Genomic DNA, 57,671 nt, shown 5'->3' on the forward strand with positions numbered 1-57,671 from the left:
GCCTGGTAGGCGCCGCAGGTCACGGGCACGGTGTCGATGAAGAATCCCTGAACGACGCGCTGGTGCGCGGGCCGTTCATTGTCCAGCGCCCACGGCTCGGTCGATGTACCCATCGTGAACGGGCCGCCCGGAACGAGGACTTCGGCGGGCAGGCCCTGCGCGCTGCCGGCCGGCGGCTCGGGCGCGGTGAGGGCCGCGGGCCCCTTGCGCAGCTGATGCGTGATCAGCATCGTCTCGTCGTGCTGCTGCTCGTGCTGGGCGATCATCCCGAAGGCGAAGGCGGCGTCGATAAGCGGCCGGCCCTCCAGGGGGGTGCTCTCCAGGACGTCCAGGACCCTGCCGCGCACATCGGAGGCGTACGCGCGCGCCTCGGCCGGGGCGAGCAGCGGCAGCGTGGGCCGCAGGGCCCGCGGATGCTCGAAGGCGTCGTAGACCGAGTCGATCTCGGGGCGCAGCGCCTCACGTCCGGCGACGGTGCGCAGCAGCCACTGCTCCTCCTGGTTGCCGATATGGGCCAGGTCCCACACCAGCGGGGACATCAACGGCGAATGCTGGGCGGTCAGTTCATGGTCGTCGACGCACGAGGTGAGCGTGGCCGTACGGGCTCGGGCGGCGGTCAGCGCGTCCAGGGCGCGGAGCCGGAGGTCTTCGGTCATCTGATCGGTTCCTTCCCGAGGGAGGGGATGCGCAGCTCGTCGGCAGGACATCGACCCCGCAGGACGTAGTGCTCGTTGAATGCGGCGACGGCGTCCTGTACGGCGGGGGACGCGCCGATGCGGGGGAGCGCCTCCAGGGCGACGGCGAAGCAGGTTGTGGCGGCGGCGTGCAGTTCGGGGTCGGCCAGTCCGTGCCGTGCGGCGTTGGTCCACAGCGGATTGCGCGGCGCGGGCCGCGAACCTGCGTACTCCGCCAGTGGTTTCACGACGCGGTAGACCGTCTCGGCGGCCTCGGGGTCGTCGAACAGGGCCGTGGTGACCGCGAGCGGCACCATCCAGCCGTCGTCGCCCGGCTGCGCGTCGATCATGCGCAGTTCGAGATGCCCCCGTGGCCGCACGGGCGGGAAGAGGGTGGTCAGGTGGTAGTCGAGATCCTGCCGGGTCGGCGGGCGCACGACGCCGGAGCGTATCCACTGACGGAAGGTGAGCCCGTCGGGCAGCTCCCACGGGTCGCCGTCCCCCCGTATGCACATCACCGGTGCGTCCAGCGCGTGCGCGGTCCAGGCGGAGCGCGGTTCCACGCCGAGGGGCGGTGCGAGCGGCCGTACGGCATCCAGCGAGGACCATACGGCCTGCCGGGTCGAGCGCCAGCCGGTGTACCGCCCGCCCTGTACGGGCGAGTTGGCGAACGACGCCATCAACACCGCGCCGAGCAGGTGCGCGAGCTGCCAGCGACGACCGTGCCCGAGCGGGCCCGGCTCCTCGGCACCGGCGTCCAGGCACACCTGGACCGAGGCGGAACTGCACATCATGGCGCGGCCGGACGCACCTGTCCGGTCGAAGTACGCCTCCATGGCGTCATAGCGGGGTTCGTGGAGCAGCCTGCGCGGCGGATTGAGGGGATCGAGCCCGATTCCGCTGAGAGTGAGGCCTGCCGGGCGGAGCGCGGTGCGTACGGCGTCCAGATCGGCGGCGACAGAGTCGATGCACTCCATCAGGGAAGCGGCGGGGGGCGAGCTGAGCTCCAGCTGTCCGCCGGGCTCGAAGGTGAGGGCCGAATTCAGTTGTAGAGCACGTATCTGGTCGTGGGCCGCGACGAGACGGCCGGCGGGGACGGGGCGATCGGGCCGCTCCAGCTCATGGACGAGCCATTCGACCTCCACGCCCACGAAGCGGGGCGGGCCGTTCTTGAAGCAGATACATCGGAGCAGATCCTCTGCCTCTGCTTCCTCGATGGGGTGGCCGAAGCTTCTTGCATCGGGTGGGTGCATGTCCGGTTCCTCTTTCAAAGGCACTCTGCCAACCTAAAGCCAAGGCCGCCGGTTCGCACAAGAGTGCCCGTTGGATGTTCGTGGGACGTAAGAAATCCGATTGCCGCGCCCGCGGCAGAACGCCCACGATGTCGCCATGAGTGCACGACTGCGGGGGATCGCACGGCAGACCGAAGAGATCGTCGAGACCGGCCACTACCTGGCCTCCGACGGCCGGACGGTGGACATCGGTCGGGAGCTGGCCGCCGCACTGGCGGGGACCCGGATGTACGGACCCGAGGCCGTGGACGTCGTGCCGGACACCGACCGCACGACATCCTTCGAGGTCACGGGGGAGAGCAGCACCGAGGCGGCCCGGCGTCTCACCGCGACCGACAGCGGCCCCGTCGCCGTTCTGAACTTCGCCTCGGCGCGCAATCCCGGCGGCGGCTATCTGAACGGCGCGCAGGCCCAGGAAGAGGCGCTCTGCCGGGCCTCGGCGCTCTACGCCACGCTCCTGCGCGCCCCCGAGTTCTACGACCACCACCGCGCCGAGCGCAGCCCCTTCTACACCGACCGGGTCATCCACTCACCGGGCGTCCCGGTCTTCCGCGACGACCGCGGACGGCTCCTCGACGAGCCATGCACCGTGGGATTTCTGACCTCGCCCGCGCCGAACGCCGGGGTGATCACAAGCCGGACCCCCGACCAGGCGCACCGCATCCCGGCCGCGGTCGCCGCGCGCGCCGAGCGTGTGCTGGAAACAGCGGCCGGGGAGGGCTACCGGCGCCTGGTGCTGGGGGCCTGGGGCTGCGGGGTCTTCCGCAACGACCCCGCGGTGGTCGCGGCCGCGTTCCACGCCCTGCTCACTGAGGACGGCCGCTTCGCGGGCCATTTCGAGCAGATCGTCTTCGCCGTACTGGACCGTAGCTCCGCCGGGCCGACGCTCGGGGCCTTCCGCCGGGCCTTCGCCGGTCAGCTCCAGCCGTAGCGCTCCCGCAGCCGGTGCACGACCCGGTCGAAACGCGGCCGGTCCAGCGCGCACGCCTCACGGCGCATACCCCGCTCGTGCACCCGCAGCACCCGGTCCAGATCCACCCAGGACTCGCGTCCCGCACGGTCCCACGGACCGACGCCGATCGCCACCCACTCACGGTCCCGGTCGTGGCGCTTGCTGGACAGCTGCACGGCCAGCAGCGTTCCGGCCTCCTCACGGGCCACCACCAGGACCGGACGGTCCTTGCCGCGTCCGTCCATCTCCTCGAACGGCACCCAGGTCCAGACGATCTCGCCGGGGTCGGGATCGCCGTCGCGGTCGGGGGCGTACGAGGTGCGGACCGGGCCGACCTCGGCGGGATCGGCCTCGGTGGTGGCCGCGGGGCCGGACTGGCCGGGCAGGTCGGAAGGGCTGTCGGATGCGTCAGGGGAGATCGTCACCCGCCACACGGTAGGACCTGCCCGATCCTTCCCGCAGGGCGGGTGCCGCCCTCATTCCTTCGGCTCGTCCGTCACGGCCATCGGCATTCGCCCCCTTCGTCCGGTGCCGTCCGGCGCCGGCTGATCGGGAGTGTCCTCCTCATCGGGCCCGGCTCAACTGCCGTACACCGCCGAGACATAGACGGTGCGCGGCGGCACACGTTCCACCGTCGTCACCACCGTCCCCGTCTCGATCCGGTCCTTCGCGGACGCCGGATACGCGAGGAAATGCTCGGCCCCGCCGCGGATACGGACGATGCTGTGCGGCACTCGTTTCCGGCCATCTGCCAGACCCCGTGCGGAGCCGTTCTGGAAAGATGCCGAGAGCGATGAGCCAGTCACCCAAGCAGTCCGCAGAACGCCCCGTTCCGACCAGTGCCGACGTCGCCCGGCTGGCCGGTGTTTCCCGGGCCACCGTCTCCTACGTGCTCAACAACACCTCCGCCGTACGGATCAGCGAGCCCACCCGCCGCCGCGTCCGCGAAGCCGCCGAAGAGCTCGGCTATGTGCCCCACGCGGCCGCCCGCAGCCTGCGCGCCGGGCACACCCGGATGGTGCTCCTCCCCACCGCGCACTTCCCCGTGGGGCCGCTCTACAGCCGCTTCTTCAACGAGCTCCAGTGGGCGCTGCGCCGCCTCGACTACACCGTCGTGCAGTACGGCAGCCTCGGCCTCGCCGGCGACGAGGCGGCCAGGGCCTGGGCCGAACTGCGTCCCGTCGCGGTCGTCTCGCTCGGCGAGGTCGCGCTCACCCCGTACGGCGTCGACGTCCTCAAACGCTCCGGCGCGAAGGCCGTCATCACCCTCGGACCGCAGCGAGTCGAGGGGGCGCACTCCCTCGTCATGGACCAGAGCGAGATCGGCCACTGCGCCGTGGCCCATCTGGTCGGGCGCGGCCGGCGTGCCATCGGCGTCGTCATGCCGCAGGAGAGGGGCCTGGAGCTGTTCTCCGAGCCCCGCCTGGAAGGTGCCCGGCGGGCCGCGGCGGGTACGGGCGCCAGGATCGAGCCGCTGCCCCTGCCGTACGACGAGGAGTCGGCCGCCGGGCTCGCCGCCCGCTGGCGCGTTCTCGGTCTCGACGCCGTCTACGCGTACAACGACGAGTACGCCATGCTCCTGATGCGGGCCCTGCAGGATGCGGACATCGATGTCCCCGCAGGGACTGCCGTGATCGGTGCGGACGATCTGCTGCTCGGAAGGCTGCTGCGGCCGCGGCTGAGCACGGTGCAGATCGACATGGTGACCGGTCAGCGGCTCGCCGAACTCCTCGACCGTGTGGTGCGTGACCCCGGCGTCGAGCCGGAGCGGCACGATCTGATGGGGGCGCGGGCACTGCTCCGCGAGTCCAGCTGACCCGCGCGCCCCACGCGCCTCGGCACGACGACATGCGGGCCGCGCGGTGCGTGTCTAGCGTCGCTTGCATGAGCACAGATCCGCAGCGCTTCGAGATCCTGCTGGTGCCCGAGCATGTCGAGGGCAGCGATGCGGCCCATCTGGCCGCGAGCGCCATCCGCTCGGCCGTCGTGGTAGCCACCGGTCAGTACGGGTCATCCGGATATCCGCGCTTCTCGGGCGACGGCCTGGAGGCGGACATCGACCCGGTCACACGTACGGTCGAGGCACTGCTGGTCGACGGATCGGAACTGGACTACGGGCTTTCGGCGCGAGTCGTCGACCCGGCAGAACGCTGAAACCCCGCTATTGCCATCAAGTCCCCATGGTGTGAGCACTATTGGCCGATGGCACGCCTGGTCGTCCCGCACCGGGACGACCAGGCGGCCGCGGCGGCGGTCAGGCTTCCGAAGCGGTCTCCGCACCCGCGCTGCCGCTCTGGGCCTCGTCGATCGACTTGCGGACCTCGTCCATGTCGAGCGCGCGGGCCTGACCGATCACGTCCTCCAGCGCGGCCTCGGGCAGCGCGCCGGGCTGGGCGAAGACCGCGACGTTGTCACGGACGATCATCAGCGTCGGGATGGAGCGGATCTCGAACGCGGCCGCGAGCTCCTGCTGAGCCTCCGTGTCGACCTTCGCGAACACCAGGTCGGGGTGGCGCTCGGCGGCACCCTCGTAGACCGGGGCGAACTGACGGCAAGGACCGCACCAGGAAGCCCAGAAGTCGATCAGGATGAAGTCGTTGTCTGTTACAACCTGATCGAAGTTTTCCTTGGTGAGCTCAACAGTGCTCATGACGCGCTACCTCTTCCTGATGTCCGTGGACTCGCCCCCGACAACGGTGCCCGGGGCCGTGCTATTCCTGCCCCTGCCCATGTGGCCAGGACGCACACCCGGGACCAGACTGTCCCTATGACGGAAGCCGTGGAGTACGACGTTGTGGTGCTGGGCGCAGGACCTGTCGGGGAGAACGTGGTGGACCGCACCAGGGCGGCGGGCCTGAGCACCGCGGTCGTGGAGAGCGAGCTGATCGGGGGCGAGTGTTCGTACTGGGCGTGTATTCCGAGCAAGGCGCTGCTCCGCTCCGGGCTCGCCCGCGCCGACGCCCGCCGTGTTCCCGGCCTCCGCCATGCGGTGCAGGGACCGCTCGACGCCGAGGCCGTGCTGGCCCACCGTGACGAATACGTCTCCCACTGGAAGGACGACGGCCAGGTCCGCTGGCTGGACTCCATCGGCGCCCGCATCTATCGCGGTACGGGCAGACTGCACGGGCCCAAGAAGGTCCTGGTCGACGGTCCCGAGGGCGAGCACCATGTACTGACCGCCCGGCACGCCGTGGTCGTGTCCACCGGCAGCCGTGCCGTGCTGCCCGACATCCCGGGTCTGGTCGGCGCGAAGGCGTGGACGAGCCGTGAGGCCACCAGCGCCCACCGGGTGCCCGGGCGGCTCGCGGTCGTCGGCGGCGGCGTGGTCGGCGTGGAGATGGCCACCGCCTGGCAGGCGCTCGGCTCGCAGGTCACCCTGCTCGTACGGGGCGGGGGAGTGCTGCCCCGGATGGAACCCTTCGTCGGCGAGCATGTCATCGAGTCGTTGACCGAGGCCGGTGCCAAGGTCCGTACGCACACATCCGTCACCTCCGTGGAACGCATGGGCGGCACTGGTCCCGTCACGCTCGTCCTCGACGACGGCGGGCGGATCGAGGCCGACGAGGTCCTCTTCGCCACCGGCCGCTCCCCGCGCACCGACGGCATCGGCCTGGAGACAGTGGGCCTGGCGCCGGGCTCGTGGCTGCCCGTCGACGACAGCTGCCGGGTCGAGGGCAGCGACTGGCTGTACGCGGTGGGCGATGTGAACCATCGCGCGCTCCTCACCCACCAGGGCAAGTACCAGGCCCGGATCGCGGGCGCAGCCATCGCGGCCAGGGCACAGCATGTTCCGCTCCTGGAGACCGACCGCTGGGGCGCGCACTCCGCCACGGCCGACCACGCCGCCGTCCCGCAGGTCGTCTTCACCGACCCGGAGGCCACGGCCGTCGGCCTGTCGCTCGCCGAGGCCGAGGGGGCGGGACACCGCGTCCGGGCCGTCGACTACGACCTGGCGTCGGTCTCGGGCGCCGGCCTGTACGGCGACGGCTACCGCGGCCACGCCCGGATGGTCGTCGACCTGGACCGCGAGATTCTGCTGGGGGTCACCTTCGTGGGCCCGGGCGTGGGCGAGTTGCTGCATTCGGCGACGGTGGCGGTCGCGGGCGAGGTGCCGATCGAGCGGCTGTGGCATGCGGTGCCCGCGTTCCCGACGATCAGCGAGGTGTGGCTGCGCCTGCTGGAGACGTACCGCGGCTGAGTGCGGTGACTGAATGCCCCGATCGCCTAGGGCGTGTTTGAGAAGTAGCGCCGTCCGCCGAAGGGCGGGCCCCGCGGCGTCTGGTGCGTGCAATCGCAAGGCGGTGGGGGCACCCCCGGACGAAGTCTGGGGGAGATCGCCCTCGTACTGGACGTACTTGGGCGACTCCGACAACACCGCGAGTGCGCGTGCCAGGCGTCGCGGGGTGGGGGTACCTCCCAGGCGAAGCTCTGGGGGAGAGACTTCTCAAACACGCCCTAGCGGTAGTCGGGATTGGGGAAGTCGAAGCGGCAGCCCGCATCCCATTCCGAGCGCTGGTTTCCGTGGGCCGGGATGCCGCCTGCCCGCTTCAGCATCGAGCCGAGATGCATCAGGTTCCAGGTCATGAAGGCCGTGTTGCGGTTGGTGAAGTCGTTCTCGGGACCTCCCGAGCCCGGGTCCAGATACGAGGGCCCGGGTCCGGCCTCGCCGATCCAGCCCGCGTCGGCCTGCGGCGGGATCGTGTAGCCGAGGTGCTGGAGGCTGTAGAGGACGTTCATGGCGCAGTGCTTGACGCCGTCCTCGTTGCCGGTGATGAGGCAGCCGCCGGCACGGCCGTAATAGGCGTACTGGCCGCGGTCGTTGAGGATACTGGAGCAGGCGTAGAGGCGCTCGATGACCTGTTTCATCACGGAGCTGTTGTCGCCGAGCCAGATCGGCCCGCACAGGACGAGGATGTCGGCGGCCATGACCCTCTCGTGCAACTGCGGCCAGGCGTCCGTCTCCCAGCCGTGCTCGGTCATGTCCGGCCAGACGCCGGTCGCGATGTCGTGGTCGACCGCGCGGATCACCTCGGTCGTGACGCCGCTCGTCTGCATGACGGCGCGGCTCTTGTCGATCAGGCCCTCGGTGTTGCTGGTCTCCGGCGACCGCTTGAGCGTGCAGTTGATGAAGACCGCGCGCAGGTCGTCGTAGTGGTACGTCGTCGAGGTCATCGGCCGTCTCCTCGTGCGGGGCGGGAGCAGAGCGCGTGCTGAGCGGCAGTACGCCACCAGCCTGATCCCGCCCGGCGCCGCGGTCCACGTCGGTGGCCCGAACGGGCAGGGGCACACCGGGCGGGTCACCTGAACGCCGCGACAGTGCGCTGCGCCCACTGCGCGAAGGTGCGGGCGGGCCGAACGGAGCGAGCCGCGCGGCGCCGCCGATCGCCCCGACTGACAACTGCCTCCGGGACGAGGCGAGTTCACCGAGCTTTGTCGAGGTGCTTGACGCTCCCGCTGTGGGAGATGACTCTGAGAGCGCTCTCAGAATGACCCCCACAGCTCCACCCGACTGGGAGGATGAGCGTGCTCGCCAAACGAAACGTCCTGGCGTTACTGGTCACCGCGGTGCTGCTCGCCGCGGGAGTCACGGCGGCCGGACCCACACCCCCCGCACAGGCCGCGGTCCCCGCGACCATTCCCCTCACCTTCACCAACAACTCCGGGCGCGGCGACCAGATCTACATCTACAACCTGGGGACGCTGCTCACCACGGGCCAACAGGGCTGGGCCGACGCGAACGGCACCTTCCACGCCTGGCCCGCCGGCGGCAACCCGCCCACGCCCGCGCCCGACGCCTCCATCGCCGGACCGGCGGCCGGCCAGTCCAAGACGATCCGCATACCGAAGTTCTCCGGGAGGATCTACTTCTCCTACGGGCAGAAGCTCGTCTTCAAGCTCACCACCGGTGGCCTCGTGCAGCCCGCGGTGCAGAATCCGACCGACCCGAACCGGAACATCCTCTTCAACTGGTCCGAGTACACGCTCAACGACGCCGGACTGTGGATCAACAGCACCCAGGTCGACATGTTCTCGGCCCCGTACGCCGTCGGCGTCCGGCCGGCGAGCGGAGCCACCAAGAGCACCGGACATCTCAAGCCCGGCGGATACAACGGCTTCTACAACGCCCTCAGGGGACAGCCCGGCGGCTGGGGCAACCTGATCCAGAGGCGCTCCGACGGCAGCGTCCTGCGCGCCCTCGCACCCGGCCACGGCATCGAGACCGGCGCCCTGCCGGCGGGCGTCATGGACGACTACGTCAACCGGGTGTGGAGCAAGTACTCCGCCTCGACGCTGACCGTCACACCCTTCGCCAACCAGCCGGGCACGAAGTACTACGGCAGGGTCTCGGGCGGCGTCATGAACTTCACCAACGGTTCCGGCGCGGTCGTCACCTCGTTCCAGAAGCCCGACTCCGACAGCATCTTCGGCTGCTACAAGCGGCTGGACGCGCCGAACGACCTGGTACGCGGCCCGATCTCGCGCACGCTGTGCGCCGGATTCAACCGCTCCACCCTCCTCACCAACCCCAACCAGCCCGACACCGGTCCGGCGAACTTCTACCAGGACGTGGTGACCAATCACTACGCCCGGAAGATCCACGCGCAGATGGTGGACGGCAAGGCGTACGCCTTCGCCTTCGACGACGTCGGTGCCCATGAGTCGCTGGTCCACGACGGCAACCCGCAGCAGGCGTACATCACGCTGGACCCGTTCAGCTAGTACGCCCGAACGGACCGTTCGCGGGCCCTCCGTGCCGCCGGAGACGTACCGTGGACGGTCCGTTCGCGGAGAGGAAGCGCCGATGTCCGTACGCCGGGTCGTGCCCGACATCCGAACCAAGGCCATGGAGGAGAGCCGGGACTTCTACGGCCTCATCGGTCTCGAGGAGGTCATGAACCACGGCTGGGTCATGACGCTCGCGTCCCCGTCCAACCCCACCGCCCAGCTCACCCTCGCCACCCACGACGCGACCGCGCCGGTGCCGGCCGACCTGAGCATCGAGGTGGACGACGTGGACGCCGTGTACGCGGCGATGCTGGACCGGGGCGCGGAGATCGTGCACTCGCTGCGGGACGAGGAGTGGGGCGTACGCCGCTTCTTCGTACGCGATCCCAACGGACGGGTCGTCAACGTCGTCAGTCACCTGCACTGACGGTGTTGCCGGGTGCGTCGCCCCCGAACCGGCGCAGCCGCTCGGTGTCACAGGTCCGCGGGCAGGTGCCGCAGGCCTCGGCGGGGCGGATCGAGTAGTAGAGGCAGCAGCCCAGCCGGGTCCGCGTGAGATACGACTGCCCTGCCCGGCCCGTCAGCCGCCGGAAGTCGGCGCCGCCCGGGAAGGGCGGCACAGGCCCCGGAAGCAGTTCACCGGCCGCCCGCACGGCATGCTCCTCCAGGTCCAGCATGCGGCCGAGGTACCAGATGCCGGAGACGAGATCGTCGCCGACCATGCCCCACAGCGCCCGCGGCCCGCGCCGCATCTGCGGACCGACCGCGGCGAGCAGGGGCCGTACGTGGTCGGCGACCGCGGCCCGCAACTCGGCCCGCAGCGCTTCCTCGTGAGCCACTACGCGGGCGCCGGGAAGGCCGGCCGCCGGATCGTCGGGGAGACAGGCGAAACCGCCCGGGACGATCCCGAACGCTCCGGTGGTGAGGCTGATGCGGACGTCGCGCGGACGGATCAGCGGCACGCGCCGCTCCAGGTACCAGGGGCCGCTCATCAGCAGGCAGACGGACCAGAGGTAGCCGTGCAGCGCACGGGACGCGGCGACGTCCCGCCGGGCCGTGTGGGCGTGCTCTTCCTGGATGCGCCGGGCCTCGGCGTCGAGGAACGCTTCGAGGAATTCCGGACGCTCCGCCAGTTCGGCGCCGTCGGCCCACCCCTGGCCGGCCGGCGAGCCGGGAGCCATGACGTCCACGTCCAAGGACTCGCAGAGCCCGGCGAGCCCTTGGTACGTCGTGGCGAGCAGGGCGGAGCAGCTCACGGCGGGTCCGGCCGGGGCCAGCGCCGGGGCCAGGGTCACGGGTACTCCTCAATACCAAGAGCGAACACAGGGGAGGTCACACAAATGGCCTCACGAGCGGTAAGGCAAGGCTCACCTTAACCACATGGAGGCGCCATTCCGTGAACCGGGGCCGCGACGAATTGACAGTGTTAGGTATACCTAACTTAGGCTTTCCGCTCGTGTCCCAGAAGAATTTGGGTCGCCTCGGACGGTCCGACCTCGCGCGCGGAAGTGAACCCTTCATGCAGCTGTACCTGCTTGCCCTCAACCCGACCGACTCGGTCACCGAAGGGTTCCTCCCCGCAGCCCGCCGGCTCGGCCTCGACATCACCCTGCTCACCGACCAGCCCGAGGCACACCGCGCCGTCTGCCCGGACATCGAGATCCTCGCCTGCGACGTACGCGACTTCCGGGCGGTCATCACCCGCATCTCCACCCACTGCCCGCCGGACGCCGTCTTCACCAACAGCGACCATCTCCAGACCCAGACCGCCCTGGCCGCCGAGTACTTCGGCCTCCCCGCCAAGAGCTGGCAGACCGCGCTGCGCACCAAGGACAAGGCGCAGATGCGCCGCCACCTCTCCGCCACCGGCATGGACACGGTCCGCTCGGTGGAACTCGCCGCCGGACAGGACCCCGCATCCGCTCTCGCCGATCCCGGCATGCCGTATCCGTGCGTCGTCAAACCGCGCGAGGGAGTCGCCAGCGAGGACGTCGTCCTCGTCGAAGGGCCCGGGGACCTTGCTCTGCGCTGCAAGGAGATACGAGAGCGCCGGCCGGGAGCCGCCCTGGTCGTCGAGGAGTATCTGCCCGGCGAGCTGCACACCCTGGAGACGCTCGGTGACGGCCGGGTCCTTCATGTGCTCGGCGGTTTCCGCACCGAGCTGTCCTCGCCCCCGTACTTCGTCGAGGAGCGCCTGACCTACGTTCCGGCCCACCCGGAGCCCGTGGTCGAGCAGGTCCTGGCCCAGCTGGACGCCCTCGGTGTCGGATTCGGCGCCTGCCACACCGAGTTCGTCGTGCACGAAGGACGCGCGCGCATCATCGAGGTCAACTACCGCGCGATCGGGGACCAGTGCGATCTTCTCCTCGCCCGGCTGCTCGGCATCCCGCTCTTCGAGCACATCCTCCGTACGCATCTGGGCGAGCCCCTGCCGACGGACCTGAGGGCCCGGTCCGGCGGCGCGGCCCGGCTCGACTATCCGTGCGCCGAGCGTTCCGGAACTCTGACGTCCGCGCCCGAGGCGGCCGAACTGATCATCGACGACGTCGAGTTGACCTACCGGCCCCTGCGGCGGATCGGTGAGCGGCACGAGGTGTACCGCACCAACCGCGACCTCCTGGGCGTCGTCCGGGCCGTCGGCACCGACCAGGAGAGCGTGGACGGGGCCGTTGCCGACTTCCTCGCCGCCCAGCGCTGGGAGATCACTCCGTGACCGCCACGACCACAGCCGCCTGTCCGGCCGAGACGGACCTCGTCCTCCGCCTGCTCGGCGCGCTCCTGCGCGAGGACGTCGCCGGTCTGCGCACCCGCTCCACCGCGACGGAGCACCCGGACGGGACCTGGCTGCGTCTGGACGCCGCGGACGGGGACGCCCTCGAGCTGCCCGTACGCGAGGACGGGTTCCAGTACGAGAGAGGCGCCCGTCTGCCTCTGCTGCGCCGGGAGTCCGACCGCAGGGAACTGACAACCGCCGACGACATCCTGGCCGCGCTCGGCGCGCTCGCGGACCCGGAGGACTGCGGCGGCTTCGACGCCCTCGCCGAGGAATGCCGCCAGACGCTCGCCACTCTTCGGCTGCACGCCGCAACGCACGATGAGGTCGGCGCGATGCTCGCCGCCCGGTACGGCACCGATCCCGCGCAGTGGACCGGACTTGCGGGCGGGCTCGCGCACGACACGCTCGCCGCCCGCCTCGACCACCCCGTCTACCCCACAGCGCGCGGCCGCCTGGGACTCACCACGGACCAACTGCGTGCGTACGCACCGGAGTTCCATCCCCGGTTCCGGCTGCGCTGGCTCGCGCTGCCGAGGGACGCGGTCACGATGCGGGGCACTGCCGGTCCGTCGGACCCGGCCTGGCCCACTGTGTCGGCGCTCGGCCTGCCGGAGCTCGACGACAGCCACGTCGCCCTGCCCGTGCATCCGCTCACCGTGGGCGAACCGCTGCGCGACGCACTGCGCACGTCCGGGCTCGACAGCCGCGCGGTGCTGTCCGACCGTCCCCACCTGGAGGTCGTGCCGACGTTGTCGATGCGGACCGTGGCCCTCGCCGCGTATCCGCACGTCCATCTCAAACTGCCCCTGCCCACCGCCACCTTGGGCATGCGCAACCGGCGCACGATCAAGCCCGGCACACTCGCCGACGGCGCCGCGGTCCAGCGTCTGCTCGGGACCGTGATCGCCCGCGAGCCCCGCTTCCGGGACAGCGTCCTGCACACCGACGAGACGAGCTTCGCCCACGCCGGGCATGAACTTCTCGCCGTCCTGCTCCGCCGGTATCCGGCCGGTCTGGACGACGCCGTCGTCGTCCCGATGGCTGCCCTGCTGAGCGAAACCGGCGGGCGGCTGCTGATCGACCACCTCGCCGACCGCTTCCACGGCGGCGATCCCCTCGCCCTCCTCGACGCCGTACTCGCCCTGCTCTTCGACTGGCAGACGACGCTCTTCGGGTACGGGATCGCCCTGGAGTCCCATCAGCAGAACATCTCGCTGGTGCTGGACACGCACGCGAACCGCACCCGGATCAGACTGCTGCTCAAGGACAACGACGGACCGCGCATCAATGCTGTCCGGATGCGTTCGGCCCTCGGCGCGCAGGCGCCCGACGCCTGCGAGTTCGACGATGCCCGGATCCTCGGCGACACCGACGGTCCGGTCGTCGATCTGTTCACCACCATCACGGTCCACCTCTGCGCGGGTGCGTACGCCTTCGGTCTCGCCGGCCACGGCCGCGCTCCGCTCCACCGGCTGCTGAGTCTCGTACGGGACCGTCTCACCGAAGCCGTGGAGCGGCTCGGGACCGGTCCCGGGCAGCCTGGCGCCGTGCTGCGCGAACACGTCCTGGATGCCGCGCGCCTTCCCGTCAAGGCGATGGTGACCGCGGGCACCCTGCTCAGCAAGGAGCGCTCGGGCGCGTCCGACATCAACAAGCACTACACCACCGGTCCCAACTACCTGTCGCGGGAGGTGTGAGCGCCGGTGCCCGGCACACAACCCGCCTGCCACCCGCCGTATCCGCCGGAGCCCCTGGTGCCGGCCCCCGGCCGTTCCGCGGTCCCGGCCGGGCTTCCCACCGCGGACGAGGCAGTGACCCACACCCTCCTCAACTGTCTGCTCCGCGAGGTCTCCGGTCCCGAGCACGAGACCGCCGTCATCGACGGCCGTCTGCTGCTGCGTCTGCCACGGCTCGGGGTGCTGCTGAGGGTGGCCCTGCGCCGTTCGTCCCTCATCGGAGCGCACCGCTTCAGCGGCCCGGTCGCCGAACAGACCGGCAGCGGCTGGTTCGAGCTCGGCTGGCGCCGCCTCGCCGAGTACGCCCATGCCGAGCTCTCGCTGCGTACCGGCGCGCGCAACGACGAATTCCTGGCCCAGGTCGACGCGAGCCACCAGGGAGTCGGCGCCGCCCTGGCCGTACCGCGTCCGCGGCTGGACGGGAGCCCGCTGTCGGCCTATCTGGCATCCGAGCAGTCCCTCACCCTCGGCCACCGCTTCCACCCCACCCCCAAGGCCCGCAGCGGCGACCCCGCCCTCTGGTCCGCGTACGCCCCCGAGGCCGCGGCAGCCTTCCCGCTCCGGCTGCTCGCCGTGCGGGAGGAGCTGGTCGTCCAGGAGTGGGCCGAGCCCGGTGCGACCGACCCGCTGGACCGGCTGCACGCGGTCCCCGCGGGCTACCGGCTGCTGCCCGCGCACCCCTGGCAGTACGAACTGCTCCACGAACACCCGTCGTTGCGGGCGGCCCTGGCCCGGGGCGACGTACTCGACCTGGGCACCGGCCGGACCCTGTTCGCCGCGACCGCGTCCGTCCGCACGCTCTACGACGGCGACACCTTCCTGAAGTTCAGCCTCAATGTGCGCATCACCAACTGCGTGCGCAAGAACGCCAGTTACGAGCTGGCGGGCGCTGTCGCGCTCACCAGCCTGCTCGGACCGGTCCTCGCCGACCTGGCCGCCCGCTTCCCCGGCAGCGGCATCCTCCGCGAACCCGCCTATCGCAGCCTCGCGCTCCCCGGCCCGGACGGGCGGCCCGATCTCGCACTCCTCGAAGGCTTCGGCGTCATCGTCCGCGAGGGCCTCGCCGCCCATCTGCGGCCAGGCACCACCCCGCTCCTCGCCGCCGCCGTCGCCGACGAGTACCCCACGGGCCCCGCCCACATCTCCCGGCTGCTGGCCGGTTCGGACCCCGCAAGCGCCCTGAGCTGGTGGCGGACATACCTCGCGCTGCTCGTCCCGCCCGTCCTCGCCGCCTACTTCGACCACGGCCTGGTCCTCGAACCGCATCTCCAGAACGTCATCGTCTGCGTCGACGCCCACGGCAGACCTGCCCGCGTCCTGTTCCGGGACCTGGAAGGCACCAAGCTCATCGCCGGCCACCACGCCGAGGGCCTGGCCGGGCTGCCGCCGGAGGTCGCGGGTCCGCTGACGTACGACGCCGAACGCGGCTGGGACCGGGTCGTCTACTGCCTCGTCGTGAACCATGTGTCCGACATGCTCGCCGCGCTCGCCGATCTCCATCCGGAGACCGAGGCGGCGCTGTGGTCCCTGGTCCGGCGGGCGCTCGAGGAGTACGCGGACGAGCACGGCCGCCCGCCCCGGCTCGCCGCCCTGCTGGCCGGAGCGCCGCTGCCGGCCAAGGCCAACCTGCTCACCCGCTGGGAGCGCACGGCCGACCGTGACGCGGGCTATGTGCGCCTGCCCTCCCCCTTCAGCGACGACGCGCTTCCCCGGGACGTGTTCTCCGGGGCGACCCGCACCGATGATGTCTGGAGCGCCCGATGACCGTCCTCACACCGCCGGTGCGCGAGCGTGCCCTGTCGCTCCCGGCCCCGTCCCTGCCCGCCTATCTGTACGACCTCGGCGCGCTGCGCAGACACGCCGCGTCCGTCCGCTCGGTGCTGCCCGACCGCGTCGAGCTGTACTACGCCGCCAAGGCCAACCCGGAACCGGAGATCCTGGCCGCGCTCGCCCCGTACGTGGACGGCTACGAGGTCTCGTCGGGCGGCGAACTCGCCCACGTCGCAAAGATCGTCCCGGAGCGTCCGCTGGCCTTCGGCGGCCCCGGCAAGACGCCCGCCGAGATCACCGCGGCGCTGGACCTCGGCGTCGAGCGCTTCCACGTGGAGAGCCTCCACGAGCTCAGGATGCTGGCGGATCTGGCTCTGCTGCGGGCCTGCGCCGCGCCCGTCGGCGTACTGCTGCGCTTCAACCTTCCGCTGGCCGACGCATCACTTCAGGCCAGTGCCCTGTCCATGGGCGGCCGCCCGACGCCGTTCGGACTGGACCCCACCCAGGCGGACGCCGCCGTCCGTCTCCTGACCGACGGCACCTACCCGCACCTTCAACTCCTCGGCATCCACGCCCACCTGGCCAGCGGACTCGACGCCCCTCGGCAGCTCGCCGCCGCCGAGTCCATCGTGACCTGGGCGGCGAGCCTCGCCGCCCGTCACACCATCGAGCTGCCCGAGGTGAACGTCGGCGGCGGCATGACCGTCGACTACGCCGCCCCCGAAGCGCGCTTCGACTGGCCCGCCTTCGGCGCCGGCCTCGCCCGCATCACCGCCGCTCACCCCGGTCTGACACTGCGCATCGAGCCGGGCCGCTCGCTGACCGCCTACTGCGGCTGGTACGCCACCGAGGTCCTGGACGTGAAGCCCAGCCACGGCGAGGAGTTCGCCGTCGTACGCGGCGGCACGCACCATCTGCGCACCCCGGCGACCAAGGGCCACGACCAGCCTTGCGTGGTCCTTCCGGTCGACGACTGGCCGCACTCATGGCCGCGGCCCGTGGCCCGGCAGCAACTGGTCACCCTGGCAGGCCAGCTGTGCACACCCAAGGACGTCCTGGCCCGCCGGGTCCCGGCGGCGGGTCTACGGGCGGGGGACCGTGTGGTGTTCGCGCTGGCCGGGGCGTACGCGTGGAACATCTCCCACCACGACTTCCTGATGCACCCCCGGCCGGGATTCCATTTCCTGGGCGCCCGACGGTGAAAAGCAGGCCCCACTCCCGCTGCCTCGGAGCGCGTACTTAGCGCCCTCGGGGGCGGCCGGGGCGTGATGATCGCGGTCATGCATGCTGGCCGGGTGACCGTGCTCTCCGGCTTCCTGCCCATCTGGGCGATCACCGCCGTCGGTTGGGCGGCGGGCAGGTTCAATGTGCTCGGCACTCAGGCGCAGAGCGTGCTGGGGCGGTTCGCCTTCGCGTTCGCCATGCCCGCGCTGCTGTTCCTCACGTTGTCCAGGTCACGGGTGTCGAAGCTGGCCAGTCCCGGTGCGGCCGTGTTCGCGGCCAGCCTCGTCATCGTGTTCACGGTGGGACTGCTGCTGGGGCGGTGGGTCTTCCGCCGCCGTCAGGCCGACCGGGCGATAGGCGCCATGGCCGGGGCGTACGTCAACTCCGCCAATCTGGGTATCCCCATAGCCGTCCATGTCCTCGACGACGCCTCGTTCATGATCGCGGCCGCGCTGTTCCAGACGCTGTTCATCACGCCGCTGATCCTGGTTCTCATAGATCTGGACGTACGGCGCGGAGAGCGCGACCGCTGGGGGCGGATCCTGATGCTGCCGCTGCGCAACCCCATCATCGCGGCGTCCGCCGCCGGGGTGACGGTGGCGGCCGCGGGCTGGCGGCTGCCCGCCGAGCTGACCGCTCCGGTCCAGATCCTCGGCGGTGCGGCCGTTCCCGCGGCGCTCTTCGCCCTCGGTATGTCGCTGAACGCGCGGGCGGAGCGTCCCGACGCCGCGGGCCGCGCGGAGCGCCGGGTGCTGGTGGCCCTCAAGATCGCCGTCCAGCCGCTGCTCGCCTACGCGCTCGCACGCTGGGGGTTCGGTCTCGGCGGGCACGAACTGTTCGCCGTGGTGCTCTGCGCCGGCCTGCCGACGGCGCAGAACGCCTTCATCTTCGCCTCCGAATACCGGCTGAACACGGATCTGGCCAGGGACACCGTCCTGCTGTCCACGCTGCTGTCGATGGGCTCACTCTCGCTCATCACCTGGCTGCTGGCCTGACCCCTGCCGGTCAGACCGGCGAGGCTTCTCCGGACATCGCCGCGGCCATCCGCAGATGCGGCGCCGCGTCCTCGGGCCGCCCCTGGCGCTCCAGCGTGCGGCCGAGCATGAGGCGCGCGTAGTGCTCCACGGGGCTGAGCTCCAGGACGGCGCGCAGCTCGGCCTCGGCCAGGCGCAGCCGCGCCGAGTGGTAGTAGGCGCGGGCGAGCAGCAGCCGCGGCGCGATCTGCTCCGGCGCCTCCGTGACCAGCCCACCAAGAATGCGGGCGGCCGTGACGTACTCCTTGGCGTCGAAGAACAGCTGTGCCCGGTCCCACCGCTCGGCGGGGGTGCCGAACTCGTAGTACGTCTCGTTCACGTGCTCTCCTCCTCGGAGTCCCGGTCTGCTGCTTGTATGGAGCTCAACACCGACGGATGGTTGAACATTCCACTATCAGGTGGGCGTGGGGACTGACGGCTCGCGCCCCAACAGGAATAGGTTGAGCTCCATGAGCAATCTCGATCGTCAGGCCGCCCTCTCCGTCTGCGGCGGTCGTGGCTTTGTCGTCGCCGAGCCCGTCCGTGAACTCCTCAGCCCCCGCCGGGTCCAGCTCGGCGAGTCCACCGTGGTCCGCCGGCTCCTGCCCAACCTGGGCCGCCGGATGGTCGGCGCCTGGGCCTTCGTCGACCACTACGGACCCGACGACATCGCCGACGAGCCCGGCATGCAGGTCCCGCCCCACCCGCACATGGGCCTCCAGACCGTCAGCTGGCTCCACGACGGCGAGGTGCTGCACCGCGACAGCACCGGCAGCCTCGCCACCGTCCGGCCGCGCGAACTCGGCCTGATGACCTCGGGCCGCGCGATCAGCCACTCCGAGGAGAGCCCCAAGCCGCACGCCCGCTTCCTGCACGGAGCCCAGCTCTGGGTCGCGCTGCCCGACGAGCACCGGAACGTCGAGCCGCACTTCCAGCACCACACCGACCTGCCGACGGTCACCGCGCCCGGCCTGAGCGCCACGGTCATCCTCGGCGAACTGGCGGGCGCCGCCTCGCCCGGCACCACGTACACCCCGCTCGTCGGCGCCGACCTGGCGCTCGCGCGCGGCGCCGAACTGAACCTGCCGCTGGTTCCCGACTTCGAGTACGCGGTACTGGCCATGTCGGGCGAGGCCCATGTCGACGGCGTACCCGTACTGCCCGGCTCGATGCTCTACCTGGGCTGCGGCCGCACTGAACTCCCGCTGCGCGCCGAATCCGACGCCGGTCTGATGCTCCTCGGCGGCGAGCCGTTCGAGGAGGAGATCGTCATGTGGTGGAATTTCGTGGGCCGTTCGCACGAGGAGATCGAGCAGGCCCGCACGGACTGGATGACCGGCTCCCGCTTCGGCGAGGTGAAGGGCTACGGCGGCGGTCCGCTGGCCGCTCCCGAACTCCCGGCGGTGGCGCTGAAGCCGCGGGGACGGGTGCGCTGACCTCGTGCTATGGGCACGGGCCTCGTTCTCGAGAGGTACGGGTGTCGGGGCCCTTGGCCTGTCGTGCGGCAGGGGTGCCGGCGCCTCTGAGCGATCCACTCCGACGTGGGGAACGAGTTGCAGGTGTTGGCGTCTGTAACCAGGTCTGATCAGACTCTTGCTGACCCTTTGCACTCATCCACTTCCCACCTGACCGCACGGTACGGCCGCGACGGGGAGTTCTTCGGCGGGCCGGGCCCGACAGCCCGTCAGGGTAAACCCGGTCAGTCAGGCGGCGGGACGAGATCACCGCGCAGCCGCCGGGCGCGCAGCACCAGCTCCAGTTCGAAGCGGCGGTCCGGGTCGTCCAGGTCCTCGCCCCACAACTCACGGAGCTGTCTCAGTCGGTAGCGCACGGTCTGCGGGTGTACTCCGAGCTGGGCGGCCACCTCCGGCGCGCCACCCCGCGTTTCCAGCCAGGCCAGCAGAGTCTCGGCGAGACGGTGGGCGTGCGCCGGGCCGCCACTCTCGCCCAACTGGGCGAGCCGCCGCCGCGCCAGATCGTCGATCAACTCCCCTGCGGGCAGCAGCACCAGGGCTTCGACGTGCTCACCGCAGTGCAGGAGCCGCCCTTGCGGCAGCAGGCCCTGCTCGATCATCCCGACGGCGGCCTCCGCCCAGCGCAGCGACGTGGCAGCCTCCGCCAGGGGAACCGACGGGCCGATCGCGCCGGACCAATTGGCCAAGGCCCGGTGCAGCAACTCCGCGCGCCCGGGGGCGTCCGGGTCCGGCACCACCATGCGCGGCTGCTCGCCCTCCATGTCGAGCAGCACATCGTCGCCCACGGCGGGGGCGACAGCCTCCTGGGCGGGGCGGAGCAGCACGGCCACCGCCAGCTTTTCGGGCAGTTGCCAGCCGACGCCGGCCGCGCGGTCGGCGAGGAAGGCGGACGGATCCGTGCGGTGCTCGGCGAGCAGGAGTTCGACGAGTTGTCGTTGCAGGCGCAGCCGCTCCCCGGCCTGGCGGGCGACGGCCTCGGCGTAGCCGCGTACCGACTGGGCCACCATGACGTCGAGGTACTCGAACGCGGACTCGGCGAGTTCGTACATGGCTGCGGGCGGGATGTCGACCTGCTGGCCGATCTCTGCCATACGCCGCCAGGAAAGGCGTACGCCCAGCCGGTAGATCCCCTGCAAGGAGTCCAGGCTGCGCCCCTGCGTGACTTCGCCGCGCCCGAAGTCCTGGAACATCTCGGGGAGGGCGCGCGGCCGGTCCGACCCCGTGGTCATCTGCTCCACGAAGAGTTCCAGCGCGTGCCGGATCGCCACCAGGGCCTTCGGCTCTCCGGACTCGTCGGCGATGAACGCCAGACCCGGATATTCCCGTCGGATCTCGGTGAGGATGTCCTGTGCAAGCTCGGGGACCTGCTCCAGGGCTCGGTCGGCGAACCGCTGAATCCGTTCTCGTGGCACGTCGTGCCACGCTGACGATGCTGCCACAGCACCTTCTCCCGGACGTCCGGTCCGCATGCGCTCGATCAGCGGGCCTGGATCTTCACAACCTAACTCGCGCTGGGGCTCGGTGCGCTGGACGGCCCATTGGCGGGAGGGTCGGGGAACGTGACGAGCGGCACATTCTGCTGCTCGGGCGTGACATTGAGGGCGGCGACGATTCCGAAGGCGGCGCCTGTGGCCAGTACGGCGGAGGCGACGCAGGTCAGGAAGGCGGCGAGCAGTCTGGGCATGAGGGTGATCGGCCTCTCTGTCGATGAGGTTGTCACCCAGCGCGCCGGCCCGGTCCGGCGCGGTCAGTATGCGAGTCGCATTGACAGGTGGTCAAGCTCCGCCTAATTTCGCCGGTCACAGCGCTGTTACTCCCGGGTACGCCACTCCTCGGCCCGGGACAGGCTGAAATCCGTGCGTGTGACCCCTTCCCGCACAGTCCATGAACGCCCCGCATATCCCGCCCGCATTGGAGTACGCGCATGCGCCGTTCAACGTCTCGTTTGTCCCTGATTCTGCTGGGTGTCGGCGTCTTTCTGCTGGTACTCACTCAGCTGCTCGTCTGGTACGTGGAGCCGCGTGCCAGGCGCACACCGACCGACGTGAACTCCACGACGGTCTTCAGAGGTGAGGGTCGTTATTTCGACACCGGATCCGTCTCCACGGTGGACGGCCAGACAATAACGATCACGCGCCGGGTGCTGGGCGACGTCGCCGGCAGCGAGCGCAGCGGAAACGCGATCTGGGACGTGTCGACACAGATCGACACCCCGAAGACGCTGCCGCTGGCCGACCCGCGGAAATCCCTGCAGTGGACCACGGAACGCTGGGTCACCGACCGCCGGACCAACCTGCCGGTGCGCTGCTGCGAGGAGAAGCCCAGCTTCGAGGGCGAGGCCTACCTGAAGTTCCCGTTCGACGTCGAGAAGCGCGTTTACACCTGGTGGGACAGCACCTTGGGTGCCACCGTGCCGCTGGAGTTCAAGGGCACCACCAAGATCCGCGGACACCGGGGCTACCTCTTCGGCGGCACCGTCGCGGCCACCCGCACCGGCACCCGTCAGGTGCCCGGCGTGCTGGTGGGCCGCCCGCAGGGCCAGGTCCTCGCCGAGGAGTGGTACTCCAACGCGGGGATTGAGCTGGCGGTGGACCAGCGCACGGGCCGGATCATGAACGCGGTGATCGCGCCGACGAAGACGCTGCGGGCCCCGGGTTCGAAGAAGGACGCGGTCACCCTGCTGTCCAGTAAGCGGCTGGAGTTCACCGAGGCCACCCGGCGCGAGCAGGTGGCGCTGGCCTCGGACGACGGCAATCGGCTGAAGCTGCTCGGCGAGACTGTGCCCGTTGGGGGCGGGATCGCGGGCGGTCTGCTCGCCGCCGCCGGTGTGGTGATGCTGATCCGTGGCCGCCGGCGGACGGAACACTCAGGCGAGTGATAAAGGTGGGCCGCCAGTCGGCCCGAACTTGTCACCCGCGTGCGTAGTGGAACGAACCACTCGTACGAACACTTGGGTTACCCCGCAGTAGGAACTAGTGATTCCGGTTTGTGCCAGGCCGCTCCCACCCCCAGGAGTCCGCCACCGGCCCGATGTACACACATCGACCGCACATCCCGGTCGGCACCGCCCCGGCAGTACCGGTAGCCCCGGCAGCCCCGGCAGTACCCCGCACACCGAGCCAGCCCAGCGCTTCGCCCCCGGAAGCCCGGCAATCCCTCACCCCGGCCTGCTCCCGCAGCCGCCGAGTTGGAGCACTTCTATGCCCCAGCACGCGTCCGCTCTGGCCTCCGGCCAGGAGGACTCCGTCCCCGCTCAAGCCCGCACCGGCAGCGCAGTCACCGACTCGCTCGCCGATGACCCGCACATCACACCCGTCGCGGAACCTCTGCCGCGCCGGATCACCTTCCTCGCCCGCCGTGACCTGGGCAACCAGGCCGCCGGCGGCTCGGAACTGCTCATCGACCGGATAGCCGGCGGTCTGACCGCCGGCGGCCACGAGGTCACGCTCGTGTGTGGCGGCCCAGCCGCAGAACGCGACTACCGGGTGGTCTCCGCGGGCGGTGACGCAGGACACTTCCTGCGCGCCAGGAAGACCTTCGCCCGCGAGGTCGGCGACTGCGACCTGCTGGTCGAGGTGTGCAACGGCATGCCGTACCTGGCGCCGCTGTGGCACCACGGACCGACGTTGTGCCTGGTCAACCATGTGCACACCGACCTTTGGCAGATGCGCTACCCCGGCCCGGCGGCCCGGCTCGGCCGCAGGCTGGAGCACTGGGCGCTGGCAGGCACCCACCGCGCAAACCTGATGGTGGCCGTCTCCGAGTCGACCGCCTCCGAGCTTCGCGGCATCGGCGTGGCCGCGGACCGCATCCGGATCGTCAACAACGGCGTCGAAGACCCCGGCGCGCTGCTGCCCGAGGCGAAGGAACCGCTGTTCCTGGCCGTCGGCCGGCTGGTGGAGTACAAGCGCATCGATCTGCTCCTGCGGCTGTGGGAGCGGGTCCGTCCGGTCACCGGCGGTCGGCTCGTCATCGTCGGTGACGGCCCCGAACGGGAGCGGCTGGAAGCCATGGCCGGCCCCGGTGTGACGTTTGCCGGCCGGGTGTCGGAGGCCGAGAAGCACCGGCTGATGTGCGAGGCGTGGCTGTTGTTGCACCCCTCCCTCGTCGAGGGCTGGGGGCTGGTCGTCACCGAGGCCGCCGCCCGGGCCACTCCCGCAGTCGGTTTCGACATACCAGGCCTGTGCGACTCCATCGAGGACGGGGAGACCGGGGTGCTGGCCCGGGGAGAGAGTTCGTTCGCCGCCGCGTGGTGCACTCTGTCCCTCAGTGCCCACCGGCGCGCAGCCATGGGACGCGCCGCCGCGCGTCGCGCCACGCGCTTCCGCTGGAGATCGACGGTCCGTCAGTTCCAGGCGGTCGCCGCCGAGGCCGCGGCGCTCGCCTCCGCCCCGGGACGCGGTAGGTGAGCGGCCATTTTTGACGTCACCGAGCGCGTGTTCAAGGATCCGTCGCTGCGCCGATCGGCCACCCTCTTCCGGGCGTTCATGCGCGAACAGAGCGACCCCGAGCGGTGCTACACCCTGCTGGCCCGTGACTCGGTCGCACAAGTGGCACGTCACATCGACCTGCCCGGCAAGATCGTCGTCGACATCGGCGGCGGCAGCGGCTACTTCACCGAGGAGTTCCGCCGCCGCGGCGCGCGGAGCTACCTCTTCGAGCCCGACCTGCGGGAGCTGAGCGCCCACGGCCCGGTGACCGAGGACGCGGTGCTCGCCGACGGCTATCTGCTGCCGCTCGCCGACGGCGCGGCGGACGTGTGCTTCTCGTCCAATGTGCTGGAGCACGTGTCGGACCCGCGGACGTTCATCAGCGAGATGGTGCGGGTCACCCGCCCCGGCGGACTGATCTACCTGTCGTTCACCAACTGGCTCTCACCCTGGGGAGGTCACGAGACAGCGCCGTGGCACTACCTCGGGGCCGCCCGGGCCCGCGAACGCTACGAACGGCGCACCGGCCGCGAGGCAAAGCACACGGTCGGCGAAAACCTGTTCCCCGTCCACATCGGTCCCACCCTGCGGCACGTCCGCGGCCGCGACGACGTGCAAGTCGTCACGGCGCGGTCCCGTTACTGGCCATTCTTCGCGAGCACGATCACCCGGGTGCCGGGACTCCGCGAGATCGCCACCTGGAATCTGCTGCTGATTCTCAGGCGAAGCCCATGAGCAAGCGAAGCGAGGAACGGTCATGACCACTACGGTCCAGGCGCCCACCCGGGCGTCGCAGCCCGGCCCGACGCCGTCCGAGGCGTCCGGGGCGCCGCGCGGACGAGGTCTGCTTTTCGGCTTCTGGGCCGTCGTGCTGATGTCCTTCCTCGCGGTGTCACCGGGGAAGATGACGTTCGAGACCAAGCTCGGCGTCGCCCTCGACCCCGGGCGCTTCCTCGGCGACCTCGGTTCGCTTTGGAACGGCAACGTGGGCCTCGGCGGCATAGCCAACCAGTACATCGGCTACGCCTTCCCGGCGCTCCCTTACTACGCGTTCATGGACCTGCTGCAGGTGCCGGTGTGGCTGGCCGAGCGGCTCTGGCTGTCGATCATCGTGACCGCCGCCTTCTGGGGCGCGCTCAGGCTCGCCGAACGGCTGCGTGTGGGCACGCCCGCGACACGGCTGCTCGGTGCGGTGGTATACGCGCTGTGGCCCACCTTCACGATCGTCATCGGCTCGACCTCCGCCGCCGCGCTGCCCGGTGCCCTGCTGCCCTGGGTGCTGCTGCCGCTGACCTCCGCGGCGCTGAGCCCCCGCATGGCCGCCGCACGTTCGGCCATGTTGATCCCCTTCATGGGTGGCGTGAACGCCGGCTCGACGCTGGCCTCGCTGCTGCCCGTGGGTCTGTACCTGCTCAGCCGCCCGGCCGGCCGGCGTCGGCGCGCGCTGCTGGGCTGGTGGATACCGGGCGTCGTGCTGGCCACCGTGTGGTGGGTGGTGCCGCTGCTCCTGCTCGCCGTGCACGGCGAGAACTTCATGCCGTACGTCGAGCAGGCCGAGACCACCACCGCCACCATGTCCGCGACCGAGCTGCTGCGCGGCGCCGGCAACTGGGTGGCGTATCTCAACTTCGGTGAGGCATGGCTGCCGGCCGGCTGGACCGTCGCGGCCTCCGTCATCACCGTCCTGGGTTCGGCGTTCGCCGCGGCACTGGGGCTGGCGGGCCTGGCCCGCCGGGACCTGCCGGAGCGCCGCTGGCTGCTGCTGACCGTCCTGGCCGTCGTCCTGATCACGCTGGCCGGGTACGGCGGCGCCGTCGGCGGTCCGTTCCACGGTGTCGTGCAGGAGTGGTTGAACGGGTCGCTGAAGCCCTTCCGTAACGTCTACAAGTTCCAGCCGGGACTGGCCCTCGCGCTCGCCCTCGGCCTGGCCCACCTGACGGCTGTGTTCTCCGTGAGCAGAAGTCCTCACGCACTTCCCGGTCGCCGCTGGGCGCCCGCGGTGGTGGCGGTGCTGGTACTGCCCGGCCTGGCCCTGCCGTACCTCAATGGCGCGATCCTGCAGCCCGGCGCCTTCACCAAGCTGCCCACCCACTGGGAGAAGGCTGCCGACTGGCTCAAGGACAACGCCCCGAACAGCCGGGCCATGGTCGTACCGGCGACGGCGCACGGCATCTACACCTGGGGTTCCCCCATCGACCAGCCGTTCGACGTGCTGGCCGAAACGCCCTGGGCACAGCGTGACTTCGTCCCCTTCGGTACACCCGGTTCACGCCGTGCGACGGACGCCGTCGAGCAGGCGCTGCTGTCCGGCACCGAGGTTCCGGGTCTTCAGGCGTACCTGGCACGGGCCGGCATGCACGAAGTGGTCGTGCGTAATGACCTCGACCCCGACCAGATCGGTTATGTCCCGCCGCAGACGGTGAAACGGACCTTGGAATCGTCCGGCTACAGCAAGGTCGCAGGGTTCGGCCCGCTCGTGACCGGCGGGCGCATCGCCGCCGACACCCCGCTGCAGGTGCAGGGGCTGTATCCGCGGCTCCAGTCCGTGGAGATCTATCAGCCGCAGTACCGCGACAGGCGTCCCGAGAGGGTCGGTGTGTCGGCCGCGGCCGACACGGCGGTGGTCAGTGGCGGACCCGAGGCGCTGCTCCAGCTGTCGGCCGATCCCTCGATGGCCGACCGGCCGGCCGTACTGGCCGGGGACAGTCTTCCCAAGGGCGTCACCGCACCGGTGAAGGCCGTCGCGGACGGGCTGCGCCGAGCCGACACCCGGTTCGGCCTGGTCAACAACAACACCTCGTACACGTACACCCCGGACGAGCGCAATCACTCCGGCAGCCTGCAGAACCCGGGCGAGAAGCCCAAGCAGATCCTGCCGTCGGAGGGCACCGATCACCAGACGACGGCTTACCTGCGCGGCGCGACGTCCGTGACGGCCTCCAGCAGCGGCAACTGGCTGTTCCACCTGCCGCAGTACGACCCGGTGAACGCTTTCGACGGCAACCCGGACACCGCGTGGGCCGAGGGCAGCCCGGGCAAGTCGGCCGGTCAGTGGCTCAAGGTGGACTTCTCCGGGCCGACCGACATTCCGGCCTCCATCCAGCTGACGCCCCTCCCGGGTGACAGCATGCGGGCCGCGCCCACGCGGGTGCGGATCGAGACCGACCGAGGTTCGGCCGAAAGCCCGCTGCAGACGAACGGCCGGCCGCAGACCGTCAAGGCGCCCGTCGGCGAGGCCTCCTGGATGAAGATCACCGTCCTTGCCGCGCAGCAGGCGCGGCCGGGCCTGTCCGGGGCCGGCTTCTCCGAGGTGTCGATCCCGGATGTGCAGGTGACGCGCATGCTGGCGCTGCCCGCCGACGCGAAGCGCACCGACGCGGCGGCGACCGTGTACTCCCTGCACCGCGGCACCGACGCGGGCGGCTTGTCGCCCGTGTCGGCCGAGGTGGGACTGCACCGGCAGTTCAGCACCCAGGAAGCGGGCGAGTACAAGGTGTCGGCGCGAGCCGTCGCCGTGCCCGGCGGCCCGTTGGACGAACTGCTGGACCGTTCGGCTCCGGGACCGAAGAACCGGCTGACGGCCTCCGCGGACTCCACCAGCCGCAACGGCATGTCACTGAGCGCCCGCAACCTGGTCGACGGTGATCTGACGACCGCCTGGATCGCAGGCGACCGGCCGGTCGTCCACCTGAGCTGGCCCAAGAAGGAGAAGGTCGACGAGATCATCCTGGCGTCGGCGGGCGGGTTGTCCACCCGGCCCGAGCAGGTGCTGATCACCTCGCCGCACGGCGCCGCGACGGCTGATGTGGACGAGAACGGGCGGGTGCGCTTCCCGGAGATCGAGACGAACCGGCTCGACATCACCGTCAGCAGGGTAGCCCCGCTCACCGTCCACAATCCGGTGGCGGACGCGCAGTTGCAGCTGCCGGTCGGGCTCAGTGAGGTCCACGTTCCCGCGCTGGCCGACCTGCGGGTGCCGCCTCCGAAGCCGTCCGCGCGCTTCTCGCTGCCGTGCGGTGAGGGCCCGGACCTTGCCGTCGGCGGTGTTCTCCACAAGACGAAGGCCTCCGGATCCGTCCGGGACCTCACCGAGCGGCGTCCCGTCACCGTCGCACTCTGCGCGGGAGAGGAAAAGGACGGCACCCTGGACCTTCCGGCCGGAAAGCACGAGGTGGAGGCGGGTGACGCGGGTCCGCTGGCGATCAACGACGTCACGCTGACCCAGGGCACCCCGCAGGAGATCGCGGGAGCGGCGGGCCGTGAGGCCACCGTCACCAAGTGGACCGACGACAGCCGGACCGTGTATGTGTCGGCCGGCTCCGGCGAGGCCGCGTACCTGCAGACCTACGAGAACGCCAACGACGGCTGGAAGGCCACCCTGGACGGCAGGGAGCTGGAGTCGGTGCGGCTCGATGGCTGGCAGCAGGCCTGGGTGGTCCCGGCCGGGGCGTCCGGCACGGTGAACCTGGAGTTCGAGCCCTCCAGGCCGTACGGGGCCGCCCTGATCGGCGGTGTGATCGCGCTCGCCGCGCTGGCCGCACTGGCCTTCGTGGGCCGCAGGCGCAACGCCGGCGGAACCGACGAGGAGCTGCCCGAACCAGCGGCCCCCGGGATGCTGCTCGGGACGCTGGCGCTGACCGCCGTCGTCGCGGTGGCGGCGGGTCCGCTGGCCCTGGTGGTGCCCGTACTCGCCGTGGCGGCCCGGTTCCGGCCGGCTGTCCTGGTGCCGACCGCCGCGGTGGCGATGGCCGGAGCGGGCATCGCCGCTGCCGTCGGAGCCGGGGAGCCGGCCGCCGACGGGCAAGGCGCGTTCAGCGCCTTCGCCCAGGTACTGGCACTGGTGGCCCTGTCGGCCGCCTTGGTGACGGCGGTAAGCCCGGCGTCCGCGGCCGCCGGTTGGAAAAGCGACGGCGGTGCCGACGCGCCGGAAAGCGACGGCGGTGCCGACGCGCCCGTAGCCGGACCGGTGGTCACGGCCCGGCAGGGAAGCACGAGTGCCGGGGACCGGACTGATCCGCTCCCTCGGCATCCAGGAGGCGGTGGCCCGTCATGACCTCGTCGTGGACCGCCGCCGGGTGGGGGACCTCAACCCCTCCCGGCGGGGTCCGGATTCCCTTTCCGACCACCGATGAGGTGTCGCGGCACTGCCTCAGTGACGACGAGCCGGAGACCGTACACATCGAGGTCCATCTGCCCGGACGGCTGGACCCGGCACGGTTGCGGACCGCGTTCCGGCGGGCGCTGCTGACGCACCCCCGGGTGCTGATGCGTGAAGTGCCCGGCCGCCGGTACCGGCAGTCCTTCGCGTGGGAGCTGACCGGCGAACCGGACAGCGACCCGGTGAGCTTCGCGCGGCCGGGACCCGACGCGTTGGGCCGCGCCCGCGCGCGGGCGCTGACGGAATGCCCGTCACTGGCCCTGTCGCCGCCGATGCGCCTGGAAGTCATCGAGGTGGACGGGGGAACGGCCGCCGGTGAGCCGCCGGAGGCGGGCGTGCCGGGGGCGAACCGGACCGTGCTGCTGCTGACGATGCATCACACGGCCCTGGACGCAGGGTCCGGGCTGCGGGTGCTCGCCACGACCGCGGAACAGTACGGCGGCTCGTCCGCTCTCCCCGTCCCCGGGCCGGTTCGGCCGGACCCCTCGGGGTCGGCCCCGGCCGCGACCGGCCGCGACGGCCGCGCGGTGTGGGCGCGGCCCGTGCGAGTCGCGCCGGACTCCCGCCCCGAGCCGGTGCGAGCCCGCGCCGCGGGCAACGGCATGCTGCAGGCGGAACTGCCCGTTCCGCCGCGTGTGGGTCGGACCGGCGGGCTCGCGCCGTGGACCGTCAACGACCAACTGCTGGTCGCCGCGTCACTGATGGTGGGCCGCTGGAACGTCTCGCAGGGCCGGCCGGCCGGTCCGGTGCGGATCACCATGCCCGTCGACGACCGTCCGCGCGGCAGAGAGATGCCGATGGGGAACGGAACCCGGCTCGTCGAGGTGGCCATGACCCCCGAGTACCCGCGCGACCCGGACTTGCTGCTCGGTGAGCGGCCGGACCCGGCGGCCGTGACCCGGTTGCTGCGCACCACCGCTCAGCGCACCCGCGCGCTCAAGTCGGCCCACGGTGCGCCGCTGGGCCCCGGGACGGGCCTGTTGACCGCGCCGCTTCTGCCCGTCGGGATCCGGGGCACGCTCACCCGTGGCGCGAGGCGGGCGGCGGCGCCCTGGACATCGACGGTGCTGGTCACCAATGTCGGACGCGTTCCGTACGCGCTGGACTTCGGTGACGCCGGCCGGGCGAACGCCGTGTGGTTCTCCGCACCGGCGCGGATGCCGCGCGGGCTGAGCGTGGCGGCGGCTTCCACCGGCGGGCGACTGCATGTGACGCTGCGCTGGTCGCGGGCGCTGCTCGGTGACGCGTCGGGCAGGTACCTGGCCGGCTTGTTCGAGCAGGCGCTTTCGGCAACGTCACAGGTCACCCGGCCCGGATCGAACGCTGGGGGTTCTGGGCCGGAAGCCGACGTACCGGAGGCGGATGCCACCGCTCCGAACGCCGAGGCGCCCGGAGCTCGGGGGAAGGCTCGCCGACCCGGCGGGTCGCACGACCGCGACGCACCGTGTCCGGACCCGACGCCGGGTGGAGCCCGCTCCGCCCGGCAGAACCATGCGAGGCCGTCATGACCCCCGCACCCCGCTGCTCCGCCGCCATGAAATGGCCGGAGGCGGCGGTACCTTCGCCGGCCCGGCCCGTTCCCGGGCTGCAGGATTTCTACGAGGACCCCACCGTCCCCGTCGCCTCCGGCGAGGCACGTACTCTGCGCCAAGCCCGGATGCTGGCCGAGGCCCTCGGGCCCGTCGGGCCCGGCCGCCCGGCTGCGACCGTGCTCGACATGGGCTGCGGCGACGGCTCGGCGGCCGCGACCGCCGCCGGCGAACTGAACGGGCACAGCATCGTGGGAGTCGACTGGTCGCAGGGCGCGCTGCGCCGGGCGGCGCCGCGCCTGAGCCAGGTCGTCCGCGGCGAGTTGACCGGCGGTGGGCTGCCGTTCGCCTCCGGCAGCGCCGACGCCGTGCTCTTCAGCGAGGTCGTCGAGCACCTCGTCGACCCCGACAGCGCCCTCGACGAACTGCACCGGGTGCTGCGACCCGGGGGACATCTGATGCTCTCCACGCCCAACCTCGCCGCCTGGTACAACCGCGGGCTGCTGCTCGCCGGAGTCCAGCCGGTGTTCTCCGAGGTGAGTCTGCGCCACATCCACGGCAGACCGGGCAGCCAGGTGGTCGGCCATCTGCGCCTGTACACAGCACGCGCGCTGCGCGAGTTCATGGCGGCGTGCGGGTTCGAGGTGGTGAAGGTCGCCGGTGCGCCGTTCCACGGAGTGCCGCGCCCGCTCCGCCCGCTGGACCGCTTGGCCTGCCGGCTGCCGTCCCTCGCCTCCATCCTCCTGGTGCACGCGAGGAAGGTGTAGCCCGTGTTGTGGGGAGTGGCCGCCGCACTGGCGGCGAACGTCCTGTACAGCACCGGCTTCGTCCTGGAGAAGCGGGCTCTGGCCGGCATGCCGCCGCTGAGTGCCGCACGGCCGGGCCGAGCCCTGCTCCTGCTGGCCGGCAGGCCCTTGTGGATCTGCGGGGCCACGGCGCTCGCCCTGGGGTTCGCCGCCCAACTGGCCGTCTACCGCACACTGCCGATCGCCGCCGCCCAGGGCCTGTTCCTGTCCGGGCTGGTCCTCCTGCTGGTGCTCTCGTCGGTGGTGCTCGGTGAGCGCCCCTCCGGCCGTGAACAGCGCGCGGTGGCCGTCATCGGGCTGGCGCTGGTCATGGTGGTGTCCTCGCTGTACGAGAGCAGCGAGGAGATCAGCCGCAGCGCGCCCTCAGGTCTCCTGCTGGCACTGTGCGTGCCGACACTCGCGGCCGGACTGCTCCTGTACGCGGCCGCGGAACGGCGAGCCCGCCGGCGTCACCGGCAGCCGACCACCGGAGTGGCCTACGCGGTGGCGGTCGGTCTCCTGTACGGGGTCAGCTCGCTCGCCGTCAAGGGCATCTCCGGGCACCTGAGCACCTCGGACCTCCAAGGCTCCGTGCCGGCCTTGCTCGCCTCCCCCTACCCGTACCTTCTGCTGTTCACCGGGATCAGCGGACTGGTGCTGTCCCAGACCGCCCTGCAGCGCTGCCGCGCGTCGCTGATCGTCCCGGTCTGCTCGACGGTGACCTGCGTGTTCACCATCGTCAGCGGCACGATCGCGTTCGACGAGCCATTGCCCGAGGACCCGCTGCGGCTGCTGCTGCGCCTCGGCGGCACCGCGTTGGCCCTGACGGTCCTGCTCACCATGCCGCGACACGACGCGGCCACCCCCACTTCCGAGGGAACCCTGCCATGAAGCCTGACAACCCGCTGCTGAAGATCCTCGCCTGCCCGCTCGACAAGGGCCCGCTGATCCTCGACGAGACCGGGGGCGCTCTCTACAACCCGCGCCTGCACCGCCGCTATCCGATCGTCGACGGCATCCCGCAACTGCTCCCTTCCTCCGGCGAGCCCGTCGTCGAGCAGGAACGCGACGCACTACCGGCCGGACTGCCCGACTCCGCCTGAACGCAGAAGTGAGCGTCTGTACCCACCTGCACGATTGACCCTCATGCGCTCCGAAGCGATCCCACGCTCCGGCACATCTATGCGTCGATCATCCTCGAAGCAGGTGAGTCCGTGGTCACGCCGGCGCGATGGCTCGGCCACCCGAGTCCGACGATCACGCTGGACCAGTCTCCTGCCGGAGTCTGGGCAGCATCCCGCAACGGGGCCGCGAGGACACCGGTCGCGGATTCGGGCTGGCTCTCCCGTAGTTCGGCAAGGGCTTTGGAGAAGCCGTCCAGGCTCGTGACCAGTGACGGGACGCTGTCACCGCGGGAGCGAGCGGCGTTGCGTTGGCGCGATGGGGAGTTGAGCGCGCGCGGTGATCGAGATGGCGCGCCCGGCTGCCCGAGAGCCCAAGGGGTCGGACCCGCTCGCTCATCGCGGGTGTCCGGGGGCGCCCCGGACACGTCCGCCGTCGGGGCCCGCCGCCCCGGCCGCCGACGCAGAAGGCCGTCCTGCGGCGATGCCGGACGTCGTCAACGCCCTCAACTGGGGTGACTCGCGGTAGCCCCGACAAATGGCGACTGTCAAGAGGTGTGACGCTCACGAATGTTTAACGAATCGCTGACTTTTGCGGCTCCATGGTGTCACAGTGACTGAAGAGGCTGGAGTTACTGACCAGTTGGACCAACTGTCGAGGGGTCGAAGTCGGGAGGGACCGTGACGTGGCGAAACGCAGCATCGTACCCACTCGTCGCGCTGTGCACCCTGCTGCTCGCGGTCCTCGCGCAGTGCCAGGCGCCTGTATTCGCCGCCGGGGGAGGGGAGTCGAGCGCCGGAAGGACTTCTCAAGACGCCGACCCCTTGCCCGAGGCACCAGGCGAATCCGAACCGACCGACGAACCCGGCTCAAGCGCCTCACCCGCCAACTCGTCCCAGGGCGAACCTGATCCCCTGGACAAGCCACCCCCCTCACGCAAGGGCGGCCGGCCCAACAGCCCGCCGACCGCCCAGGCTCCGCCCACAGGCGATCGCCTCTCATCGGCCCCCACGGGTGACGGCGGCTCCGCCGCCTCCCCGGTGCCCGGGGCACCACTTCTCGGTCCAACCGAACAGTGCCCTGCACCGCGGCCCGCCGTGCTGCAGGTATTCCGCCTCTGATCGATGCGTCGAATTCGCACGGCCCCCATCACGTACCTGCGATCCGATCCGACATGACGGCTCACCACCGCGCGCCCAGGCGCGCTGGAGGAACACCCCCATGCACATGCTCATGAAGAATGCCCGCGCCTTCCGGCAGCGGGCCGCCGCCCAGGCCGAGGAGTTCGGCCGCCTCGCGGACGGTCAGTCCCCACAAGCGATGTTCATCACGTGCTCCGATTCGCGGGTGATCCCCTCGCTGATCACCGGAGCCCGCCCCGGTGAACTCTTCGAACTCCGCACGGCAGGCAGCATCCTCCCCGAACACGACCCCGACCGGCACTCGAGCGAGGCGGCCACCATCGAGTACGCCGTAGAAGTGCTGGGCGTCGCCGACATTGTCGTTTGCGGCCACTCCCACTGCGGTGCCGTCGGCGCGATGGTGCGCCGCGAAGACCTCTCCGCCGTCCCCGCGGTTCGCGGCTGGCTCGAGAGTGCGTCACCGCCGCCCCACTTTGCGGACACTTCGTCCCCCGCCATCGCCCAGGCCGTCCAGCACCATGTGCTGCGCCAGCTCCGGAGGTTGGGCGACTACCCCTGCGTCGCCCGCCGGGCCGCGGATGGACGGCTGAGGCTGCACGGATGGTTCTACGAGATAGACACCGGCGCCGTGCTCGTCCACGGGTCGCACGACGACGCGTTCCTCCCGCTGTGAGCGCCGCCGACACCCGCGAACGCGGGAACCGCGGGCGCCACCGGCGGGCCGCGTCGCAGCGCGTGGAGCGACCGTCCGCCTCGACGCTGCGAGCCGATCTCACCGCGTCCGTCGTCGTCTTCCTCGTCGCCCTGCCTCTGTGCGTGGGCGTGGCCGTAGCCTCCGGCGTCCCGGCGGAACTCGGCCTGGTCACCGGCATCGTCGGCGGGCTCGTCACCGGGCTGCTCCCCGGAAGCAGCCTCCAGGTCAGCGGACCCGCCGCGGGGCTTACGGTCCTCGTCCTCGAAGCCGTCAACGAATTCGGACTCGGGGCCCTGGGCGTCTTCGTCCTCACGGCGGGCGTTCTCCAGCTGGGGATGGGCGCATTGCGGCTGGGCCGCTGGTTCCGCGCCATCTCCATCGCCGTGGTGGAAGGGATGCTGGCCGGTATCGGTCTCGTGCTGATCGCCGGTCAGTTCTACGCCATGGCCGACGCGAAGGCGCCAGGCTCGGGCCCGGCAAACCTGATGGGCATGCCCGAGCTGCTCATCCGCACGGCCCGCTCGCCGGAAGCGTTGACCGCCTTCGGTCTCGGCGCGGTCACCGTGGTGCTGATGGCACTGTGGAAACATCTGCCGCCGAAGGTCCGAGTGGTCCCCGCACCGCTGGCCGCCGTCGCTCTGACCACGTCCGTCGTCGCGCTGTTCGGACTGTCCGTGAAGCGGGTCGATGTGCAGGGACTGCTGGGCGCGATCCGGCCACCGTCCTTCGACGACCTCGGCAGCATCACAAATGCCGGAGTGGTCGGGGCGATCGGCACGGTCGCCGCCATCACGCTCATCGCCTCGGCGGAAAGTCTGTTCAGCGCCGCCGCCGTCGACCGGCTGCACAGCGGACCCGGTACCGACTACGACAAGGAGCTGATGGCGCAGGGGGCGGGCAACGCTTTGTGCGGAGCCCTCGGGGCGCTGCCGATGACCGCCGTCATCGTGCGCAGCGCGGCCAACGTGCAGGCGGGTGCCCGAACCAAGGCGTCACGGGTGCTGCACGGCGTGTGGCTGCTGCTCTTCGCGGCGCTCGTACCGGCCGCGCTCGGCCTCATACCGGTCGCCGCGCTCGCCGGCATCCTGGTCTACTCCGGCTGGAAGCTCATCCCGCTGAAGGAACTCGGGCCGCTGTGGCGCGAGCACCGCGGGGAGGCGCTGATCCTGATGGCGACCGCGGTCGCCATCATCGCCACCAGCATGTTCGAGGGCGTGCTGGCGGGGCTGCTGCTCGCTGTCGCCAAGACGGCCTGGGAGACGTCGCACGTCCACGTGCAGGTGGACGAAGGCGCCGAGCGGAACGGACCCCTGCGCGTGGTCCTCTCCGGCAACGCGACCTTCCTCCGGCTGCCCCGCATCCTCGACACCCTCGAAGGACTGCCGATGGACCGGCACATCGAGCTCGACCTTCTCGATCTGCGGCATGTCGATCACGCGTGCAGCACGGCCCTCACCAATTGGGCCGACAGGCACAATAAGGAGAAGGGAGTGGCGCGTGTGCTGATGCCGTCGGCCTGAAGAGCCTCCGCCTACCGATTGGGCCGTACGGCGTCCTGACAAGGGTCGCCGTGCGGCCGGGGGCAAGTCCCTCGCCTCCACCGGCAGTCGGTGACCGGATGATGCTCGCACGGACGCCGAAGACCAGCGCGAGCTGGTACGCCGAGGCAGATCGCACCGGCCGACTCGACCACCCCATCCAGCCGTAGCCCGTCTGAAACGGCGAGGGTGCCCCGATGAAGACCGGGGCACCCTTGGCTGACATGGCGGGGTGCTGGAGCGATGTGTGCGCTCCGTGGGAACCTCCAGGTCGCCGCCGGTGGCACTGAAGCCGCGGGGACGGGTGCGCTGATCCGGGTCATGGGCATTGGTTCGGGTTGCTGAGTGGTGCGGGTCTTGGCGCCTGTGGCCAGGACTCGTCAGACTCTTGGTGACCCGGCTGGTCGGATCGGCGCGACGCAGTCCCCGTCCGCCGTCGGGCAGGCGTCGCGAGATCGGGTGAATGTCTGGAATTTCCCGGTTCTGGTGAACCGTCGCGTGCCAGACTGGCGTAGGGGGGAAGCGGCAATCGGAGACGCGGGGCGTCGCGTCTGATACCCGAACTGCCGCGCGCAATGTGCGTGTGCTCGGGAGGACCGCCGAAACATCAGCCGTGGCCCGGTTGCTCCGTGACACGGCATCAGGGCGTGGCGGTGCGCTGTTCATCATAGGAGAGCCGGGGGTGGGACGGACCACCCTGCTCCGCAGGATCCTCACCCTCGACACCACCTTCCGATCGGTGTACTTCGCGGGCACTGCCGCCGAATCAGGACTGCCCTACGCGGGCCTGCACCAGGTCGTCCAGGCGCACCGCTGCTCTGTGCCGCAGCTCCCTGCCCCCCAGCGCGATCTGCTCGGCCACCTCTTGGCCACCGGGCACCACCGGCCCGGGGACACCGCTCTGGCGGTTGGCGCCGCGGCCCTCGGTCTTCTCGGCGCCGCGGCCGCCCGGCGTCCTCTGCTGCTCGCGATCGACGATGCGCATCTGCTGGACGCCCCGTCCATGAAGGTGCTGCTCTTCGTCGCCCGGCGCATCGTGGGCGAGCCGATCGCCATGCTCCTCACCGCCGAACACCGCTGCTCCGCCGCCACGTCCGCAATCCGCCCGGCCGTCACCGGCGTACCGGAACTGCGGCTGGGACCGCTGGACCCGGCCGACGCGCGGACCCTGCTCCAGCAGTCCGCCCCGCATCCGCTCCGGCGTTACCTCGCCGAGCGGCTGCTCGCCGTCGCGGAGGGCAATCCACTCGCACTCACCGAACTGCCGCTCGCCCTCACGCCGGGCCAGTGCGCGGGAAACCTGCCGCTCGACGACCCGCTCGCCCCCGGTGAGCGGCTGCGCGACGCCCATCTGCCGACACTGGCCCGGCTCCCTGAGATCGCCCGCGCCGCCCTGCTCGTGCCCGCCGCGGCCGGCGACGGCCGCAGCGGCGACGTACAGCGTGCACTGGCGCTGCTCGGCTATGAGCCCGACGCGCTGGTGCCCGCCGAAGAGCACGGCATCCTCGAACTGCGCCGGGGGCGGCTGGTCTTCGCCGACCGGCGGCTGCGCCTGGTCGCGTACCACGACGCCTGTACATCGCGGCGGCGCGCCGTCCACGGGGCGCTCGCGCAGGTCCTGGACGGCACGGCCGCAGCACGCCACCTGGCCGCTGCGCACATCGCCCCGAGCCCGGCCGTGGCACAGGCCATTGAGGCGGCGGCGAGCGCGGCCGCGGAGGCGGACCCGGACGCCTGCGCCGAACTGTACGAGCGCGCCGCGGGCTTCGCCGACGATGACGACGACGCGGCCCGGCTGCTGGGACTGGCAGCGGGCTGCCGGCAGCGGGCCGGAGCTGCGGAGCACGTACCGGTGCTGCTGGGAAAGGCGATGGCGCTCGCGCGTGAGCCGGCTCTGCGCCGGGAACTGGGCGTCCTGCAGGCACGGCAGCGCGGTGCGACCGGGCATCCGCGGATCGTGCACCGGGTGCTGCGCGATGCGGCCGGGCGGCTGGCGGGCGAGCCCTCTCGGGCGGCTGAACTGCTGCTGGAGGCTTCCGATTCCGCCGTCCGCGCGGCGGACAGCCGTGCCGCACTGGGCAGCGCGTGGCAGGCGTACCGGCTCACCCGGCTGTCCGGCGGGGATCTGGCTGAGGCCGCGGCCGTCCATCTCGCGCAGGTCTTGGCCCTGCGGGGGGAACGTGCGCAGGCCGGTGAACTGCTGTTGGCGCAGATGGCGGGCGAGGCGGCGGGAACTCTGGTGGGGCGGGCGGAAGTGCTGGGCCGGCTGGAGGAGTACGAGGCGGCCTGCGTGCTCCTCGACCGTGTACTGGGGGAGCAGCCCGGCACCGAGCGAAGGGCGTGCGCGGTGCGGCGGGCGGCCGCGCTCGGCTGCCGGGCCTGGATCCGGCTGTGGACCGGGGACTGGCACGGTGCCCGCTCTGACGCGATGGAAGTGGTCGAGTGCGCGGAGCGGCAGGTGGAGACCGCTTTGCTGGCCCAGGGGCTGGTCGCGGTGGGGTGGCTCGAGGCAGCGCAGGGCCGTGTCACGGAGTGCGGAGCTGTGCTGGCCCGTGCTGCCGGAGTGGCGCGGGCGCACGGCCTCGAACTCGTCATGGGCCAGGTCGCAGTGGCCGAGGGCCTGTTGGCACTCGGTGCGGGCAAGTACGAGGAGGCAGTGGCCGGTTACGAGCGGGCGGGCGCCCTGGCGCGGAGCGCGGGAATCGAGGATCCGTCGGTGACCCCGTGGGCGGCGAACCTGATCGAGGCCTACGTACGCAGCGGGCGGATCGGGGAAGCGGTGCGCGAACACGCCCGCTTCGACGCCGAAATGCGGCGCTCGGGCCCCTCCTGGGCGCTTGCGGTGAGCGCCCGCTGCCGCGCCTTGCTGCTGGAGGCCGACGGCCACGGCACGCCCGGTGCCGTCGAGGCGGCCTTCCATGAGGCCCTGGAATGGCATGCGCGTGGTGCCGTCGTCTTCGAGCGGGCGCGGACCGTGTTCTGCCACGGGCAGTGGCTGCGCCGTACGGGACGCTCCGCGGAGGCGCGCGACGCCCTGGAGGAGGCGCTGTCGGCGTTCGGGGTGCTCGGCGCCGTCCCGTGGGAGGAGGCGGTCCGCAGCGAACTCCGCGCGGCGGGAGGGCGCCCCGCCCGGACGGCGTGCGGACAGCTCACCGAGCAGGAGGGCCGTATCGCCGCGCTGGTGGCGGGGGGCGCCACCAACAAGGAGACGGCGGCGGCGCTTTTCCTCAGCCCCAAGACGGTGGAGTTTCATCTCGGCAATGTCTACCGGAAGTTGGGGGTGCGGTCGCGCAGTGAACTGGCGCGGACGTATGACACGGTGGGCGGGGCGTGAGCCTAAGGCTCGTTTCTCACGGTCTCGTTGACGCTGTAGGACTTCTTTCCTGTGGCCTTGATGTGCACCTTGGTCGGCCGTAGCAGCTCTTTGATGCGCTTCTCGGCGGGCCGCAGGTTCTTCTTCTTGTACACAGGGGTGACGATGTACACCACCCGCTGGCCCGCGACCTCCACGGCCTGCCTCACCGCGTTTTCAATGCCGCGCATCTCGGGCGTGTTCGCGCGCGCGTACAAGGTGACGAAGTTCCTCTTGTCGCTGTTGGAACCACCGAGCTGGGCGCCGAGCAGGTGCGATCGGTGGAAGCCCTTGTTGCTCTCCCAGCCTGCGGGGTCGACAGAGGGATTGGTCCTGCCGCCGATCGAAGCTTTGGTCAGCGTCGCTTCGATCCCTGTGGCGCGGTCGGCATTGTCCAGTGGGCCGTAGTTGGGCTTGCCGGGAGGCGCGAGGGAGGACTGCTTGGTCTTCTTCTTGACTTTCGGACTCAAGCTTCCTTCCACGCTCCACACGCCGTCGTCGTCCACTGGCTCGAGGGACTTGAGCCGGTACCGGATCCGGATGGCGAGGAGAACGGCTTTGAGGACCTTCTCGTCGAGGGCGGTTCCCTTCAGCTTGTTGACCGTCGTGACACCGAGCTCGACGGCAGCCTGAACATCGCGCTGCTTCTCCTCCGGCGTACGCCGGTCCGCCTTGCCGACGAGTTTGCCAAGGGCCTTCTTCCCGCCGGCCAGCAGCTTCTTGCCGTACGCGGCCGCCTTGGCGATCATCTTGGAGATGAAGCCCCGGACCGGCGCACCGACCTTCTCCAGCACGCTCTTGATCTTCGCCGGGATCGCGCCGAGCTTGAGCACCCGGGCGAGCAGGTCGATGGCGAGCGGGAGTGTCCGCGCGAGGGAGTCCTCGATCTTCGTGGCGACCTTCTGGGACACGCCGTTGCAGATCTCCTCGAGCGTGTCGAGGATGCTGTTGACGAATTCGGCCAGTGCGCGGGCCTTTTCCACCAGGAAGGTGACGAAGTCGTAGACGGCCATGACCGCCTTGACCAGGGCGCCGGCCGGAGTGATCAGGGACAGCAGCCAGGTGATGCCCGCCTTGAGGACGGTCTCGACGACAAAGCCCTTGATCATCTCGAAGGCCTGCTGCTTGAGGTCCCCGATCTTCTCCTTGATCTCCTCCCACAGGCCCCCGATGCCCTTGTCCCGGATCACCCCGATGATCTTGATGGCGTCGATCACCGTGTTCAGCACCGGCTCGGGCATGTGCTTGAGCAGTTCGGAGCGGATGAAGGCCCAGCTGATCCCGAACAGCGACAGCACCATCTTGACGATGCCGCGCAGATCCCACTGCTCGGGCAGTTCCACCCCCGCTGCGGCGAGATTGCCGAACAGCCATTCCTGCAGGGCCGCCTTGAGGTGCTTGACGATGTTCGACAGGAACTGCGTCAGCCCGGCCTTGACCGAGGCGCCCAGATTGCGGAGGAAGCCCATCGGGTCCTTGATGATCCGTTCGGCCACACCCGCCGCCCGCTTCACCACACCGACCAGCAGGTTCTTGAGATCGATGAGGATCTTGATCGCGCCGACCACGGCGTCGCGAGCCCGCTCCCACAGGCCCTTGTTGGACTCCTTCACCTCGGCCAGCGCCGCGTTCGTCGCCTCCTGCGCCTGGGCGTAGGACTCGGCGAGCTGGTCGACGACCGCGTCGGCCTTCTCGTCGATGGACGCTTCCAACTCGTCGAACTTCGCGGCGAATCCGGCAGCCGTCTGCTCCCCGAACCCCCGCATCGCGGGCTCGAGGCCTGCGACGAAATCCGCCATCCGGCGCCGGCCGTCCGCGGCCTTCTGCCGCGCGTCGTTGACGCGCTTCTCCACGACGGTGGCGACCTCGTCGACCACGCCCCGGATCTCGGCGGTGTAGGCGGCCGAGTGCTTCGCATAGTCGGGCTCGCCGGAGAAGAAGTCCCACCAGCTCTTCTCGCACGCGGCGAGGAATCGCTTCCGGGCCTGCCCGGCCCTGTCGTCGAAGAGCGTGCGGACCGTGTCGTCCAGGCCTGCCAGCGCGGCCTCGACATTGCGTTTGGTTTCCTCGTAGATCCCGGTGAGCTGTGCCGTGATCTCTGCACGGCGCGCTTCGGTACGTGCCTGGGCGGCCTGTTTGCCGCCCGCCACCGACTTGCCTGTAGCGGCGCGCACTCCGGCCATGGCGGCCATCGCCGTCTTGCCGGCTGCGGCCGCACGCTGCTCGGCTGCGGCCCGCTGCTCCGCCTCCTTGGCCCGGAAGGAGCCCGGCGCCGCGGCGGAGTCCTTCTCCGCGGCCTTCTTGGACTGCAGAGCGGCCGTGAACGCGGGCTCGTTGGCGCGCCGCAGGGTCTCGTCGGTGAGCCCCGCCTTGTCCATTTCTGTCGTGGTCCCGCTCGCATGGGCGGACACGTCCACCGCGGCGGCAGGCACCGGTGTTGGTACGGCGTCCGCCGCACGGGGCGGGGCCGGGACGGGCGGCGGGCGGTCGGGCGACAGAGGTACGGCGGGACGCTCTGGTACACGCGCCGGGTCCGGCGGGGCCGCCGCGGTCGCCCGCACCTCACTCGATGAGGCATCCGCGGCGGCGTGCACCTCGCCGGAGAGCTGGGGTGTGAGGGTGTCCGGGCGAGCCGGGTCCGCGAGTGCCTTGGCCTCGTCCGCGGTGGCCGGCTGCTGCTCCTTGATGCGTTTCTCGAACTTCGCGATGAACTCGGCCCGGCCGAAGGGCTTCGCCTGTGCCGAGGCGATCGCCGCCGCCTGGTCCTGCCCGGCGAACGCGGCACGCTCACCGGGTGGCGCCACGGCCGCGCGCTGGGCGGCTGTGGCCTCGGCGGCGGGCGCGGGATGCCGGGTGAGGATCCGCTTGCCCGCGGTGACCTGCGCGGCGATCCGGCGCAGCCCCGGTGCGGCGGCCTTCTTGCCGACGACGGGGCGCCCTGGGGTCTTGCCCTGGTCGTGGCCGGCCGGCGCCTGCGCGCCCCGGGCGGCGAGCGCGGCGGTGGCGGCGTTGCCGACGGCGGGCCTCGCGCGGCCTGGGCGCTTGGTGGGTGTGGCGGTGGTGGTTCCGCGCTCCTTCGCCGGAGCGGCTGCCGCCTGGGCCGGTCGTTTCCGTACCGCCTTGAGCTTGCCGGGTGAAGGCGGCGCCGGCCTGGCGCCCGCCTGTGTCACGGCGGGAGGTGGCGTGGAGGGGGTCCGCGCGTGGGCGCTCATGGCAGCACGCAGGAGGCTGCTGCCGCCACTGACGCGGCGGAGTCCCGTACGGGCACCGGGCCGAGCGCCAACTCCAGCTCGCCGGACCGTGGCAGCCGCGACTCCTGGCGGAACTGGCGCGCAATCGCCTCGGCGAGATGCTCCCGGCCGATGACCGCGCTTCCGTTCTCCGCCGCCAGTAGCGCGGCGCCCCGGGCGGCAGCCATGATGCCCGCACCGGTGAGATCGAGCCGCGCGAGCCCTTCCAGCGTCAACTGTGGGTCCAGCGGGGCGCTGTCGGGGAACGCCATCCGCCACAGCCGGTACCGCTCCCGGTCGCCGGGCCGCGTGAAGTGCACCACGAACTGGAAGCGGCGGGTGAAGGCCTCGTCCAGATTTCCCTGGAGGTTGGTGGTGAGGACGACCAACGCGGGGCTGCGCTCCAGGCGTTGCAGCAGATAGCCGACCTCGAGATTGGCGTATCGGTCGGTGCCGCGGCTCACCGCGCCGCGCTTGCCGAAGACGGCGTCGGCCTCGTCGAAGAGCAGCAGTGCGCCCGCGGCTTCCGCGTGGCTGAAGGCCTCATCGAGGTTCTTCTCGGTCTCGCCGACCCACTTGGAGACGGTCTGCGCGAGATCGACCCTGATCAGGTCGACTCCGAGCGTGGCGGCGATCACCTCGGCGGCGAGGCTCTTGCCGGTACCGGGCTCGCCCGTGAACAGGGCCTTGAGGCCGGGGCCGCCGTGCTGCCCGCCGAAACCCCACTCCTGGGAGACCTTGGGCCAGGCCCGGAACGCTGCGGCGAGTTCGCCGATCTGCTGTGCCTGTTCGGCGGGGAGTACGAGGTCCGAAGGGTCACGGGAGGGAGTACGGACATCGGCGAGGCGGCCCGGAGTTGCGGCCAGGACGCGGCGCACCGCCGTATCCAGCAGCATGCCGCCGGACTCGGCGAGCCGTACGGCTGACCGCAGTTGGGCGGGCGACAGCCGGAAGCGGGCGGCGAGGTCGTCAAGGGCGCGGGGCTCGGGGTCCGCTCCGGCGGTGGCGGTGCTCCAGAGGGTGCGACGTTCCCGGTAGCCGGGTTCGTCCGTGGATTCTTCCGCGTAGCGGCCCGAGGAGAGCAGATCGAGGGGGCGCCACGGGGTCTGCCCGGTGAGGACGACCGGGACGCCGGTCCGTGTCAGCACGTCGGCGGCCGCTGCCGTGGCCCATCGGGCGTCGGGTTCGTGGAAGCGGTCGATGGGCAGCCACAGTGCGGTACCGAGCGCGGCCGCCGCGGCCAGAGACCGGCCTGTGGCGGCCCGTACCTCGGCGGGTGTCCGGCACAGCTCCAGGTCAGGAGCGGCGCGCAGCGCGAGCCCCGCCTGCTCCGCCACGGCGTGTGCCGCGTCGAGTTGGCTGCCGTCCGGCAGCCCCCAGAGGGCGGCGATCCCGGCGGGGTGCGCCCGCAGATGGGCGGCCAGCCGCGCGGTCCGGCCGCGGGTCGGCTTGTCCAGCAGCGCGGGGCGCGGTACGGGTACCCGGCCGGGGTCGTACGCGAGGAGTGCGGGATCCCCGAGGCCGTGCAGGAGGAAGGCGGGCAGTTCGGCGCGGATGTGCAGCGGGCGCAGCAGATCGGCGCCGGAGGGTTCCGGTCCGCCGTACGTGTCCGGGTCGCCGTCCTGGATCAGCAGACCGAAGCGGCGCAGCCGCCCGTACGGTCCCAGCGCCGGCAGCCGGTCGTAACGCTCGGCGGGGGAGGGCGCCAGGACAGTGAGGATCAACTCGGCGGTGGGACGGCGCTGGTCGAGGTCGTCGAGGAGATAGCCGAACAGCAGGGCGTGCTCCGCGGCCAGCGCCGGCGCCAGGCACAACAGCAGCGTGTCGCACTCGAAAGGGTCAAGGTCTGCTGCGGACGCCAGCTCATCGAGCGGCAGCGAAATGCCCTCTGCGGCCGCCTGGAAGCGGAGTTCGCGCTCGGCGTGGGTCTCTGCGGCGGGTGGCCCGCCGCTCCAGGGCGCCGGGTGCCCCACGGCGGGATCGGTGAAGTCGAGGAGCAGTCCGGCCTGCTCGTCGGTGACGCAATACGGGGACAGCTCGGCCCCGGCGAGCAGGCCGGAGCGTTGCGCGCGGTGGGCCGCGGCCGCTCGCAGCGCGCGGTGGATCGCGCCGTAGCGAAGGGTCAAGTGGGCCGCGGCGGCGCCTGATCGGGTCGGCATTTCACCCTCCTGTGAACACGACGGTGCGGCCGCCGAACCACGGCACGTCCGGTACGTCGGCGAGCAGCCGGTGGCGGTAGAGGTCGGAGTGGCGGGCACCCAGCGGAAGGCGCACCTCGACGGTGCTGTCGTGGAATGCCACGCGGGCCCCCAGGTCGGCGAAGCGGTCGAGGGCACACATCGGGTCGGAGGGCTCCCGCTCCGACCAGAGCTTCCAGGAGAGATCGGCCAGCGCGACCGCGGCGGCCAGCGTCACCGTGCGTTCGACCGCAGGAGCCCGGCCCGTGCGGACGGCAGGACGCAGCTCGACCAGCGCCTCGGTGAACCGGGTGGCGCGGGACGCCTCGTACGTCAGCCGCCGTGCGGCCCCGACCAGCGCGTCGTCTGCGGCGGAGCGGGAGGGGAGCCGTGCCCCGGTGTTGGTCCAGCAGCGGCGCGGAGCGGGCACCCGGCTGAGCTGCTCGCCGCGGGCCGGCGGCAGATCGGTCACGAAGCCGATGCCCAGGGCGTCCAGGGCGAGCGTCAGCCCTCCGGCCGCGGGGACATCGGGCTGGGAGGGCAGCAGCACGAGAGGCGACCCGGCCAGTTCCCACGGGCGGAGCAGTTCTGCGGGCTTCGTCGCGTCCCACACCGGGTACAGGCCGTCGACGTCCAGCAGGAGGAGCCGGCCCGGTGCCACCGCCCGCAGCAGCAGGGGGCTGGTGGCGGTGTGTCCTTGGGCGGTCTGGAGTCCGAGCCGGGAGTCGAGCAGGGCCAGCAGCGGGCCCAGATGGCGTTCGAGATCCAGAGCGGAGATGTCGGGTGCGCCGTGGCCTGTCGTCGTCGTGCCCGCGAAGACGGCGACCGCGTGCGTGTCCTGCGGTGAGCGTAGCCAGCCGTGCGCGGGCGGAGGCAGCACCTTGTGCGCGAGGCAGGCGGCGAAGGCCGTGCTGTCGGGGGCCTGTGCGCCACCACCGCTCAGGACGGCGGCCATCGCTTCCAGATAGCCGCGGTCGTGCAGCGGGGGCAGCAGGAGGAAGGGGAGTACGCGGTCGATATCGGTCACTGTGCCGGACGCAGGGCCTGTGTGGTGCTGTTCTGCCTGGCCGGGGGCCGGGGGGATCCGCGAGGGGAGTGCGGGTAGCGCGGCGTCGGGGACGGGCTCGGGTCCGGCGGCGGTGAGCGGGGTGTGTGTCGCATGGAGCGTGGTGTCCGTCCCGACGGGTGGCTCGGACCGCAGGGCCGCCACGAGGGCGGCGGCGAGGGCGTCGGGGTCGCTCTCTGTGTCCCGGGCTTCGCCGGGGACTGCTCCGGCTCTGCCGGGGAACGGAGTTGCCGCGTCGGCCGCAGAGCCGGGGCCGGACGCCGGGCGGCTGCCCGCCGCATCGAGGGCGCGCAACAGGAGCAGCAGCGCGTCGTGCGGAAGCCCGGCCAGTACGGTCTCGAACGCCCCGCACGCGGAGGCTTCGTTGAGGAGGCCGACCAGCACCTGGTCACGGTCGAAGGCGGGCGGGGCCGGCACCGGTCGGCCGGGCCCCCGCAGGGCTTCGGCACGGGCGTCGGAGCCGGATCCGGCATCGGATCCGGCTTGACGGGACAGCGGCGTCGCGCCCGGAGCCGATGGGCCCGCGTGACCGCGGTCGGGGAGCACTGTCGCGTCAGGACCGGATCCGGGCGCGATGGTCCGGTCGGTCATGTGGGCGGCACCCGCCAGCTCGTCGAGAGTCGCAAAGGACCTTATGTGCACGGGGACGGTCACCTCCATGTCCTGCGTCATGAGGCCTGAGTGCGGGGCTTGTCCCGCGACGGGCGGGGGAAGCGACACACCGGCCCGGGCCAGTGCACCGGCGAGGTGCATCTCCACCACGCGGGGGAGCATCGCGACTGCGCCACGGGCCAGTTCGGCGGGATCGGGTCCCCAGCTCCAGCCGTCGGTCCTCACGACGCGCACCCGGCATTCGAGCACGGTGCAGCCGCCGAGGGCGGCGATGAGACCGTCGTCGGTCGTCGCATCCATGTGAACCGTCACCATGCCTGTCACCTGCGTCCTGCCCTGGTCCGTCCGCTGGTCTCCGTCAGTCGATCCCACCCGGGCTGTAGGCGGTCACCGGCCGCCCCCGGACGAAGACCAGGGCTTCGTCGCTGTCCTCGACGGCGCCATTGCCCAGCAGGGCCGCTCCGTCCGGGCCGAGGACGTCGCGGATCTGAAGACTGACGGCGCTGCCCGTGCCCCACTGGGCGGTCGGATGGACCAGCGCGAGGACGGGGGCCGCGCCGTCAGTTGTGGAGGACGTGATGGTGAGCGATCCTTCGGTGACGCCGACGGAGGGCGTGGGGCAGGAGACCGGCTTGAGCTGTGGCGTTGCCGGGGTGGCGGCCTGCTCGCCGCCGGTGTCGACGTACCAGCGCCAGGGCGCGGCCAGGATGTCCCGGGGCGCGCTGAGTTCCTCGGTCGTGAGGAATTCGGCCGGGACCAGGACGAGCCCCGAGGCACCCGGGACGGCCAGCGGGAATGCGCTCTGCGTCAGCAGCCGTACGGCGGGCGGGGGACCGGTGGTGGCGCGGGTGAGTGCGGCGAGAACATGGCCGGTGTGTTCGAGGCGGACGACCGTGACGGTCAACTCCGGTGTCTGCGACACCGATTGATCCTGCGCGGTGATCGTCATCGTTGCTCTCCCTCGTTGCTTCCGTGGGGATGCATCAGGTGGTCGGCCGGGCCGTGGCCAGCACGAAGTAGTCGGCGGCGCCCGGCAGTACGGACGGAGAGTCGAGTGCCTCGTCGGGGCCGAACCCGCCGTACCAGGCGATCAGGCAGCTCAGTCGGCGCTGGGAGTCCACCTCGCAGCGCAGCACCACGGGCAGTGCGCCGAAGCCGGATCCGTCGACACCGCCTTCGTGCGGCCCACCGTACGTCTGGAGCCGCGGCGTCACCTGGAGGTGCAGAACGATCTCGCCCGACTCCACCTGATCTGCCGTCACCGGCGGGGGCAGCGGCAGGATGACGCCGTGTGTCGCGGTGCCGGACTGGACGAGGACGCTGCCGGTGACGAGCGGGCTGTCGACGGCGCCGGTGACGGACAGCCCGCCAGTGATCTTCACGTCGCCGTGGATCTGGGTGCTGCCGTCGCCTAGGACGCGCAGCGCCGGGGCGAGTGCTCCGGCCGCGTTGAACCGGCCGATGTCCAGACTGCCGTGCTCACCGCCGATCCGGACGCCCACCTTTCCGGCCACCGGGCGCGGCTCGGCCGCCAGTTCCAGTGTGCCGCCGCGCGCGGAAACCCGGTCGGCGAGGACGCCGGCGTACCGTCGGCCAACCCCGTTCGCCCGTGGCAGCACCGCGGTGAAGCCGCCGTCCTGGCCGCCGCCCCAGGTCACGAAGGAGAGCAGCACCCGGCCCCGGTCGCCGCCGCCGAGCCAGTCGGGTCCCGCGTCGGGCGGGGGCGGCTGCTGGTCGCCGAGGTCGAGTTCGTCGCCGGGGGCGCCCACCACCAGGGCGAAACCCTCCGAGGTGCGCGCTGCCCCGTTCGTGGCGCAGCCGCCCGAGGACACGGTCGCGGCGCCCTTCGAGGGCTGGTCGCTCCACATGAGCATGAGCGGGCGGGCGGCGGTGTTGTCGGGGTCGGTGATCACGAACCCTTGGTCGGGGGTGGAGAGTTCCACCGGCGCCGGCACCACGATCTCCCGCCCCGACGGGTCGAGGAGGGTGCCGCTGCCGACGACGACTGTCTTGTAGATGTCGGAGCCGGCCCGCGCGCGGACCGTCACCTCCAGGCCCGAGGCGATCCCCCAGGTGTGCAGGTGCCGGTGGTGGCGCGCGGCGGCGTCACGGTCGTAACGCACCACGGCCGACAGGTCGTCGGCGGCCAGGATCTGGCCCTCGTGGAATTCAGGCCGCAGGGGTGCCGGCATGGTCTGCGCTCCTTCTAGGTCCTGTCCGGTCGATCAGGCCGGATCAGTGAGCGGGGTCTGGTGCGTGCGATCGCAGGTCGGAGGATGGGGGTCCCCCCGCCGAAGGCAGGGGGAGAGCCGACGCGGAGCGTCGGCGACTGACGACAACGCAGCGAGCGTGCGTGCCAGGGCACGCGAACCCGGCAGGATCGGCCGGACAGGGCCTATGTCTCGGTCGGCTGCGGCGGGAGGCAGCCGGTGAGGTCCAGGAGGTCCAGCAGGAACTCCAGCAACTGCGCCGTGCTGACGTCGTGTTCGAAGAGCCGGGCCAGCTGGATGCGCCACCGCTGTTCCACCGGATCGGGCAACTGGGCGCCACGCCGTCCGGCCGGCACGGCCCGTACGACATCGCAGCCGTCCAGCGTCACCTCCCCGATCAGCACCTCCGGGGTACAGCCGCTGGGGCAGGGGACGACGAGGAGCGAGCGGACGGCGGCGCTCAGATACGCCTCGAAGGCGCGCCAGGCACCCACCTTGCGGTGCAGGTTGTGCTGAACGCCGTTGCCGGTCGGTTTGGGCGGTACGTCGCACAGCAGCGCCAGGGGAGTGCGGTCGCACAGGTCGCCGTTGACGTCGAGGCGGGCGGTGAGCCAGTCCGTGAGTTCGCTTGCCGATGGGCGGCTCTCGCTCTGGCAGGCCTCCAGAAACTCCCGGTCGTCACCGAACCGGCGGCGCAGCAGTTCGCAGAGACGGTCGGGGGGCGGGTCGGGGACGCAGCCCACAAAGAAGCGGTGGCCCTCCCGTACCCGCGTGGGTACGCAGCCGGCCGGCGTGCAGCCGTCGCCGGGATCGTACGGGGCGACAGGCTCGGCGAACTCCTCCTCGTAGCGCAGAAAGAGGCCGTAGGTGCGCTCGGGTCCGGGCGGGCAGGGGTCGGGGCAGCCGCCGCCCGTGGCGCGGAACTCCCGTACCAGGGCGACGACATCCACGTCCTCGACGCAGATGACCGGGATGTCGTTGCCTAGGCCGTCCACCGCGTGGCCCTCGCCGATACGCACCGCACCGCGGGCGCAGGAGTCGCAGCTGACGGCGAGCCCGCACAGGACCGCGCCCTGTCCTTCGGGCGATACGTAACGCAGCCGGTTGTGGAGGCGGATGCGTCCGGTGGTCCAGGCGGTGAGCTGTCCGAGGTCGTCCTCGGTGAGCAGCTGGCCCGCGGAGAAGACCGGGCGGACCGGACCGCCCGCGCGGAATCCGGCAGGTGAGGTGGTGGACGCGGTGCTGCCGCTTCCGCCGCAACCGCAGCCGCAGTCACGGGGGCCGGCGGTGTGCGTGCCGGAGGTGGTCATGGCTGCCCCTCAAGGGTCTCGCTGTCGTCGGCCGCGCTGTCCGTCCGCTCGGTGGGTTCCGCCGCGGCTTCGGCTTCGGCTTCGGCCTCGGCGTCGGGGTCCGGACGGTGGTTGTCGATGAAGATCCAGCTCTCGAAGACGCCGGCCGCGCCTGAGGGCGTCCCGGAGGTGCGGGGTCCGCAGCCGTCGGGCGGCAGTAGCCCCGGACGGTGGGCGACCGGGCCGCCGGGCTGCGGTACGAGCCCGCCGGTGTGGGTGCCGTCCACCGGGTCGCCGCAGATGTCGAGGACGAACGGGGTGCGCAGCACCAGGTGGATCCGGTCGCCGTCGTTGAGGTACTCGATGTCCGTCTGCCGGATGGTGATCCGGTCCGTGGTCTCGTCGTCCGGCCCGTCGGTTTCGATCCGGGTCTCCAGGCGCATGACGGTGCCGTGGACGCCCCGCCCGCCGGTGATCTGGAACAGGTCGGCGATACCCGGGTCCTGGAGGGTCGCGGTGCGCACCGGCCGCGAGAAGCGGATCCGCAGGCCGCGTTCGCCCAGCAGTACGCGGGCCTGCTGGGTGGTCAGCCGGCCGCCGTGCGGCCAGGAGATGCGGGTGATCACGGTCGCGGGACGCCGGGAGAGGGGCCGGCGGACCTCGGGATGGATCTGCTCGGGGGCCAGCGCGCGGTCGGGGCGTACGTGGTTCACGCGGGCGAGCAGCAGCCCGGGGCCGAAGATCCTGCCGTCACCGCATCCGTGCCGCTCCGGCGCGCCCTCCGCGGGCGGCTCGCAGGGGCACGGAGGGTCGCAGGAGTCAGGCTCGGGCCGCCGGGTCGTCGCCCGCAGGGCGAAGCCTTCGCGGATGTGGGCGTAGGCGGTGCGCGGGAGGCCGTCGCAGGCTTCGGTGTAGACGGCGCGGACGCTGTCGACGGGCTCCTCGCAGTGATGGATCGTCAGATAGACGGTGACGCCGTCGCGACCGGAGCGGATCTCCTCCAGGGCGCGGCACCGTTCGTCCTCGTCGAGCAGTTGCCACAGGTCGTGTCTCGGCCGGACGCCGCACGGCACGATCACCTCGTCGCCGTGCTGGTCGACGGCCAGGCCGTCGGTCACCTCGAACCAGGGGGCCGTGCGCTCCGGATCGGGGCACTCGGCGGCGGTTGGTGGCACCGGGCGCGTCCACAGCCCGTAGGCCACGCCGTAGCCGTGCAGGGCGAGGTTGTGCAGGCGCAGCCGTGCGAGGAACTGCCCCTGTTCCTGGCGGAGATCCTGTGCGGACAGCAACTGGCCGTGGAAGTACGTCAGCCGCCGCCGGCCGGTCCGCGGGGCGCTGTCACGCCCGGTCGGGGGAGCCGTCATGGGGTCCTGCCTTTCTTCTCGTCGGGGTGTGCGCCGGTGTCGCCCTCGTGCACGGCGACCGTGCGGATGCCCGCACCTGACGTGCCGTCCAGGCGGATGCCGCGTCGCCCCGAACGGTCCGCCCCGAGCACGGTGTCGGCGCCCAGGACAGCCACGCCGGCCGGGGACGGCGCGGGGCTGACGAGGAGGGTGTCCACGCCGACCGCGCTGCGCTCGCCCACGGTGAAGCCGAGACCGCCGATGCAGACGGTCGCCGTGGTGTGGGCGGGGGAGAGCCGTTCGACCAGATCGGCAGCCGTCCTGGCCGTGCCGTCGGTCGACGCGGGACGCCGGGCGCCCGGCGGCGGGCCCGGGGGGATCAGTACACGGAAACGGAACGTGGTGCCGGTCAGCGGGTCCTCGTCCGGGTTGCCGAGCGATCGCAACGGTGCTCCGCTCCGGTGGGCGCCGGGTCCTGCCAGCCGCGAACCGAGGACCGCTGGGCCGCCGAGCCGTACCCGCGTGGCCGACCGTCCGAACAGCCGCACCTCACCCAGGCGCGTGTCCCGGCCCACCGCACCCCACGGCGCTGCGGCCGGTTCCACGATCGCAGGGCGCACCCCCAGCACGATCTCCAGGGCGAGGGCGAGCCCGCAGGGCGTACCGCGCCGTCTGCGCAACTCGGGCGCCGCGGCAATGAGTCGGCGCAGTACGGACGGCGCGAGCTGCGCAGTCCCCGGGTCCGGGGCGCCCGGGTTCGTGCCGCTCCCGGGGCCGCCGCCGGAACTCGCGCCCGGCGCCGGGTCGGGGTCGGGCCCCAGATCGATGCCGAGCAGACCCGCGATCCACGGCAGCACACCGTCCGGCACGCCGGCCGGGTCGAGCAGTGCGGGGGCCCGTTCCGTGGCCCGGTCGAGGGTCTCGACCACCGAGTCGAACAGAGCGAGGAACCGCTCGGTGAAGTCGTCGGCGGTCGGATCCTCGCGGTAGACGGCCGGGAGGAGGTCGGCCGAGGTGGCCCGGGGAAGGTCAAGTCGGAGCTGCCGCACGGCGGGACCGGGCGCGGAGGCGTCGGTACGGCCGAGCAGCAGCCGCACGACGACGTACTGGCCCGGCGGCTGGTCCACCAGGACGTCGTAGGCCGGTCCTGCGGCCGTCTGCCAGTCGTCGGGCCCCGGCACGCCGTCGGGATCGTCGCCGGTGGTGGCCAGTTGGACGACCAGCGCGCTGCCCGAGGGGACATCGGCGTCGACACGGATCCGGTGCCAGCGGCACCGGGAGATGCCGCTGTCGAGCGGGACGGTGACCAGCGCCGCCTCTGTCACGCCTGGCGGCAGGACCAGCGCGTCGCCGTCCTGGACGGGTTCGGGGAGGGGATCTGTCGCTCCTGCGGCCGGGCGCCAGCCCGAGGCGGAGTCCAGCAGCAGGTGCGCGGGTGCGTCGGTGCGGATGTCCATGCCTCACCTCCCCTTCTGCGCGGTGATGTTGGCGGCGGTGTTGGTGACGACCGAGGCCGTCACCCGTCCGACGCGGACCAGGGCGTGCGCGGGCAGCGGCGTATCGGTGCAGGGCGGCACGGGCAGGCCGTCCACTGTGAGCGTCAGCAGTGGCACGGCCGCCACTTCCTCGTCGGTGAGCATCCGGCGCGCCAGCGCGGTGTGGACGAGGGGGCCGCCGAAGGGCCAGCCGTCGCCGTCGGCGCCCCCGGCGAGCGGGTGCAGGAAGCGGCGCAGCCCGTCCTCGGCGCGGCGTACGGCTGCGGCACGGTCGGCGCCCGTGACGAGCGCCAGCACGATCCGGGCGTCGACGCGGACGTACCGGGGCGCCGCGGCGACGACGGTGATACCGGTCGGGGCGAGGGTGCGCGTCAGGTGATCCGTGACGGCCTCGAGGTCGCCCGCCGAGGGGAGCGGCGCACCGGCGGTGGCGGGGTCCTCGTCGGGCGGCACCAGGTAGAGGCCGACGATGCCGGGCAGCCGGGCGCCGGGATGGTCCGGGTGGTGCCCGGGTACGGCGTGGGCGCGTGCGATCCGCGCACCCGGGGCGCGCATCGCGAGCAGCGCGTGGTCCGCGGGGGTGACGGCCCGCCCTGCGGTGCGGATCTCGGCCGCGCCGCGCCGTACGGTCGCACCGAACGGCTCGGTGTCCGTTCCGCCGGTCCCGGGCAGCGGGTTGGTCACCGAAGCCACCCCGGGCACCGCGGTGCGCAGCACTGTGGCCGTGTCCGCCGCGACGGCGCCCTGCCTGCCGCCTCCGGTGCGGTAGCTGACGGCCCGTACATTGCCCACGCCGGGCGGCAGCGCGACCCCGTGCACCCCGTCGCCGAAGGTGAGGACGCCGGTGTCGGCGTCGAGCGCGAACACCCGGTCGGCGGGGCCCGCGAGGACCAGGTCGGGCACCTCCCGCCACACGGGCAGCGGGTCGTGCGCGGTGGGGGCCGCGCCGTCGACGGGGAAGAGCGGCGCGGCGGGGTCGTCGGCGACGCTGACGGTCAGGGATCCGGGAACGACGGGCGCCGTCGCCACGCGCAGCCGCACGCCCGCGCCGCCGTCCTGCTCCCGGGGATCCGCGGGTGCCGGGCTCAACACCTCGTCGCGCACAGTCCGTACGGCGCTCGCGAGCACCGTGTGCGGCAGGACGGCGGCGAGCCGCGGCGGCTCGGCGTACGTCCCTGTGGTGAGCCGCACCCGCAGCCAGCGGGCTTCGGGAAGCAGGGCTCCGCCGGGCGGCCGGCCCGGCCGCCAGCCCGTCGGCAGCCGCAGCTGTACGGTCCCGGTGTCGGCGAGATTGCCGGTGTGGTCCACCACCACGTCGGCCGCGCGGAAGGTGTCACCGTCCAGTACGGACCAGCGCAGTTGCGGCGGGGCCGCCTCGGGCGGAGCGACGGCGCCCCGGGCGGCGGCGGCCGGACCGCCGGGGCGCGGGGCCGCGACGAAGGCGAGCGAGAGTCCGCCCGCGATCGCCTCGGGGGCGGTGAACCCCAGCCAGAGGGCCGAGCCGGGCGCGCTGTGGGCGCCGAAAGGGAGCAAGCCGTCGGCCCAGGGGTCCTGACCCAGCGTCACCTCATCCACGGGGCCCGGCAGATTGCCGGTCGCGGGGCGGCCCACGGCCAGGGACGTGAGCTCGGCGGGCGACACCCACATGTCGTCCACGGTCTCCATCACCACTTCGGCGCCGCCCTCGCCGGGCGCGCCGGCCTGGAAGCCCGCCGGGACCTGAACTCCCGCTCCTGCGGCTGCCGTTGCGGTGATGCGAAGCAGCACCTGGGCGGGTGCGGCGGGCAGCGGGGAGACCCCGGCGATCCGCAGATGCTCGACGAGCAGCTTGGCGGGCAGCCGGTCGACGCGTGCGGCCACCGCCTCGGCCATCAGCGCGAACAGCCGCAGCAGCGCGTCCCCCGCGTCGTCGGGGCCCGTCCCGGTCCAGTCGGGGGTGAAGCCGCCGACCCGGGCGCGCAGCGCGGCGACCAGCTCGTCCCGTGCGGCACCCAGCAGCACCGGGCGGCCGTCCGCGTCGAGCAGCGCCGTACGCGCGGCGCCGGCGGACAGCGTCCACCACGGTTCGTCCGCCCCGGGGGCGAGCCTCGCGGAGGGACCGGGAGCGGTGGAACGGTCGGGGCCGTGGGCGGTCATGCGCGTACCTCCCGTGGAGCGGCACCGGACGGCTGTGTGGTGCACACGAGGATCTCGACGGGGCCGGGGAGTTCACCGGGGCGCAGCGGAAGATCGCCGCAGGATTCGTAGGGACCGTCGTCCAGGGCGGCGGCGACGCCTTGCACCGGGGTGCGGTCGCCCGCCGCTCGAAGAGCCCGTTCGGCCGCTCTCAGCAGCGCCGAGGGGCGCAGCACGCCGCCGAAGGGCCAGCCGGTGCCGTCGTCGCCGCCGGTCAGGGGGTCGAGGAAGCGACGCAGTGCCGCATCGAGGAGCTGCCGCCGGGCGGTGTCCGCGGTGAGGGTGATACGGACGCGGACCGGACGGTAGCGCGGGGGCGCTGCGAACACGTGGGCGCCCAGCAGGCGTCCGGCCTCCAGCCGGGCGCGTACGGCGGCCAGCGCGCCGGGGTCGGGAACGGGCATGGGTACGGCGTCGGGCGCGGTGCTGTCGCCGGCGGCGCGCGGCACCCGGGGGACGACGATGGTGGTCACGGCGCCCGGCACGTTCCGAGACGGGTGCGAGGGGTGGGCGCCGACCAGTGCGTGGGCGCGGGCGACGGCGACCCCGGGCGTGGACAGGGCGAGTTCCTCGTGGTCGGCGGCGGTCACGGCCCGGGTGACGACGGCGAGCGCGGTGGCGGCCCGGCGGCGCGCGGCAGCCGGGGTCTCGGGCTCTGCCCCGCCCGTGGACGGGACGAGGGCGCGAGCGGTGCAGGGAGCATCGGGTGGTTCGGTGTCCGAAGATCCGCCGGTGAACACCCAGTCCCCGGGCGGCGATTCCTCCTCGGCCGCGCGCTGCGGCTGCGGGCGGGCGAATCCGGCCAGCGCGGGGAATGCCAGCAGCGCCGCCGGCTGGGCAGCGCGTGCGGGGACACCCACTGCCGGGTCCGCGCCGCCATTGCCTGTCGGCCCGCCGCCCAGCCGGTACTCCGCCCGCAATACGGTCCCCGGCCCGGTGACGTCGGGCCTTGGGATCCGCCCGGTCAGCCCGTCGCCGAAGCGCAGCGCCCCCAAGGCCCGGTCCACGGTGAACACCCGGTCCAGCGGCCCGCTGAACGCCAGATCCGGCACGGCCGTCCAGTCGTGCGTGCGACCGCTGCCGGCGTCATCCGTCTCGCGCAGCGTGAAGCGCGCGACGTCGATCAGCCGTCCGGCGGCGTCGCCGGGCAGTACGACGGTGAGGCCGGGAAGCGGCGGGCGGCCTGAGAGCTGAGCCACCACGGGCCCGTCGGGAGCCTCCTCCAGGCGGACGCGCTGCGCATGGTGCGCGGGAACGGAGTTGGGGGACAGCCGCAGCAGTCGCGGCGGCGCGGCGTAGGTGGAGGCGGGCGTGGCCAGCACCAGCTCCACCTCGGCCCCGGCGGCCGTCGCCGGCAGGGCCAGCCGGACCACGCCGGACCGGCGCAGTCCGCCGGTGCCGTCAGCCACAGCCCCCTCGGGCAGCGGGTCGGTATCCCCAACGGCCCCGTAGGACCAACTGAGTCGAGCCGGGGGCGGCACGTCGGGTACGGCCCCGGCGGTCCAGCTGTCGGGCGTCCGGCTCCCGGTCCACGGCCCCGCCGGCTGCTCCAGCGCGAGCAGCAGCGAAAGGGTTCCGCCGTCCGGAAAACCGTCGCCGGACACAGACAGCCGGATCCGGATCCGCGCCGGGTGGCCGTAGGCGCCGGCCAGGGGCACCGGGCGTCCGGCGGCGAGGTCGGCGGTGCGGTCCCCGTCGCCCGTCCTGTCCCGCACCGACAACCCGGCCACGCGCACCGGCAGTACGTCCAGGTCCCGGTCGAGGCAGAAGTCCCTCCCGCGCCCCGGTTCACGGCTGAACGACGCGCCCTCCCGGATCCGCAGCCGGGTGCCGGGCGCCTGCGGGACGATCTGCAGCACGGTCACCGCGGCCGTCGCCGGGGCCGGTCCGGGCACGCCCAGCAGCCGCAGCACCGCATGCACGACGGCGTCGGGGACCTGGTCGAGCCGGTAGACCTGCTGCTCCAGCAGATATGCCTGGAGGTCCAGCAGTGTCATGCCCGGGTCGACGGGGGCGTGCAGGGTCCAGCGGCCCGAGGATTCGGCGGGGATCCGTGAGCGGACCGCGTCCACCAGATCGGCCCAGGACAGATCGTCCAGCCGCAGCGGCGCCAGGGTCATGACGCTTCACCGCCGCCCGCCGGTCCGGCTGCCCCGAACGCGCCCGCGCCGCCCACCAGTCCCGAGCCGCCGTCGAGGTAGTAGGGGAAGACCAGCGTCTCGTGCCGACCGGTCGCCCTGACCCGGTAGTCGACGAAGACCGTCACCCGCCACTCCTCGCCCGGCTGCGCCTGCGCCCGTACGTCGTCCACGGCCGCCCGCGGCTCGAAGTCGCGGATGGCGATACGTACCGAGTCCTCGAGCTCGCGCAGTGAGCGCGAACTGCCGGGCGCGAAGACCAGTTCCGGGGCGCGGGTGCCCAGCGTGGGGCGCATCACCCGCTCGCCCAGCGCGGTGCGCACCAGCACCAGCAGGCAGTCGCGGACGCTGTCCTCGCCGGCCGTGTATGCCAGTCGCCCCGAGGCGTCCGGCAGCAGCGGGAAGCGCCAGCCCTGTCCGAGGAAGGCCTCCGCGCCGCCGGGCGCGCCGCCGTTCACAGCGCCACCTGCACCGTCGTCGACATCGGCGGCGGGCCGGGCGCGGGGAGTGCGGGACCGGTGGCGACGGGCGAGACGACCGGGTGGGT

45 protein-coding genes and 1 pseudogene (2 of these 46 running past the window's edge) are annotated in these 57,671 nt (G+C 72.0%); 24 read left to right on the forward strand and 22 right to left on the reverse strand.

Translation table 11 applies throughout. From position 1 onward, the window contains the following. Both egtB and egtA read right to left on the reverse strand, forming a co-directional pair. Positions 1-656: the start of an ergothioneine biosynthesis protein EgtB gene (gene egtB / locus OOK40_RS20980; RefSeq protein WP_266483989.1), read on the reverse strand. 658 nt of this gene lie to the left of the window's left edge; 656 of the gene's 1,314 nt are visible here — the first part of the coding sequence; it begins with the start codon at positions 654-656; the stop codon falls past the left edge of the window. Next, a complete protein-coding gene (gene egtA, locus OOK40_RS20985) occupies positions 653-1,927 on the reverse strand; it encodes an ergothioneine biosynthesis glutamate--cysteine ligase EgtA (protein WP_266483993.1) in 1,275 nt (424 codons plus the stop codon). The genes egtB and egtA overlap by 4 nt, the downstream gene beginning before the upstream one ends. Positions 1,928-2,063: 136 nt before the next feature. Between egtA and OOK40_RS20990 the strand changes: the two genes are divergently transcribed. Continuing rightward, positions 2,064-2,897, forward strand: a complete 834-nt coding sequence (locus OOK40_RS20990; protein WP_266483997.1) for a TIGR02452 family protein — start codon at positions 2,064-2,066, stop codon at positions 2,895-2,897. Here the strand turns inward: OOK40_RS20990 and OOK40_RS20995 are convergent. After that, positions 2,882-3,343 carry a type II toxin-antitoxin system PemK/MazF family toxin gene (locus OOK40_RS20995; RefSeq protein ID WP_266484000.1) on the reverse strand — a complete coding sequence of 154 codons (462 nt, stop codon included), beginning with the start codon at positions 3,341-3,343 and terminating at the stop codon, positions 2,882-2,884. The two genes, OOK40_RS20990 and OOK40_RS20995, sit on opposite strands and share 16 nt — an antisense overlap. Before the next feature lie 153 nt (positions 3,344-3,496). Next, positions 3,497-3,652, reverse strand: a complete 156-nt coding sequence (locus OOK40_RS21000) for a hypothetical protein (protein WP_266484525.1) — start codon at positions 3,650-3,652, stop codon at positions 3,497-3,499. 59 nt (positions 3,653-3,711) lie between these two features. On the opposite strand from OOK40_RS21000, the gene OOK40_RS21005 reads away from it, so the two are divergent. After that, entirely contained in the window at positions 3,712-4,734 is a 1,023-nt protein-coding gene (locus OOK40_RS21005; RefSeq protein WP_266484002.1) for a LacI family DNA-binding transcriptional regulator, read from the forward strand. A gap of 68 nt (positions 4,735-4,802) precedes the next feature. Beyond that, entirely contained in the window at positions 4,803-5,072 is a 270-nt protein-coding gene (locus tag OOK40_RS21010; RefSeq protein WP_266484004.1) for a hypothetical protein, read from the forward strand. Between the two features lie 100 nt (positions 5,073-5,172). On the opposite strand, the gene trxA is transcribed toward OOK40_RS21010, so the two are convergent. Further along, the gene (gene trxA, locus OOK40_RS21015) at positions 5,173-5,568 is read right to left on the reverse strand and encodes a thioredoxin (RefSeq protein WP_266484006.1); all 396 of its coding nucleotides are present in this window, start codon (positions 5,566-5,568) and stop codon (positions 5,173-5,175) included. 117 nt (positions 5,569-5,685) lie between these two features. Between trxA and OOK40_RS21020 the strand changes: the two genes are divergently transcribed. Beyond that, the gene (locus OOK40_RS21020) at positions 5,686-7,116 is read left to right on the forward strand and encodes an NAD(P)/FAD-dependent oxidoreductase (RefSeq protein WP_266484009.1); all 1,431 of its coding nucleotides are present in this window, start codon (positions 5,686-5,688) and stop codon (positions 7,114-7,116) included. A gap of 257 nt (positions 7,117-7,373) precedes the next feature. Here the strand turns inward: OOK40_RS21020 and OOK40_RS21025 are convergent, their stop codons facing one another. Further along, a complete protein-coding gene (locus tag OOK40_RS21025) occupies positions 7,374-8,090 on the reverse strand; it encodes a flavodoxin family protein (RefSeq protein WP_266484011.1) in 717 nt (238 codons plus the stop codon). A 345-nt stretch (positions 8,091-8,435) separates the two neighbouring features. Here OOK40_RS21025 and OOK40_RS21030 point away from each other — a divergent pair, with 345 nt between their 5' ends. Together OOK40_RS21030 and OOK40_RS21035 are read left to right on the forward strand one after the other, a co-directional pair. Further along, the gene (locus OOK40_RS21030) at positions 8,436-9,638 is read left to right on the forward strand and encodes a glycoside hydrolase family 64 protein (RefSeq protein ID WP_266484013.1); all 1,203 of its coding nucleotides are present in this window, start codon (positions 8,436-8,438) and stop codon (positions 9,636-9,638) included. Between the two features lie 82 nt (positions 9,639-9,720). Continuing rightward, positions 9,721-10,071 carry a VOC family protein gene (locus OOK40_RS21035; RefSeq protein WP_266484015.1) on the forward strand — a complete coding sequence of 117 codons (351 nt, stop codon included), beginning with the start codon at positions 9,721-9,723 and terminating at the stop codon, positions 10,069-10,071. Here OOK40_RS21035 and OOK40_RS21040 read toward each other — a convergent pair. Then, the gene (locus OOK40_RS21040; protein WP_266484018.1) at positions 10,055-10,939 is read right to left on the reverse strand and encodes a (2Fe-2S)-binding protein; all 885 of its coding nucleotides are present in this window, start codon (positions 10,937-10,939) and stop codon (positions 10,055-10,057) included. The two genes, OOK40_RS21035 and OOK40_RS21040, sit on opposite strands and share 17 nt — an antisense overlap. Before the next feature lie 224 nt (positions 10,940-11,163). Here OOK40_RS21040 and OOK40_RS21045 point away from each other — a divergent pair, with 224 nt between their 5' ends. The 5 genes from OOK40_RS21045 (at position 11,164) to OOK40_RS21065 (ending at position 18,145) form a co-directional block, all read left to right on the forward strand. After that, complete coding sequence (locus OOK40_RS21045) at positions 11,164-12,357, forward strand: acetyl-CoA carboxylase biotin carboxylase subunit family protein (RefSeq protein WP_266484020.1); 1,194 nt, start codon at positions 11,164-11,166, stop codon at positions 12,355-12,357. After that, the gene (locus OOK40_RS21050; RefSeq protein ID WP_266484023.1) at positions 12,354-14,117 is read left to right on the forward strand and encodes an IucA/IucC family protein; all 1,764 of its coding nucleotides are present in this window, start codon (positions 12,354-12,356) and stop codon (positions 14,115-14,117) included. The genes OOK40_RS21045 and OOK40_RS21050 overlap by 4 nt, the downstream gene beginning before the upstream one ends. 57 nt (positions 14,118-14,174) lie before the next feature. Further along, a complete protein-coding gene (locus OOK40_RS21055; RefSeq protein WP_266484491.1) occupies positions 14,175-15,920 on the forward strand; it encodes an IucA/IucC family siderophore biosynthesis protein in 1,746 nt (581 codons plus the stop codon). After that, positions 15,917-17,128, forward strand: coding sequence for a type III PLP-dependent enzyme (locus OOK40_RS21060; RefSeq protein WP_266484026.1), 1,212 nt, complete (start codon positions 15,917-15,919; stop codon positions 17,126-17,128). Before OOK40_RS21055 ends, OOK40_RS21060 begins: the two co-directional genes overlap by 4 nt. Before the next feature lie 78 nt (positions 17,129-17,206). Continuing rightward, entirely contained in the window at positions 17,207-18,145 is a 939-nt protein-coding gene (locus OOK40_RS21065) for an AEC family transporter (RefSeq protein WP_266484028.1), read from the forward strand. A 10-nt stretch (positions 18,146-18,155) separates the two neighbouring features. On the opposite strand, the gene OOK40_RS21070 is transcribed toward OOK40_RS21065, so the two are convergent. Then, on the reverse strand, positions 18,156-18,503 hold the full coding sequence (locus tag OOK40_RS21070) for a M48 family metallopeptidase (protein ID WP_266484030.1): 348 nt from the start codon (positions 18,501-18,503) through the stop codon (positions 18,156-18,158). Positions 18,504-18,633: 130 nt separating this feature from the next. Here OOK40_RS21070 and OOK40_RS21075 point away from each other — a divergent pair, with 130 nt between their 5' ends. After that, positions 18,634-19,599 carry a pirin family protein gene (locus tag OOK40_RS21075; RefSeq protein WP_266484032.1) on the forward strand — a complete coding sequence of 322 codons (966 nt, stop codon included), beginning with the start codon at positions 18,634-18,636 and terminating at the stop codon, positions 19,597-19,599. Positions 19,600-19,862: 263 nt separating this feature from the next. Here the strand turns inward: OOK40_RS21075 and OOK40_RS21080 are convergent, their stop codons facing one another. Next, the gene (locus OOK40_RS21080; RefSeq protein ID WP_266484034.1) at positions 19,863-21,107 is read right to left on the reverse strand and encodes a CdaR family transcriptional regulator; all 1,245 of its coding nucleotides are present in this window, start codon (positions 21,105-21,107) and stop codon (positions 19,863-19,865) included. A gap of 32 nt (positions 21,108-21,139) precedes the next feature. After that, on the reverse strand, positions 21,140-21,322 hold the full coding sequence (locus OOK40_RS21085; RefSeq protein WP_266484036.1) for a hypothetical protein: 183 nt from the start codon (positions 21,320-21,322) through the stop codon (positions 21,140-21,142). 240 nt (positions 21,323-21,562) lie between these two features. On the opposite strand from OOK40_RS21085, the gene OOK40_RS21090 reads away from it, so the two are divergent. The 12 genes and pseudogenes from OOK40_RS21090 to OOK40_RS21145 all read left to right on the forward strand — a co-directional run bounded on the left by OOK40_RS21090 (position 21,563) and on the right by OOK40_RS21145 (position 39,370). Then, positions 21,563-22,516 (forward strand): DUF3068 domain-containing protein, encoded by a 954-nt coding sequence (locus OOK40_RS21090; protein WP_266484039.1) that lies wholly within the window; start codon positions 21,563-21,565, stop codon positions 22,514-22,516. A gap of 322 nt (positions 22,517-22,838) precedes the next feature. After that, positions 22,839-24,047, forward strand: a complete 1,209-nt coding sequence (locus tag OOK40_RS21095) for a glycosyltransferase family 4 protein (RefSeq protein WP_266484042.1) — start codon at positions 22,839-22,841, stop codon at positions 24,045-24,047. A 78-nt stretch (positions 24,048-24,125) separates the two neighbouring features. Further along, a complete protein-coding gene (locus OOK40_RS21100; protein ID WP_266484493.1) occupies positions 24,126-24,803 on the forward strand; it encodes a bifunctional 2-polyprenyl-6-hydroxyphenol methylase/3-demethylubiquinol 3-O-methyltransferase UbiG in 678 nt (225 codons plus the stop codon). A gap of 22 nt (positions 24,804-24,825) precedes the next feature. Beyond that, on the forward strand, positions 24,826-29,121 hold the full coding sequence (locus tag OOK40_RS21105) for an alpha-(1->3)-arabinofuranosyltransferase family protein (protein WP_266484044.1): 4,296 nt from the start codon (positions 24,826-24,828) through the stop codon (positions 29,119-29,121). Then, positions 29,118-30,734, forward strand: a complete 1,617-nt coding sequence (locus OOK40_RS21110; protein ID WP_266484046.1) for a condensation protein — start codon at positions 29,118-29,120, stop codon at positions 30,732-30,734. Before OOK40_RS21105 ends, OOK40_RS21110 begins: the two co-directional genes overlap by 4 nt. A gap of 26 nt (positions 30,735-30,760) precedes the next feature. Further along, a complete protein-coding gene (locus OOK40_RS21115; protein ID WP_266484495.1) occupies positions 30,761-31,522 on the forward strand; it encodes a bifunctional 2-polyprenyl-6-hydroxyphenol methylase/3-demethylubiquinol 3-O-methyltransferase UbiG in 762 nt (253 codons plus the stop codon). A gap of 3 nt (positions 31,523-31,525) precedes the next feature. Further along, positions 31,526-32,431, forward strand: a complete 906-nt coding sequence (locus tag OOK40_RS21120) for a DMT family transporter (protein WP_266484049.1) — start codon at positions 31,526-31,528, stop codon at positions 32,429-32,431. After that, a complete protein-coding gene (locus OOK40_RS21125) occupies positions 32,428-32,643 on the forward strand; it encodes a Trm112 family protein (RefSeq protein WP_266484053.1) in 216 nt (71 codons plus the stop codon). The genes OOK40_RS21120 and OOK40_RS21125 overlap by 4 nt, the downstream gene beginning before the upstream one ends. 66 nt (positions 32,644-32,709) lie before the next feature. Then, positions 32,710-32,808, forward strand: a pseudogene (locus OOK40_RS21130) (integrase); the annotation flags it as partial. 1,075 nt (positions 32,809-33,883) lie between these two features. Then, positions 33,884-34,477: a carbonic anhydrase gene (locus OOK40_RS21135; RefSeq protein WP_266484055.1), complete on the forward strand. Its 594-nt coding sequence runs from the start codon at positions 33,884-33,886 to the stop codon at positions 34,475-34,477. Positions 34,478-34,539: 62 nt separating this feature from the next. Then, positions 34,540-36,018 carry a SulP family inorganic anion transporter gene (locus OOK40_RS21140; RefSeq protein WP_266484497.1) on the forward strand — a complete coding sequence of 493 codons (1,479 nt, stop codon included), beginning with the start codon at positions 34,540-34,542 and terminating at the stop codon, positions 36,016-36,018. 601 nt (positions 36,019-36,619) lie between these two features. Next, entirely contained in the window at positions 36,620-39,370 is a 2,751-nt protein-coding gene (locus OOK40_RS21145) for a helix-turn-helix transcriptional regulator (protein WP_266484057.1), read from the forward strand. Positions 39,371-39,372: 2 nt separating this feature from the next. Here OOK40_RS21145 and OOK40_RS21150 read toward each other — a convergent pair whose 3' ends face one another. From OOK40_RS21150 to OOK40_RS21205, 12 genes are all read right to left on the reverse strand, one after another. After that, the gene (locus OOK40_RS21150) at positions 39,373-42,600 is read right to left on the reverse strand and encodes a DNA/RNA non-specific endonuclease (protein ID WP_266484059.1); all 3,228 of its coding nucleotides are present in this window, start codon (positions 42,598-42,600) and stop codon (positions 39,373-39,375) included. Then, on the reverse strand, positions 42,597-44,777 hold the full coding sequence (locus tag OOK40_RS21155; protein ID WP_266484062.1) for an ATP-binding protein: 2,181 nt from the start codon (positions 44,775-44,777) through the stop codon (positions 42,597-42,599). Before OOK40_RS21155 ends, OOK40_RS21150 begins: the two co-directional genes overlap by 4 nt. 1 nt (position 44,778) lies before the next feature. After that, positions 44,779-46,788 carry a hypothetical protein gene (locus OOK40_RS21160; RefSeq protein WP_266484064.1) on the reverse strand — a complete coding sequence of 670 codons (2,010 nt, stop codon included), beginning with the start codon at positions 46,786-46,788 and terminating at the stop codon, positions 44,779-44,781. A 43-nt stretch (positions 46,789-46,831) separates the two neighbouring features. Next, a complete protein-coding gene (locus OOK40_RS21165; protein ID WP_266484067.1) occupies positions 46,832-47,422 on the reverse strand; it encodes a hypothetical protein in 591 nt (196 codons plus the stop codon). A 34-nt stretch (positions 47,423-47,456) separates the two neighbouring features. Continuing rightward, a complete protein-coding gene (locus tag OOK40_RS21170; protein WP_266484069.1) occupies positions 47,457-48,665 on the reverse strand; it encodes a hypothetical protein in 1,209 nt (402 codons plus the stop codon). Between the two features lie 203 nt (positions 48,666-48,868). Next, a complete protein-coding gene (locus tag OOK40_RS21175) occupies positions 48,869-49,993 on the reverse strand; it encodes a hypothetical protein (RefSeq protein WP_266484071.1) in 1,125 nt (374 codons plus the stop codon). Then, complete coding sequence (locus tag OOK40_RS21180; RefSeq protein WP_266484073.1) at positions 49,990-51,336, reverse strand: hypothetical protein; 1,347 nt, start codon at positions 51,334-51,336, stop codon at positions 49,990-49,992. The genes OOK40_RS21175 and OOK40_RS21180 overlap by 4 nt, the downstream gene beginning before the upstream one ends. Further along, on the reverse strand, positions 51,333-52,772 hold the full coding sequence (locus OOK40_RS21185) for a hypothetical protein (protein WP_266484075.1): 1,440 nt from the start codon (positions 52,770-52,772) through the stop codon (positions 51,333-51,335). The genes OOK40_RS21180 and OOK40_RS21185 overlap by 4 nt, the downstream gene beginning before the upstream one ends. A 3-nt stretch (positions 52,773-52,775) precedes the next feature. After that, positions 52,776-54,947, reverse strand: a complete 2,172-nt coding sequence (locus OOK40_RS21190; RefSeq protein ID WP_266484078.1) for a putative baseplate assembly protein — start codon at positions 54,945-54,947, stop codon at positions 52,776-52,778. Beyond that, a complete protein-coding gene (locus tag OOK40_RS21195) occupies positions 54,944-57,106 on the reverse strand; it encodes a baseplate J/gp47 family protein (protein ID WP_266484080.1) in 2,163 nt (720 codons plus the stop codon). The genes OOK40_RS21190 and OOK40_RS21195 overlap by 4 nt, the downstream gene beginning before the upstream one ends. Next, positions 57,103-57,582: a GPW/gp25 family protein gene (locus OOK40_RS21200; protein ID WP_266484083.1), complete on the reverse strand. Its 480-nt coding sequence runs from the start codon at positions 57,580-57,582 to the stop codon at positions 57,103-57,105. Before OOK40_RS21200 ends, OOK40_RS21195 begins: the two co-directional genes overlap by 4 nt. Continuing rightward, positions 57,579-57,671, reverse strand: partial view of a phage baseplate assembly protein V gene (locus OOK40_RS21205; RefSeq protein WP_266484085.1) — the 3' end only. Its footprint extends 630 nt past the window's final position; 93 of the gene's 723 nt are visible here — the last part of the coding sequence; the start codon falls outside the window, past its right edge; the stop codon is at positions 57,579-57,581. Before OOK40_RS21205 ends, OOK40_RS21200 begins: the two co-directional genes overlap by 4 nt.

The sequence above is a fragment of the Streptomyces sp. NBC_01481 genome (assembly GCF_026339995.1).
GTDB lineage: Bacteria > Actinomycetota > Actinomycetes > Streptomycetales > Streptomycetaceae > Streptomyces.

What these genes read in the sequence shown, in the direction of transcription:
- OOK40_RS21100 (WP_266484493.1), top strand. Translation starts at nt 24,126, where the DNA reads ATGCGCGAACAGAGCGACCCCGAGCGGTGCTACACCCTGCTGGCCCGT.
- OOK40_RS21065 (WP_266484028.1), top strand. Translation starts at nt 17,207, where the DNA reads ATGCATGCTGGCCGGGTGACCGTGCTCTCCGGCTTCCTGCCCATCTGG.
- OOK40_RS21035 (WP_266484015.1), top strand. Translation starts at nt 9,721, where the DNA reads ATGTCCGTACGCCGGGTCGTGCCCGACATCCGAACCAAGGCCATGGAG.
- OOK40_RS21180 (WP_266484073.1), bottom strand. Translation starts at nt 51,336, where the DNA reads ATGACGGCTCCCCCGACCGGGCGTGACAGCGCCCCGCGGACCGGCCGG.
- OOK40_RS21090 (WP_266484039.1), top strand. Translation starts at nt 21,563, where the DNA reads ATGCGCCGTTCAACGTCTCGTTTGTCCCTGATTCTGCTGGGTGTCGGC.
- OOK40_RS21025 (WP_266484011.1), bottom strand. Translation starts at nt 8,090, where the DNA reads ATGACCTCGACGACGTACCACTACGACGACCTGCGCGCGGTCTTCATC.
- OOK40_RS21190 (WP_266484078.1), bottom strand. Translation starts at nt 54,947, where the DNA reads ATGACCGCCCACGGCCCCGACCGTTCCACCGCTCCCGGTCCCTCCGCG.
- OOK40_RS21155 (WP_266484062.1), bottom strand. Translation starts at nt 44,777, where the DNA reads ATGCCGACCCGATCAGGCGCCGCCGCGGCCCACTTGACCCTTCGCTAC.
- OOK40_RS21110 (WP_266484046.1), top strand. Translation starts at nt 29,118, where the DNA reads ATGACCTCGTCGTGGACCGCCGCCGGGTGGGGGACCTCAACCCCTCCC.
- OOK40_RS21165 (WP_266484067.1), bottom strand. Translation starts at nt 47,422, where the DNA reads ATGACGATCACCGCGCAGGATCAATCGGTGTCGCAGACACCGGAGTTG.
- OOK40_RS21135 (WP_266484055.1), top strand. Translation starts at nt 33,884, where the DNA reads ATGCACATGCTCATGAAGAATGCCCGCGCCTTCCGGCAGCGGGCCGCC.
- OOK40_RS20990 (WP_266483997.1), top strand. Translation starts at nt 2,064, where the DNA reads ATGAGTGCACGACTGCGGGGGATCGCACGGCAGACCGAAGAGATCGTC.
- OOK40_RS21030 (WP_266484013.1), top strand. Translation starts at nt 8,436, where the DNA reads ATGAGCGTGCTCGCCAAACGAAACGTCCTGGCGTTACTGGTCACCGCG.
- OOK40_RS21150 (WP_266484059.1), bottom strand. Translation starts at nt 42,600, where the DNA reads ATGAGCGCCCACGCGCGGACCCCCTCCACGCCACCTCCCGCCGTGACA.
- OOK40_RS21185 (WP_266484075.1), bottom strand. Translation starts at nt 52,772, where the DNA reads ATGGACATCCGCACCGACGCACCCGCGCACCTGCTGCTGGACTCCGCC.
- OOK40_RS21125 (WP_266484053.1), top strand. Translation starts at nt 32,428, where the DNA reads ATGAAGCCTGACAACCCGCTGCTGAAGATCCTCGCCTGCCCGCTCGAC.
- OOK40_RS21095 (WP_266484042.1), top strand. Translation starts at nt 22,839, where the DNA reads ATGCCCCAGCACGCGTCCGCTCTGGCCTCCGGCCAGGAGGACTCCGTC.
- OOK40_RS21195 (WP_266484080.1), bottom strand. Translation starts at nt 57,106, where the DNA reads ATGACCCTGGCGCCGCTGCGGCTGGACGATCTGTCCTGGGCCGATCTG.
- OOK40_RS21045 (WP_266484020.1), top strand. Translation starts at nt 11,164, where the DNA reads ATGCAGCTGTACCTGCTTGCCCTCAACCCGACCGACTCGGTCACCGAA.
- OOK40_RS21085 (WP_266484036.1), bottom strand. Translation starts at nt 21,322, where the DNA reads ATGCCCAGACTGCTCGCCGCCTTCCTGACCTGCGTCGCCTCCGCCGTA.
- OOK40_RS21060 (WP_266484026.1), top strand. Translation starts at nt 15,917, where the DNA reads ATGACCGTCCTCACACCGCCGGTGCGCGAGCGTGCCCTGTCGCTCCCG.
- OOK40_RS21170 (WP_266484069.1), bottom strand. Translation starts at nt 48,665, where the DNA reads ATGCCGGCACCCCTGCGGCCTGAATTCCACGAGGGCCAGATCCTGGCC.
- OOK40_RS21005 (WP_266484002.1), top strand. Translation starts at nt 3,712, where the DNA reads ATGAGCCAGTCACCCAAGCAGTCCGCAGAACGCCCCGTTCCGACCAGT.
- OOK40_RS21010 (WP_266484004.1), top strand. Translation starts at nt 4,803, where the DNA reads ATGAGCACAGATCCGCAGCGCTTCGAGATCCTGCTGGTGCCCGAGCAT.
- OOK40_RS21105 (WP_266484044.1), top strand. Translation starts at nt 24,826, where the DNA reads ATGACCACTACGGTCCAGGCGCCCACCCGGGCGTCGCAGCCCGGCCCG.
- trxA (WP_266484006.1), bottom strand. Translation starts at nt 5,568, where the DNA reads ATGAGCACTGTTGAGCTCACCAAGGAAAACTTCGATCAGGTTGTAACA.
- OOK40_RS21080 (WP_266484034.1), bottom strand. Translation starts at nt 21,107, where the DNA reads ATGCGGACCGGACGTCCGGGAGAAGGTGCTGTGGCAGCATCGTCAGCG.
- OOK40_RS21175 (WP_266484071.1), bottom strand. Translation starts at nt 49,993, where the DNA reads ATGACCACCTCCGGCACGCACACCGCCGGCCCCCGTGACTGCGGCTGC.
- OOK40_RS21075 (WP_266484032.1), top strand. Translation starts at nt 18,634, where the DNA reads ATGAGCAATCTCGATCGTCAGGCCGCCCTCTCCGTCTGCGGCGGTCGT.
- OOK40_RS21020 (WP_266484009.1), top strand. Translation starts at nt 5,686, where the DNA reads ATGACGGAAGCCGTGGAGTACGACGTTGTGGTGCTGGGCGCAGGACCT.
- OOK40_RS21160 (WP_266484064.1), bottom strand. Translation starts at nt 46,788, where the DNA reads ATGGTGACGGTTCACATGGATGCGACGACCGACGACGGTCTCATCGCC.
- OOK40_RS21115 (WP_266484495.1), top strand. Translation starts at nt 30,761, where the DNA reads ATGAAATGGCCGGAGGCGGCGGTACCTTCGCCGGCCCGGCCCGTTCCC.
- egtA (WP_266483993.1), bottom strand. Translation starts at nt 1,927, where the DNA reads ATGCACCCACCCGATGCAAGAAGCTTCGGCCACCCCATCGAGGAAGCA.